This window comes from Candidatus Eisenbacteria bacterium, assembly GCA_026388185.1.
In the GTDB taxonomy this organism is placed as follows: domain Bacteria; phylum Eisenbacteria; class RBG-16-71-46; order JAFGJU01; family JAFGJU01; genus JAPLKG01.
On sequence record JAPLKG010000008.1, the window covers coordinates 461,370 to 519,040 of the forward strand.

The following is a 57,671-nucleotide window of genomic DNA, read 5'->3' on the forward strand; positions in this document are numbered from 1 at the left end:
TTCCGTTCCCGGGCAGAGCCAGGCCGGAGCAACTTTCTCAGGTGCTTCCGTCGGTCGTGGCCGCGGCCAAGAAGAGCCCTTCGTTTTCTGAGCTCACGGTCTTGAGGTCTTCCGAGATGACGAAAGCAGACAAGCAGTTTCTTGTCGAAAGGCATCTTATAAGCCATGACTTCGCGGAGGACTCGAAAGTCGGGGCTCTGATAATAGGTGCAGACGAAAGCAGCAGCGTCATGGTCAACGAAGAGGATCATCTGCGGATCCAGGTGTTGTGCTCCGGGCTTCAGTTGGGCGGGGCCCTCAAGTCGGCCGACAAGATTGACGAGGAGTTGGACGCGTCCCTCGAATACGCCTTTTCGGATGAGCTAGGCTATCTGACTTCTTGTCCCACTAACGTCGGGACCGGAATGCGCGCCTCGGTTCTGATTCATTTTCCGTCACTCGTTCTCACGAGACAGATTTCGAAGGTTCTACAGGGCATCACTCAAGTGGGGCTCGCCGTGAGGGGTTTCTACGGTGAGGGAAGCGAGATCATGGGGAACTTCTTTCAGATCTCCAACCAGACGACGCTTGGTCTCACCGAAAAGGAAACCATCATGAGTCTCGAGCGAGTCACAAATCAAATCATGGAGTACGAGACAAAGGCCATGGACGTTCTTCTCAAGGACGCCAAGGCGCAGATAGAGGATAAAGTCTGGAGGGCTTACGGAACTCTGAAGCACTGCAAGATCCTTACGTCGCGCGAGTTGATCTCTCTGGTTTCCGCCGTGAGATTCGGCGTCTCTCTCGGTCTGACCGGACTGTGCGATATCGCCGCGGTCAACGAGCTTCTCATTCTCACGCAACCAGCGCACATCCAAAAACTGGCAGGGAGGGAGATGGCCGCCGCAGAGAGAAACGTCATGCGCGCCGAGATGGTTCACGAGAGATTGAAGGCGAAGCAATAGTCCGGTCTGACTTGACCCGATTTCGTCCAGTCTGCTTTGTTCGGAAGGCTTTGGTTCTTGTTTCCAGAAACGAGGTGGATCTCTGATGCAGGACAAATTCACTGAGAGAGTGCGAAAGGTGATGTACTTGGCGCGGGAAGAGGCGGCAAGACTTCACCACGATTACATAGGGACGGAGCATCTGCTGCTGGGGATTCTCCGCGAGGGAGAAGGAATCGCCGCGACGGTGCTCAACAACCTGGGACTTGACCTCGACGCCATCAGACAGGCCGTTGAAAGCATGGTTTCTGCCAGCGGCGGGACGATGACAATCGGCGAGATCCCCTTTACTCCAAGAGCCAAGCGCGTGCTCGAGCTCTCGGTGGACGAAGCCAGGCAATTGGGCCACAACTACGTGGGCACGGAGCACCTGCTCCTCGGCCTGATAAGGGAAGGGGAGGGTGTCGCGGCGAGGGTTCTTCTTGAGTTGGGGGTCGACAGAAAGAAAGTCCGTGACGAGACCTTGCGCCTCCTCGGTGGGTCAGCTCCGACCGGCCAGGCGAAGGAGGAAGAGAAGACCGAAACGCCTGCCCTGAACCAGTTCAGTCGTGACCTCACTCAGCTTGCGAGAGAAGCGAAGCTGGATCCCGTCATCGGCCGCGAGAAGGAAATCGAGAGAGTCGTGCAGGTACTCAGTCGCAGGAAGAAAAACAATCCCGTCCTGATCGGCGAACCCGGTGTCGGGAAGACGGCCATCGTCGAGGGACTTGCTCAGAGGATCGTCGAGAACAAAGTGCCGGAGACGCTCCGCAACAGGAGACTTGTGATCATAGACCTGGCGTCCGTGGTCGCAGGCACCAAGTATCGAGGGCAATTCGAGGAGCGCCTCAAGGCCGTCATGAACGAGATACGTGATTCCAAGGACACCATCTGTTTCCTCGATGAACTGCACACCATAGTGGGCGCGGGCGGCGCCGAAGGAGCGATAGACGCATCCAACATGCTCAAGCCTGCCCTCGCGAGGGGCGAGATACAGTGTATCGGCGCGACCACGCTCGACGAGTACAGAAAGCACATCGAGAAAGACGGAGCGCTGGAGCGCAGGTTCCAGCCGATAATGGTTGACCCGCCCTCGGTCGAACTGACGATTCGGATTCTCAACGGACTCCGCGACAAGTACGAGGCGCACCACGGCGTGAAGTTCACCGACGACGCGGTGGTCGCCGCCGTGGAGCTGTCTGACAGATACATCGCCGACCGCTTTCTTCCTGACAAGGCGATAGACGTCATCGACGAGTCTGGAGCCAGGGCGAGGCTCTCCGTCTCGACGATTCCGAACGAATTGAGGGAGATCGAAAAGAAGATAGAGGAGGCCGCGAAGGAGAAGGAAGCAGCGATCCTGGCTCAGGAATTCGAGAAGGCCGCCCGACTTCGCGACAAGGAACGAGAGTTGAGACGAGAGATCAAGGACATGAAGAAGGACTGGAGCGAATCGAGATCAGAGCGAGCGACCACAGTGGAGGCGGACGACATCGCCGAGGTGATTTCGAAGATGACGGGAATACCTGTGGCGAAACTCGAGGAGAAGGAGTCCGAGAAGCTCTTGCGCATGGAAGATGAGCTGAGGAAATCGATAGTGGGTCAGGATGAGGCGGTCAGGGCCATCGCAAAGGCCGTCCGGCGAAACAGGGCCGGCCTGAGAGATCCCAGGCGTCCGATAGGCTCTTTTATATTTCTAGGACCCACCGGAGTTGGGAAGACAGAGCTCGCGCGCGTGTTGGCCAAGTTTCTTTTCGACGACGAGGACGCGTTGATCCGAATCGACATGTCGGAGTTCATGGAGAAGTTCAACGTCTCCAGGCTCGTCGGGGCTCCTCCGGGTTACGTGGGATACGAAGAAGGAGGGCAGCTTACCGAGAAGGTGAGACGCAAACCCTACTCCGTGGTCCTGCTGGACGAGATTGAGAAGGCGCACCCCGACGTGTTCAACATACTACTCCAGGTGCTGGATGATGGGCAGTTGACCGACAGCATGCGGAGGAAAGTGAACTTCAAGAACACAGTTATGATAATGACTTCGAACCTTGGGGCCAGGCAGATCAGGGGCACGGGTACCCTCGGTTTTCAGAAGGCCGACGAGGCAAGCACACACGACAGGATGAGAACCGTGGTGCTTGACGAAGTGAAGAAGACTTTCAACCCGGAGTTCCTCAATCGAGTAGATGAAATCGTCGTTTTTAGGGCTCTCGACGTGGAAGACATGCACAAGATAATCATGATCTTGCTCGATCAGGTTGAGGCCAGACTCAAGAGAAGGAACATTCGGCTCAAGTTCACGCCCGAGGCCCTGGAGTTGCTCATCGAAAAGGGTTTTGATCCCTCGCTGGGCGCGCGTCCGCTGAGGAGAACCATCCAGCGCTTCGTCGAGGACCCCCTTGCGGAACTCGTCTTGAGGGGAGCCCTACGTGAAGGGGTCGAGACGGAAGTGGGTAGAAAGGGAGACGAGATTTTTTTCAGGGAGTATGAGGGATGAAGAAGACCTGCCTGGCGCTGCTTGTTGTGTTCTTCTTTCTCTGTGTTCTTGGCGCACCCGCGTCCGGCCAGCTCACGTCCGGGCAATTCGTGCCCGACCAGCTCGCGTCCGGTGCGGGAGAAGTGAAGGTCCCGCCGATTTTGGAAATAAGACTGTCCGGGCTTGACCAAGTGGACTCGAGCGTGGTCCTCAACAGCTTCGGCATTGCGCCGGGAGCTGTTTTCAATTTTGAGATTGTCCGAAAGGGAGTGCGAAGCCTCTATTCTCTTGGCTATTTCGCAGACATCTGGGTCGAGGCAGAGCAGACGGCTGCAGGAATTGTGCTCACGCTCGTGCTGACTGAGAATCCCAGGGTCGTGGGCATAGAGCTTGAGGGAGTCAAGGGTATTGACGAGAAAACCCTCAAAGAGAAGCTCACACTGAAGGAGAATGATTTCCTTAACCAGCGCGCAATCTCCGCGCAGAAGGATACCATCGTCACCGCATATCAGGACGAGGGGTATCCGATGGCCACCGTGTCCGCCGTCACCACGCAGGAGAAGGAGAAGGGGAGGGTTGTCGTCACTTTCGGGGTGGACGAGGGCAAGAAGGTCAGGGTGAAGCGCGTTGACTTTAGCGGCAATCGATCCATAGGGTCCGTGAAGCTGAGAAAGCAAATGGACACGAAGATCAAGTCCTGGTGGAGAGGGGGCAAGTTTAAGCAAGAGACTTTGGACAGGGATCTTGAGCAGATTGTGAAGTACTATCAAAGCCAGGGCTTCCGTGACGCAAAAATCCTCGACCATCAGCTCAGTTACAGCAAGGACAAGAGGGACCTGGTCATCGGAATAGGCATTGAAGAAGGGCCGCCATACCTGGTCGGGAATACGGAGTGGAGCGGGAACAGTGTGGTGAGCACGGAGGACCTGAAAAGACTGCCCACGTACAAGAACGGTGACCGCTACGACATTGAGAAGATCGAAAAGACACTGTCAGACGTTTACTCCGTCTACGCAGAGCACGGCTACATCTTTGTGAACGTGGACAAGCAGGAGAGTGTCGATGGCGCCGCGGTCAACATACGTTTTTCGATTGAGGAGAACGAGCCTTCCTTTGTCAGACACGTCCTCGTCGAAGGAAACGACAGGACCAAAGAGAAGGTGATAAGGAGGGAGTTGACTGTCAAGCCGGGGCAGCCGTTCAAGAGATCGGTTCTCATGAGAAGCCAGCGCGACGTATACTCCCTCGGTTACTTCGAAGACGTGATCGTGGACTACCAGGTGAATCAGCCTCCCGACATAGACCTGATCTTCAAGATCAAGGAAAAGCAGACGGGGACAGCCACCGCAGGTGTCGGCTTCACGAGCGATGCCGGCCTGACGGGATATGTAGAGCTTGGTCACAACAATCTCTTCGGTAACGGCCAGAGCGTCACGCTGCACCTTGAAAAAGGTGCGAAGCGCACGAATCTCAACTTGAGTTTTACCGAACCCTGGTTCAGGGACACGCACACGAGCCTTGGCGCAGACATCTATAATCTCCAAACCAACCGGGACCTCTACGACGAATATAGAAAGGGCTGCGGGGTGCGCGTTGGGAGGCCGATCCCCTGGATCGATTACTCGGCGGGCTACGTCTCGTATACACTCGAAGACATCACCCTCGATGATTTCTCGAGCAGTTACACCGGTGACCTGGACGAGGTCGACTGGCCTCAGCGCACCAGCATGATAGAGACGGCGTTTATCAGGAACAGTACGGACAGTCCCTTCTATCCTTCGAAGGGTTCGAAATTCACGCTCAATTCGGAATTTACGGGTGGACCGCTCGGCGGTGATCAGGACTTCCACAAGCATACGATAGACTTGAAATGGTATCACAAGGTCTATTGGAAGACAGCGCTTCTCGTGCGTCCGCGTCTCGGCGTGATGGATTCTTACAGGCGCAGTCAGAAGGTGCCTTCGTACGACAGATTCAGGCTCGGCGGCACGACCGTGGACTTCCTGCGCGGGTACTCCGACTACGAAGTCGTTCCGGACAAGAATGTGAGGTACGTGGACGGGACGATCGTGAGATGGCCTGGAGGTCGGTTGATGAGCGCGCTTACGCTCGAATACCAGTTCCCGGTGGCGGACCCGTTGCACGCCCTATTCTTCCTGGACGTCGGCGCCACATGGAACAACGAGAAGGAAATAGATTTCTCGGGGTTCAAGAAGGGCGCGGGATTCGGCGTGAGGATCGACATTCCGATGCTGGGCCAGGTAGGCTTCGACTATGGTTACGGCTTCGATCGGATAGGAGGGGGTAAGTGGGAGCCCCACTTTATCATGGGTAGGCTTTTCTAGAGAACGGTATCGTTCCACTGTTTACGACTGAAAAGAGGTGAATTCTCGATGCGAACGGCGACCAGTCTCGTTCTCGTTGGCGTCTTTTTTTTGTGTCTTGTCTCGGCCGGAGTCGCTCTCGGAGCCGACTTGAAGGTTGGTTTCATTGACTCGGAACGAATCTTTGCGGAATTCAAGGGAGTTCAGGAGGCACAGACGCAATTCGATCGGGAGATCCAGACTTGGAAGGCGCAGGCGACCCAGATGAAGGGCGAGAACGACAAGTTGAGAGGAGAGATTGACTCTCAAAAACTGATGTTGAGTGAGGCCAAACTCCAGGAGAAGGAGACCGAACTGCAGGGAAAGGTTCGGGCGTACGAAGAATTCGTTCAACGAATCTGGGGACCCAACGGAGAATTGGAGCAGAAAAACGAACAGTTGACCAAGCCTATCGTTGCGAAGATCAGGACCGTCGTTGACAAGATAGGCATGGACGAGAACTTCTCTTTCATTCTGGATGCTGCTGACGGCAACATCGTTTTCGGCAGCAAGGCCCTGGATCTCACTGACAGAGTTCTTGAAGAGCTGGGCAAAATGGAATAGTATTCTTTGACTGTGGCGGCCCCGTATGCGTAAAACGTAAAGGGAAGAAAATGCGTCTGGACAAGCTCGCAGAGCTTCTGAATGGAGTGGCTGTTGGCGACGGTTCCGTAGAGATTACCGGCGTCGCGGGAATCAAGGAAGCGAAGGAAGGCGACATCACCTTCCTGGTCAATCCTAAGTACGAATCCTACGTGGCCACCACGGAGGCCTCGGCCGTGATCGTGGCAAACGGCCACAAGGAGATTTCCAAGCCGATCATTCAGATTGAAAACCCATATCTGGCCTTTCTGAAGGCCGTGCGTCTGTTCAGAACCGACACGCAGAAGGTCGCTTGGGGCGTCCATTCGACCGCCGTGATCGGTAAGAACGTGAAGCTGGGCCAGCGGATTTCGATCGGACCGTTTGTCGTTATCGACGACGATGCCGAACTGGGCGACGACGTCGTCGTGATGGCTCTGACGTATGTCGGGGCTCGATGCAAGCTAGGCAAGGGGACCTTCGTGTATCCCAACGTCACTCTTCGCGAAGACATCGCCGTCGGGGAAAGAGTAATCATTCACAGCGGGGCGGTGGTCGGAAGCGACGGCTTTGGTTTCGCCCGGGAGGGCGAGGCTTACCACAAGATTCCGCAAGTCGGTAACGTAGAAGTAGGCGACGACGTGGAGATCGGAGCCAACGTGACGATCGACAGAGCCACGACGGGCACTACCTCGATTGGGCGAGGCACCAAGATCGACAATCTGGTGCAGATAGCGCACAACGTCGTGATTGGAGAAAACTGCATCATAGTCGCGCAAGTCGGAATATCCGGCAGCACGGAAATAGGGAAAGGTGTGACACTCGCGGGCCAGGTTGGAATAGTGGGGCACATAAAGATAGGCGACAACGCAATGGTGGGCTCTCAGGCAGGTGTTACCAAGTCTGTTCCGGCAGGAGCAAGGGTGAGCGGTTATCCGGCTGCACCTCACGACACTGCAAAGCGGTTGCATGCGAGCCTGAAGAGACTTCCTCAGCTCATGAAGCAATTCAAGGAGCTTGAGAGGCGGGTCGACGACTTGGAGAAGGAGGGGGAGGATGCTGAAACAGCAAACGACGATTAAACACTCCGTCCGGTACGAGGGCATAGGACTTCACACGGGGAGGAAGTCCGTGGCCGTGTTCAAACCGGCCCCCGTGGGGCACGGCATCAGGTTTGTGAGGGTGGACGTTCCCGGACGGCCGGAGATAGTCGTGAGCCCAAAGAACGCCAAGTACGACCACATAGCGGGCAGGAGAACAATACTCACGGACGGGACCGTCGAGGTGCACACGGTAGAGCACATCCTCGCGACGCTGGCCGGCCTCGGGATTGACAACGTGGTCATCGAGTTGGATTCCGTTGAGGCTGCCGAGGCCTCGGACGGAAGCGCCGCTCCGTTTGTGGAACTCCTGCGAGGCGCGGGACTGGTCAAGCAGAGTGCGCCGAAGAGATATTTCAGGATAACGAGGCCGATCTCGTTCAACGAAGAGGGTGTCGAGATCGTTGCTGTTCCCCACAACGGCCTCAAGATAAGTTTCACGATCGAATACGAGAATCCCTGGGTGGGAACTCAGTATGCCTCCTTCGAAGTGGACGAGCAGACGTTTGCCAGTCAAATCGCTCCCGCCAGAACTTTCGTGCTCTTCAAGGACGTGGACGGTCTGAGAGAAAGGGGCATGATAAAGGGAGGAAATCCCGAGAACGCCATCGTGGTTGAGGACGACGGCATAATGAACGACGTTCCGTTGCGCTTCAAGGACGAGTTTGTGCGTCACAAAATCCTTGATTTTCTCGGAGACCTGTTCTTGGTCGGGCTCCCCCTGCTGGGTCACTTCATTGCGGTCAGGTCCGGTCACGCGAGTAACGTGAAGTTCGTCAAGAAACTGAGCGCGGAACTGAGGTCCGACGGGTTTCTTCGCGCCCAGACCACGGAGGCGGGCAAGGGCTATCTGGACATCAATGCGATCCTTCAGATAATGCCGCACAGATATCCGTTCATGCTCGTCGACAGAATCCTCGAGTTGGAAGACAGGAAGCGAGTCGTCGGCATTAAGAACGTCACGATGAACGAACCCTTTTTTGCGGGGCACTTCCCGAATCACCCCATCATGCCGGCCGTTCTGATCATAGAAGCAATGGCCCAGGTGGGCGGCGTGCTCCTCCTGAGCACCGTCGATAATCCTGAAGAGAAGCTTGTCTACTTCATGGCAATCGACAACGCGAAGTTCAGAAAACCAGTCATGCCGGGGGACCAGCTAAGATTCGAACTCGAGCTGGTGAGACTCAGAAACAGGATCTGCAAGATGAGCGGGAAAGCCTTCGTCGACGGAGAGCTTGTCGCAGAAGCTGACCTTCTCTCCACGATAGTTGACCGGTAGGGCCCGCGCTAGCGAGAAAACGTTATGCCTCAGGTTCATCCCACCGCGTTGGTAGATTCGAGGGCCAGACTTGCGGAAGACGTTGTCGTCGGCCCACATTGCATAATCTCGGACGAGGTCGTTATAGGTTCCGGCACGGTCTTGGGAAGCAACGTGGTGATAGAGGGGTTCACCAGGGTCGGCAGGAACTGTCGAATTCTACATTTCGCCGTCTTGGGCGGCCCGCCTCAAGACCTCAAATACAAGGGTGCACGCAGCCTTGTGGAGATAGGCGACTCATGCACCATAAGAGAATTCGTGACCATAAACAGAGCCACGGGTGAGGGAGAGAAGACGGTAGTCGGCAACAATAATCTGCTCATGGCCTACGTACACCTGGCTCACAATTGCGTAATCGGCGACAATGTAGTGCTTGCAAACGCGGTGAACCTTGCCGGGCATGTGAGGATCGACGACTACGCGGCAATTGGAGGGATGACCCCCATCCACCAATTCGTAAGGATCGGCCGCCATGCCTTCGTAGGGGGAGGCTCCAGGGTTCCAAAAGATGTGCCCCCGTTCATCAGGGCCGCGGGGAACCCGCTGAGGGTGGTCGGACTTAACTCGGTCGGGCTCCAAAGAAGGGAGTTTCCGGCCGACGTTCGGCTCGAGTTGAAAAGGCTGTATCGGCTCTTCTATCGTTCGAACCTGAACGTGAGTCAAGCGATCGCCAAGAGCAAGGCAGAATTGCGCGACATCCCCGAGGTGAGGGAGTTCTTGAACTTCGTAGAACAGTCCGAGAGGGGAATCTCCGGCTGAGGAGAAACACTCCACGAGACCCCGGAACCTCTCTGTCGCTGAGAATGTGATGCCAGCCGAGAAGGGCCTTTGGTGCTTCACGGACGCGCCATTGGCCTTTTGTTCCAACCGACACTCGCTCGAGCTTGAAGAGGACCGAGAAACATGAACGAAAGAGCGCGCCTGAGAGTCGGAGTAGTGGGGGTGGGACACCTTGGTAAGGAGCACGCCCGCGTAATGGCTTCTTTGCCCGGCGCCGAACTGGTCGGCGTGTACGACACCAGGCTCGACGTCGGACGCAAGGTGGCAAACGAACTCGGCACACGGGCGCTCGATTCGCTTGACCAGTTGCTCTCTTGTGTCGAGGCCGTCAGCGTCGCCGTTCCCACGACTGCGCATTTCGAGGTTGCCTCGGCGTGCATAGCACGCGGGATCCACGTCATGGTCGAGAAGCCACTCGCGGCGACGATCGAAGAAGCGCGCGCGTTGGTGGATGCCTCTCGGACTCACTCGGTAATCGTGCAGACCGGTCACATCGAGAGATTCAACCCCATAGTCCGGGCCGCCCTCTCCGTCGTCAAAGAGCCAAGATTCATCGAAAGCCACAGACTCTCGTCGTTCGTAGGTCGCAGCACCGACGTGGACGTGGTCCTGGATCTCATGATACACGACATCGATCTTGCACTGGCCACCGTTCAAAGCGAGATTCGATCGGTGGAGGCCACCGGCGTACCGATTCTCTCCCCGAACGTGGACATAGCAAATGCCAGACTCCTTTTCGCGAACGGCGCGGTGGCAAACCTGACCGCCAGCAGAGTGTCGAAGGAGAGGGTTCGTAAGATACGATTCTTTGCGAGAGACTCCTACGTCTCCGTGGATTGTCTTGCGGGAAAGGCCGAGCTGTACAAGAAGGGCTTCGAGGCGAAGCGCGCCGGCGAAGAGCTGCCGTGGGAAGAAAGCCAGATAGCGCCGGGCATCGTCAGGCGCACGATTGTTGTGAGCGGGCAGGAGCCTCTGAGGCTCGAACTGGAGCACTTTGTAAAGTGTGTGTTGCACGGCGAGAGGCCGGCAGTTGACGGGGTGGCGGGCTTGAAAGCAATGGAGGCCGCTCTCAAGGTCAGCGAGAAGATAGCCGAGGGAATCGAGAGGTATCGCTTGCCGTCCGAGCGTCAGGAGTAGCGAGAGCGTTGAGAGAATCCAAGATCCTAATCGTGGCGGGAGACGTCTCGGGAGATCTTCATGCCTCGCGTCTGATTCAAGCGCTGAGGAAAGCGGCGCCGAACGTCCGGGTCTTCGCGGCGGGCGGCCCGATGATGCGTGCCGCGGGCGCCAACATGGTGGCGTCCCTCGAAGGGCTCAGTGTCATGGGGTTCACTGAAGTCCTCTCGAAATTGCCCGCCTTCTACAGCCTGATGCAACAGTTGAAGCGATTTATGCAACACGAGCAACCTCAGTTGGTTATAGCGATTGATTTTCCGGGTTTCAATCTCAGGCTCTGCAAAGAAGCGAAGAAGTTGGGGATTTCTGTGTTGTACTACATCGCACCGCAGATATGGGCCTGGGGCAAGAACAGGATCAATCTGATGGCCAAGGTCGTGGACAAGGTGGCCGTCGTGTTTCCCTTTGAGTTGGACATCTACAGGAAACGCGGGCTTGACGCTTCGTTCGTGGGGCATCCGCTCTTGGAAGCGGTTTCGGTCGGAGGAGACAAGGGGGTCGTGAGACGGAGGTTGGGTCTCCCGACCGGCTTGCCGCTGGTGGCGCTTCTACCGGGGAGCAGGATTCATGAAGTGCGGCGGCTTCTGCCGCGGATGCTTGAGTCGGCGGATCTTCTGGCACAGAGAACAAGAATCACACTGGCAGTAGGCGCGGCGAGTAGCGTTCCGGGAAGCGAGTTCGAAAGGATGACGAGAGGGTTCCGGCTGCCTGTGCGCGTTCTGCGGGGAGTCACTTCAGAGCTTCTTTACGTCTCTGACGTTGCGGTCGTTGCCTCCGGTTCGGCCACCCTGGAGGCCGCCATCGTCGGAACTCCGATGGTGATTCTGTATGGTGTTTCTCCGGTGTCGTGGTTCATCGCGCGGAAGCTAGTGGCGCTTGACTACGTGGGCATGGTAAACATTGTTGCGGGCCGGAAGATTGTTTCTGAATATCTCCAGAACGAGATCGAGCCGGGAAAAATCTCGACTGAGCTTCACGAGCTAATCTTCAACGAGCGGAAACGCTCTGACTTGATCGCTCGACTTGCGTCGGTCAGAGACTCACTGGGGGGTTCTGGCGCCTCTGAAAAGGTGGCAGCGATCGCCCTCGGCATGTTGCCCGGATAGAGGAAGTCATGTCGTGTGGGCGAGGCCGCCTGATCTGCTCACCGGGCATTCTCGTACTGGATGAAGTATCGCGGTGGGAAAGCTCTCCTTCATAGACCGGTTCGCAGCCACGTTGGTAGGTGCGGTTGGGTACTTGATCATAGCGCTGGTATGGCGCACGTTGCGAATCGAGCAAATTGATACCGGCGACATCGAGCGATGCCCTGGAGAGACGAAGAGACGGATATTTGTGTTCTGGCACGGAGAGCTTCTGACCCTGGCATACGCTCACAGGAACGCGGGAATATGTGTCCTGGTGAGCCGGCACAGAGACGGCGAATCCATTGCGAAGGCTCTCCAGCGGCTTGGATTTCGTGTGGTTCGAGGCTCCTCCACCGGTGGGGGTCTCGAAGGGCTTTTCGAGATGTGTACGAGTGTGAGGGAGGGGCGGGATCTTGCCATCGCGCCTGACGGACCCAGGGGGCCCAGGCACATGGTCCAGCCCGGGGTTCTCTACCTTGCACAGCGCGCGGGGGTCGTCGTCGTTCCTACGGCCTGTGCGACAGCGCGTCGGATAGTGCTAAATACTTGGGACAGATTCGAGATCCCTCTGCCGTTCTCCAGAGTGGTCGTTGCTCACGGCCGACCTCTGGAGGTTCCTCGCGACCTGGGCGTTTCGGCCACGGAGGAGCACACGCGACGGTTGGAGGAAGCTCTTGCGAAAGTGGGTGAGGAAGCCCGGACCCGCGTGCTGTCAACGGGGCGAGGAAGAGTCTCGAGGTCCCGAGCAAAGAGGCCGAGTTGAAGTTGCCCAGAATTCCCCTCGTCATACGGCTCTATGGCTTGGCGGTGAGTCTTATGTTTGTGATTGGCTCGCCCGTCTGGCTTGCCGGGCTGATCGCACGCCCGGAACGTTGGCGAAACAGGATAGGGTTTCTGCCCGGCGTCCCTGCGAGGGATTCTCGTGTCAGAGCCAGAGTGTGGGTTCATGCTTCTTCCGTGGGAGAAGTCAAGGCCGCGACCAGACTCGTCAGAGAGATGTCGAGTAGACTGGGTGTGGAGGTGGTCTTTTCCACAATGACTGCCGCGGGGCTTTCCGTCGCGAAGGCGGAGTTGTCTGAGCCGGTCTGTTTCTTTTACGTTCCTATCGACGTCCCGTTCATTCAGCGAAGAGCGGGCAGGCGGATCAAGGCCGACGTTCTGCTCCTGGTTGAGACCGAGCTCTGGCCCTCTCTCATTCTCGAGGCCAAGGCCAGAGGGACAAGAGTTGCCGTGGTGAACGGAAGGATCAGCGCAAGGGGATTCGATAGATACAAGAGGTTCGGGTGGCTTTTTGCGCCGACCTTGCGCCTTCTTGACGCAGTGGTCGCGCAAAGCGAGGTGCATGCCGGGCGCTACGAGGAACTCGGAGTGCCCGCCGAGAGAGTGATGATCGGTGGCAACACAAAACAGGATTTGCAGATTGCTCTCGCCGAAGGAATCGGTCTCAGGGAGAGAGTCGGCTGGTCCTCATCCGACGTCGTCCTGGCGGCGGGGAGCACGAGGCCTGAAGAGGAGAAGATAATCTGCGAGGGTTTCGTTCGTGCAAGAGCTTCTTCCCGGGCGTTGAGACTTGTGCTGGCTCCCAGGCACCTGAGACGCGCGGCGGGCGTGGTAAAGATCGTCTCCTCATTCAATCTTAGGGCAGCGAGGTGGAGTGAGCTCAATGCCGGGGCTCTGTCCGGCGCAATACTGGGCGGCGGTCCGGTTCAGTCTGCGCAGGTCGATGTCTTGGTGTTGGACACGATAGGGGAACTGGTGGCCGCGTATCAGGAGTCGGACGTTGCCTTCATCGGCGGTACGCTGTCCGGGCACGGCGGGCACAACGTGCTGGAGCCTGCCGCGGCAGGGTTGCCCATAATTGCGGGACCGTCGAGAGAGAATATTCATGACGATTGTGATGCTCTTGCGAGAAGGGGAGCCCTTCTGAGCGTCGACTGTGCGCGTGACGTTTCAGAGACGCTCACGGTGCTTGCAGCCTCGCGAGACGAAAGACTGCGGCGCGGGAAGGAAGCCCTGGCTTTTTACGATTCGAGACCTGTGGCCTCGCTCCTCACTTTGGAGTATCTGCGAAAGGCGTGCCTGCTGTGAGAGATTCTCTGCAAGGGATTATGCAATACATTGAACAACACGAGCGTCACGCCTGGTTGAGGGTTGCGGCTTCTCCACTTCTTGCGCTTTCGTGGGTGTACGAAGTCGGACTCAATCTGAGATGGATTCTCCAGGAATTGAGGAACAAGGCGAGCGTCCCTTGCCCGGTCGTGTCTGTAGGAAACATGACAGTGGGGGGTACCGGCAAGACCCCCACCGTGGCCTGGGTCGCCGAGTTCTTGGTTCGAAACGGAATCAGGATCGCGATCGTGAGTCACGGATATGGCGGAGGCGGACGCTTCGTCTTGTTGAGGGATCAGGTGCCGCGCGCCGACATCGCCGCCATGGCGGGAGACGAAGCGGTGCTGCTCTCGCACACGTTGCCGGGCGTGCCGGTTGCTTCCGGGAGAAGAAAAGCGAGGGTGCTCTTGAGAGCTTGGAGACGACTCAGGCCGGACGTGATTGTTATTGACGACGGCTTTCAGTCCATCTCGATCCGAAGAGATCTCGACGTGGTTGCCGTGGACGCCACAAACCCCTGGGGCAGCGGACATCTTCTTCCCAGGGGGCGCCTCAGGGAGAAGAGGGAGAATCTTTCGCGAGCCGACGTGGTCGTTCTGACCCGGTGTAATCAGTGCGGTGATTTCTCGCTGCTTGTTGAAGAGATCAAGACACTGACCGATGCTCCGATCGTCAAGGCCGATCACGTCGTCAGGGGAGTGCGGAAGCTTGATACCGATGCGCAGGCCGAACCCAAGGTCTTGGCCGGCGCCGGCGTTTACGCTTTCTCGGCCATTGCCAATCCCGCTTCCTTTGAGCGAACACTGCAGGACGCAGGCGCTTCCCTGGTAGGCGTCAGGAGATTTTCCGATCACCATTTCTTCTCCGCAGAGGACTTGGCGGAAGTTGAGAGCGAGGCAGTGTTCGCGAGGGCCAAGTTCCTGGTCACCACTGAGAAGGACGCGATGAGGCTGCCTTCAGCGTGGACTCTGAATCGCGGCATCCCACTCCTGGCGGTGGGGATTTCGCTCAGCGTCACCGAAGGAAGGGAGATTCTCGAGAGTCTCCTCCTCGGCTTGTTCTCAAGGCGCGCCAATTGAATTGAAGTATTGCGCGGGCGGTCATATAGTGGGAAGTGAGACGGCCCCTTGCGCGAGTCGAGTGCGTGACGATTTAGGCGGCGAGAGACACAGCTCTGTGCCCGGCATCGCGGGACGAGAGCGACCTGATGAGAAGAAATCATGGCGACAACGACTAAGAGAAGCGACTTTCTCGTTCTAGGCAGCGGGATAGCCGGGCTGAGTTTCGCTCTGAAAGTGGCTGACAGAGGCACCGTGACCATCGTCACGAAAAAGGAGAACTATGAGTCCAACACCAACTACGCTCAAGGTGGCATGGCGTGTGTGCTCTCTGACGATGACAGCTTTGATCTCCACGTGAAGGACACACTGCGTTGTGGCGTCGGTCTGAGCAAGAGGGAGGCCGTGGAACTACTGGCCAGTGAAGGCCCGAGACTTGTGAGGGAGCTGCTTGAACTCGGCGTCAAGTTCTCCACGGACGAACGAGTGCCGTGGGGGCTGGCGTTGGGCATGGAGGGAGGTCACTCGCGGCGGAGGATAGTACACTCCAACGACCTCACGGGACGCGAGATCGAGAGGGCCCTGCTTGCGGCCGTACTTCGACACCCCGGAATCACTCTGATCGAACATTGCATCGGCGTGGAGCTCATAACTGAAGAATCGCGGCTGCCCGGCGGGAAGGGAAAGGCACCCGTCTGTTGGGGAGCTCGCGTTCTGAACACGCAGAGCGGCAAGTTCGCGTCTCTCACCGCGAGTCACACCCTGCTTGCGACCGGTGGTTGCGGAAAGGTTTATCTTTACACGTCCAATCCTGACATCGCGACGGGCGACGGGCTGGCCATGGCCTATCGGGCAGGGGCGGCCGTCGCCAATCTCGAATTCGTGCAATTTCACCCGACGTGTTTGTTTCACCCCGAGGCCAAGTCGTTTCTCATCTCGGAGGCCGTGCGCGGTGAAGGCGCCGTCGTCACGACCACGGACGGAAAGCCGTTTCTGGAGAGATACCACGAGCTTGGCAACCTCGCGCCACGCGATGTCGTTGCCAGGGCGATAGACAGAGAGATGAAACTCAGGGGGGACCAGCACGTCTTCTTGGACATGAGGCCGATCGGAAAGGAGAGAATCCCCGAGCGTTTCCCTCACATTTATTCGAAACTCAAATCGTTGGGAATGGATCCCACCGAGGAACCCATTCCCGTCGTGCCTGCCGCCCACTACATGTGCGGCGGGGTGGTCACAGACCTGTCGGGGAGAACGACGGTAGGGAGGCTCTATGCGTGCGGAGAGGTAGCGTGCACGGGCGTTCACGGAGCCAACAGGCTGGCCAGCAACTCGCTTCCCGAGGCGTTGGTCTTCGCCGAAAGGGCGGCTCAATCGGCGCTTGCGCGCGCCTCCGCAGTGCCGCCCGAGGTACCTCCTTCGGATGCCGGTGCGGCCAAGAGGGTCGGTGAAGTCGTGGCGATAAAGCACGACTGGCAGGCGTTGAGAAAACTTATGTGGGATTACGTGGGAATCGTTCGGACCGACGAACGCCTGCGCGTGGCGTCCCGGCGACTCGCCGTGATGCGCGAGACGTTTGAGGACCACTGCACAGGATCGGGTCTCCACGCCGACCTCATCGAACTCAGAAACATAGGGCTGGTGGCGGAACTGATAGTCAGTTCCGCCATGTCGCGAAAAGAAAGCAGAGGCCTGCACTACAATCTTGACCATCCGAGGAGAAATGATAGAGAATGGAAGAAGGACACGGTCATGTCCAGAGACGAAGGTCTCTCCTGCGTGCCTTCCTTCCTCGCGTGGGGAAGCTGAAGGCGAAACGTGCAGGGAAGTTCTGCCCCGGCGTCGTCGCCGAGCGACTGGTGAGAGAAAATGGAACGCGATTCAGATTTTTACGAAAGAGTGGAGAGGATAGTCGAGAAGGACCCGCGCTACAAGGTCGCGGCCTACGCTTTTGTCATGCTGGCGCTCAACTATACTCTTTCCAAGCTGGACAAACCGAGGCACGTCACGGGCAGGGAATTGCTCGCCGGCATAAGAGAGTTTAGCCTGACTCAGTATGGACCGATGACAAAGACGGTCTTCGACTACTGGGGAATTCGAGCCACGCGTGACTTTGGCGAGATCGTGTTCAATCTTGTCGAAAACAAGCTCTTGGGCAAGACGGAAGAGGACAGAGTGGAGGATTTCGAGAACGTCTACGACTTCGAAGAGGAATTCGTTACTAAGTATCCCTGGTGACGTTCGGGAGGAGCGAGGAGCATGGGGGTTTTCTTCAGACTTCTTGGGTACGTAAGACCGTATTGGCGCAAGCTCACTTTGGCGCTTGCATGCATGGTGATGTTCGCCTTCTTCAGCGGGTTCTCGATAGGCATGATCTCACCCTTCATTGAGGTTCTCTTCGAGCAGCCCACAGAACAGCAGAGGGCGGAACTGAGAGAGAACGTCTCTGTGAATAGTGTGACCCCGGGCGACCTCGCGCAGATCAAAGAATACATCAAGGTCCAGACTCAAAAATACCTCCTGTCGTCCAGACCTCTGGTCTCTCTGGAGCGAATTTGTTTCGTGATTCTGATAGTGATGCTTCTCAAGAATATCTTCAACTACTGCCAGACCTTTCTCATCGCCGCCGTTGAACAGAGGGTCATAAAGGATCTGAGGGACCGTCTCTATTCTCATCTCTACAGGCTGCCGCTGTCCTTCTTTCATTCACAGATGACCGGGCGCCTCATATCGAGGATCACCAATGACGTGAGCATGATAAGGGGAACCATTACCGGCGTTTTTAGCAACGTCGTGCGCGACTTGCTGCTTCTCTGTGTCTGCATATTCTGGGTTTTTTGGGCGAGCTGGAGATTGGCCTTCGTGTCGCTCATAGTGCTTCCCCCGAGCATGTTCCTCATCGTGACAATCAGTAAGAAGCTGAGAAGAGACAGCACTCTCATTCAGGAGAGGATGGGCGACATCACTTCCGTGCTCCAGGAGACGATATCGGGAATGAGGGTCGTAAAATCGTTCAGAATGGAGGAGTTCGAGAAGAACAAGTTCTTTCGTTTCACGAGGGCCCATCTTGCTTCTTTTCTGAGACTGACGAGGATTGGCGCCCTGGCATCGCCTCTGTCCGAATATCTTGGCGTGATGGTAGGAACGGTGGTGCTCTGGTTTGGCGGCAGGCAGATTCTTCAAGAGCGCACGCTCGAGCCCAAGGCGTTCTGCGTGTTTCTGTTTGCCATGTTTTCCATCATGGCGCCGCTAAAGAGCCTCAGTCAGGTCAACACGAAAATCCAGGAAGGGCTGGCGGCGGCAAAGAGGGTGTTCAAGCTTCTGGATACCGAGCCTCCGATAGCGGACAGACCGAACGCCACGAGGATTCAGTGGCTCCGAGATTCGATCGAGTTTCGAAACGTGAGCTTCAGTTACGACGACGTGAAGGACGTTCTTGAGGACATCAGTTTCAGCGTCAAGGTCGGCCAGGTGCTCGCGATAGTGGGACCCAGCGGGGCAGGGAAGTCCACCCTGGTCGATCTGCTGCCGAAATTCTACATCCCGACGTCGGGTGTCATCTGCTTTGATGGAAGAGACGCGCTTGACATTACCACGGATTCCTTGAGGGCACTCATGGGAATCGTGACCCAGGAAACGATTCTGTTCAACGACACGGTCAGGAACAACATCGCGTACGGTCTGCAAGACACCCCTGAAGAGGACGTCGTGCGGGCGGCGAAGACCGCCAACGCGCATCAGTTCATAGAGACGATGCCTTCAGGTTATCAGACCGTGATCGGCGACAGGGGCGTGCGCCTCTCCGGAGGGCAGAGGCAGAGGATCGCGATCGCAAGGGCAATCCTCAAGAATCCTCCCGTGCTGATTTTCGATGAGGCCACTTCTGCCCTCGACACTGAATCCGAGCTTCTCGTCCAACAGGCCATAGAGAGGCTCATGGAGAACAGAACCACCTTCGTCATCGCTCATAGACTTTCGACGATTCAGCGTGCGGATTTGATAGTAGTGCTGGACAGGGGCAGGATAGTCCAGCGGGGCACTCATGAGAGCTTGCTCTCGGAGGAAGGGTTGTACAAGAGGCTTTACGAGCTTCAGTTCGCATTCTCGGATTCCGTGCGAACGACCGAGGCCGTGCAGTGACTCTTGCCGGTCTCGAGCGAAAGGTTCCCCTTGACCTTACACACGTCCCGGCGTTCCTGTGAAATGGGTGCCTCTCCCAGGATACTCGTGATCAGGCTTAGCTCGCTCGGAGACGTTGTTCTTGCCACCTCTGTGCCCGCTGTTCTCAAGAGCGAGTTTCCCGGCGCCCGCGTCGCCTTTCTCACAAAAGACGCCTTCGCTGAAGTCCTGGGCAACAACCCGAACATAGACCAGACGATTCCACTCACGGCGAGTGAGAGTTCTTTCTCCGGCCTTTTCAGAATCGCACGGAGGCTCAAGGTCGAACGTTTTGACCTTGTGATTGATCTGCAGGCGAACCCGCGCACTATTCTCCTTTGCGCCCTCATCTCGCCCCGAAGATGCGTGAGAGCGGACAGAGATTCACTCGTCAGGCACGGCGCCGTCAGGTTCAAGAGTCTATTACCCCGCCGCGGCAGGCACGTCGTTCAACGTTATCTTGCCCCCGTCCAGAAATTGCTCGGCCCGGTGCCCGCACTCAAGCCGCAGATGTTCGTCGCGGAGGGCGAGAAGGAATCCGCAAGGCAGTTTCTCCGCTGCGTCCAGGGCCCGTCGGCGCGCTCGGCTGACGGCCCGACTGTGGCCATTTGCCCCGGGGCGAGGTGGAAGACGAAGGTTTGGGGTGCCGGCAGCATGAGTCTTCTTGCCAAGGCACTCGTAAGAGCCGGCTACGGAGTACTGGTCCTCGGCGGCGAGGCTGACGAGGCAATTCTCCGGGAGATGAAGTCGCTCTGCGAGAACGAGAAGGCCGTGAGATTCCACACCGGCGGCCTCAGAACCATTGCGGCGTTGATGTCGCAGTGCGATTGCGTCGTCTCGAACGATTCCGGCCTCATGCACATGGCCTACGCGGTGGGGACGCCGGTCGTTGCGATCTTTGGTTCCACAACTCCCGAGTTCGGGTTCTACCCGCCTGATTCCAGGTCTACGGTCATATCGAAGTCTTTTCAATGTAAGCCGTGCGACGTCCACGGCAAGAACGAATGTCCGAAGGGCGATTTTAGATGCATGAACTCGGTGGAAGTTTCGGAAGTCATGGACGTTGTCGACGCGACTCTCAAACGAGCGAGTGGACGTGGCGAGCGGACTCCACGGGGAGTCGTCTCTCGAGAGGCGCGTTCTCTCAGGATCGAGTCGCCTCGTTTTGTCCTCGGCGAAGGCGAACCCGCACCCTCCGGCAATGCCTGGGGCGGCGGCGGCGTGCCCTCCCAGGGTTCCATCGTTGTGCGGGTGCCGAACTGGGTGGGCGACGTCGTGATGGCGTATCCGGCGCTCGGTGCACTGAGAAATTGCACTCGAGGGCTGAGAATAGTGGCAGTTGCGCACGAGCGTGTCGCGAGCCTTCTCGAGAGCGCGCCGTTCATGGACGAGGTCCTTGTGATCAAGGGCAAAGGCGTGGTTGGTCCGGTCAGGACCGCCCGAGCACTCAGGGCCGGCAGGTTCGCTCTCGGAATCGTGATGCCGGATTCGTTTTCTTCGGCTTTTCTTTTCCGGCTCGGCGGAGTGAAGAGGATTGTCGGATTCAGGGGCGAGATGAGGAACGCGTTTCTGCGCACCGGCGTGTCAAAGAAGAACTGGTGTCACCTCTCCGAGCAATACGCTCAGCTTCTCCCCAGAGGGTGCGAGATCGACCGCAAGGTAGGTTTGCAGGTGAGTCACGACGGCGTGAGTCGCGCCAGGAAAATCCTCGAGGAGGCAGGAGTCTGGGAGAACACGAAACTGGCGATCGTTGCCCCCGGCGCAAGCTACGGCGAGACGAAAAGGTGGCCGGAGGAGAGATACACCGATCTCGTCAGGCTGCTCGTGGAGAAGGCGCAGTTTCAGGTGATTTTGGTCGGAAACCTTGCGGACGAGGAGCTCTGCGCCAGGATCGCCCGGAAAGCCGGTCGTTCTACAGTGAACCTTTCCGGCCAAACTACTCTGCCTGACTTGGCGGCCATTGCTTCGATTGCATCCGTGTTCGTAGGGAACGACTCCGGTGCCGCTCACGTCGCGGCCGCCTCCGGCTGTCCCGTGGTGGTCGTCGTCGGCTCGTCGGATCCCTCGTGGACGGCTCCCAACGGTGATATTGTCGACGTCATCTACGAGAGAGTGTCGTGTTCGCCTTGCTTTCTCAAAAAGTGCCCTTACGACTTGCGGTGTCTCTCACAAATCGATGCAGAGAGAGTATATCGTGCGGCGATCGGCGCCAGTAGAGAGAGGCGCTCAGACAGATATGGAGGAAACAGTTGAACGCAGGAAGATCGTCGAGTAAGGAGCAATCGATTGAGTCGCGGTGGGCGGTCTTCGTGGATAGAGACGGGACGATAATAGACGAGACCGGTTATCTCTCCGATCCTGACGGGGTCAGAATTTTGCCGCATGCCTCCTCGGGCCTCAGAAAACTCAACCGGATTGGCATTCCGGTCATAGTTGTTTCAAATCAGTCCGGAATCGCGAGACGAATGTTCACGGCCGAAGACGTGGAGAGGGTAAACCAGAGGATGCGGGACTTGCTTGCGGCCGATGGCGCCCGCGTGGATGCAATCTATTTTTGTCCCCATCATCCCGACTACGACGTCGAATGCGATTGCAGAAAGCCTCGGCCCGGACTCCTTGTTGCGGCATCCAAGGAACGGGGAATATCGCTCAAGGAGAGTTTCATGGTCGGCGACAAGCTCATAGATATGCAGGCTGGAAGGGCGGCAGAGACGTCGACCGTTTTTGTGCGCACGGGTGATGGGCAAAAGGAGTTGCAGGCCGCCGGGGCCGAGATATCAGCGGTCGCGGACGCGGTTTGCGAGGATCTTTCCGAGGCCGTCGAATGGATACTGGAGCAGAGAAACCTCCGTCGCTAGTCCGGATTCGAAAGATCTCTCGCGAGTCTTTTTGGGAATGGGGTGATTTGTGAGCACGATCAGACGGATCGTCGTCGTTGTTGCGGACCGGTTCTTTCTCCTGAGACCACTTGTGATGATGCCTGCGGTCACGTTCTTTCTTCTCGGGTATGGTGGGGCACGCGCGGGGCATGCGCGAGGCGACGGAAGGTTCTGGCTTGCCGTCATTGCGTACGCGATTCTCATGGGTTCCGTCTACGTCGTGAATCAGCTCACTGACGTGGAGAGCGACAGGGCGAACGACAAACTCTTTCTTCTGCCCGACGGGATCATCAAGAAGTCCGAAGCGCTTGCCCTGGCGGTTCTACTGGCTCTCTTCTCGATGGCCGCGGCTTTGAAAGTCGGGGGGACGACCCCGTGGCTCTTCGGGCTTTCCCTGGGAATGGGAATTGCCTATTCTGTTCCTCCCCTCGCTCTGAAGAGACTCTTTCCGCTCGACATTGTTTGGAACGCCGTAGGCTATGGAGTCGTGGCCTACGCGACTGGGTGGTCCGTAGTGAGGACGCCCGGTCTGCCCGATCTCACGAACGCCTTGCCCTTCGCTCTCTGTGTGGCCGGAGTGTTCGTGCTGACGGCGTTGGTTGACAGGGAAGGGGACGAGCGCAGTGGTTTCAAATCCACCGGGGTGGCGCTCAGCTTGAAGCAGGGCGTGTGGCTTGCCCTCGTCCTCGTCGTTATGGCCCTGGTTCTCGCGGTTCTGGTAGAGAATCGCCTGGCCACTATCGGCTCCGCGTTGTCCCTGCCGCTCTTCGCAGGCGCGGCCCTCAGAGGAAACTCTCGATCCGCCAAGATCGCTTACAGGTGTAGCTCGGCCGTATTCGTGTTAATGGTGGGAGTGATCAACCCTCTGTTTCTTGCGGTGGTGCTGGTGCTGTTGGGCCTGTCCAGGGTCTACTACTCAAAGAGGTTTTCGCTGGGATATCCATCGGTGCGGGGAAGGTAGGAGGATCACTTTCCGTGCAGAATGTAACCTTCGCCGGACGTTGCGTACTTGAAGCCTTCGATGCTTTTCGAGTCCACGAAGCCTCCTTCCACGAGATCGATCAGTCTCTCGGGGTACGCCGCACGCGTCGCCTTGTAGACTTCGAGGGCAAAACGCAGATTCTCGATGTTAGTGTTCTGTGATGGCTGCGAAACAGCCGCGGCAGAAGCCGGGGGCTCTGTTTTCGTGATGGCCCACCTCACGCCAAACGAGGCCAACGCTATCAGTATGACGACGAAGACGATCCCGAAGGCCGGGACCAGATCCTTTCCTGTCGCGACGGGCTCCTGCGGCAGCGCCTCGACCGGCTCGGCAGGCCATTCTGCCACCTCGGCAAGGCCCGCGTCGATCAGATCGCTGATTACCTCGTAGGTTTCGAACTCGCCCATTCTGGATTTGGCAAGTATCTCGCGGATGGGCCTGCGTCCGTCCATGAGACCGAATACCCATCTTTCTTCCTCAGGAAGCTCCGGTTTCTGTGAAGACTCCTTGTGGCGAAGTATGAGCGACGGAGAATAGAGTTGCTTGATTCTGGCGCTCTCGTCGAGCCTCCTCATACTCCCTATAAGAAGCGCTTCGGTCCTCATGGGCACTTTGAAGAAGAGCCTCGCGACGGTCTTGTCGTCACCGGAGAAGTGGTACTCTCCCTTCTTCCAGGCGAGGAGTTCGGGTAGCACTTCCTTGGCGTGCGCTTCCACGGCTTCGGACAATTGCTTGGCGGCCATGTAGCCGCCGGTAAGGATGATTTCCAGAGAATCCTTCTTGCTCTGGGCGCGGATCGCACAGATTTGCTCTACCTGTTCGGCAGTGAGCCGCTCCGTACTGACGAAGAACTCGAGCAGGGGATCGCTTCTCTTCTCGCGCCTGTCGGTCACGGCGACGATGTTGCCCTTCTCAAAGAAAATGACGGCGTTCGTCGTTTCGCCCGTCAACTTGAGGACGCCGGATTTTCTTTGCAGAGCGATCAGCTGGAGGATTTCGGCCAGGCTGAAATCCTCAAGGCTTCCCTGTAGTGCCATCTTTCACCATCGTCTTCGCAGGTTGAGTCTTCACGAGTGTCAGCAAAACCGGTTGCGGCTCGGCCTTACGCGAGAGTCTGAACAGGGCCAGCGCGTGGAGGAGAGCCAGCGGAACAATCACCAAAACGTACTTGAGAAGATGCTCCTGTTGATATCTCAAAGAGGGAACAACGTCGATCAGGTAACCCGCGCCGTAGAGATAGACGGCGCCGAACGAAGAGAGGAGAAGGAATAGGAAACCCTTGACTGTGTCACCCTTTTGGACGAGCCTGAAGCCGGGCACGACGATCCCCAAGAAAAGCGATGTCGATTTCGTCCTTCGAGCCTCAAGCCTTAGCTGATTGTTCAGCAGTAGCTGCGTGAACTCCTCGGACTTGAGCGCGCTGGCTGCCGCACCGCACTTGAGGCAAAACAGCTTCCGATGCACTCTGGTCAGGCACTTTCGGCAGACTATCCTGCCGCAATTACTGCAACTGTACGTGTAGAGATTCCTGAAGGCAAGGAGGCCCCCGATCATGCTCAGAGCGAAGAAGAGCAAGATTGCGGCAATTCTTCGTCCCGTCCCGATTCCGAGGAGACGCAAGAGGGCGGGAGAAAGGACGAAAGGACTCGCACTCGCCCGCTCCTGCGTTCGTTCTTGAAGGAGGCTCTTCCAGAAAGTGGAAGCAACGGGATCCATGTCAATCACACTTCTATTGAGCTGCTCCCGGCTGTTGAGGGAGAATCCATTCGTCAGGCGGGGGTTCGTCTCGTTTGCCGTCTTGAATTGCTCGTTCGCTTCCGCGAACATCAGTTTCTTGGTGAAGACCTGGCCGAGATTGTAGTGAGGTTGAGCCAGGGAAGGATCCGCCGCCATTGCCCGCCGGTAGAGGTCCTCCGCGGCGGCAAGATTGCTGAGGTTGAAATACACGTTGGCCAGATTGTTCAGAGACGCGGCGTCGTTTGGAGACAGCCGGACGGCCGCCTCGAGCTCCGCCCGTGCGATGCCGAGCTTGCCGGCCCTTCGTGCCACGGTGCCGTACGCAAAACGAACGAAAGGATTCTGTGAATCCGACTCCGTGTACCGTACCAGGGCGTTCTCGAGTTCCGGACTCCATCCGTTCCGGAGCGCCTCATAGGACACGTAGGTTGGCGACTGATCACCAAGGGGTGGAAACTTGGCAGGCATCTCGCGGGAGAGAAAAGGTGTGGCCGCGGCGATCGCCAGGAAAAGCAATCCGAAGAACCTCTCCCTTCGGTTCATGCACTTCCAGAGAGAGGCGCTGTAGCAGAGGATTGTCCCCGTCACTCCCAGACTCCAGATGATGGGCTGCAAGAGCACAAATAATCCCAGCCATCCTGCCGAGCTCGACGTCATCTCGGAGGCGAGGCGTTCCGAGATCGCGTGTTTCAGTCTGGCAATGTGCCTCACGGAAGCAAAGACCGTAAACAGTGCGAGGGCGATGAACAGCGTCAGGTAGCCCATAAAGGCAGCGTTCTTGAGCAGCATGTACTGCGCGAAAAAATCCTCTCGGACTATTCGGACGACGGCGGAAAGTTCCGCCAGGGCCCTCACCGGGTCGTGAAAAAGATAGGCCCTGAAGAGGGAAAAGTGCGGATCAGGAAAATACGGATCGAGCTCGATGGCGGCCTTGAAGGCCTGGACGGCGCTCCGCGAGTCGCCGGCTCTTCTCTTTTCCACTCCGATCTTGTAGTAGGCATGGGCGTAGGAAGACAAGGATGTGATGCCGCTGTTCAGCCTCAGCTCCTTGAGGGCGGAGAGAGATTGTCCCGAGAGCGCGTCGGGCGTTCTCGCTACGTCAGATTGTCCGCCTGCCTGTGCCGCAATTGACACGAGCAACAGCGCCGTAAAAAAAAGGGCAACGACGCTCCCTTTTCTCATGGCACTCCTTTTGTTAACTTTGAGGGCAACACCAAGTTATGTTGTCGAAACCCTCGTGTCAAGAGGAAATGTGGGACGTTGAGACGTCCCGGACCCTGTGCTCACTTTTCGATTGACGGAATGGAGCCCCGAAAGTACTCTCTTGAGAATCCGCGAATTCGTTCCGAGTCAATTAACGAGAGTGAGTAATCATGCGAACTTACGTGAGCGAAATACCCAAGTTCGAGTCCCAGGACGTCGAGATACGAGGTTGGCTCTACAACAAGAGGTCGAGCGGGAAGGTCCATTTCCTTCTCGTGAGAGACGGGACAGGCATAATCCAGGTCATCGCGGAGCAGACGTCGGTCGGGCCGGAGACGTTTGCGCTTTGTGACCAGTTGACGCAGGAAAGCTCTCTCGTTGTGAGGGGCAAGGTGGGCAAGGAGGAGCGGGCCCTGGGCGGCTACGAAATCAGGCTTTCGAGCATCGAAGTGATCCAGCTTGCCAAGGACTATCCGCTCACTCCCAAGGAACACGGCGTCTCTTTCCTGATGGACAGACGGCATCTCTGGCTCCGCTCTTCGCGGCAGCACGCCATTCTTGCCGTGAGGGGCACGGTGGTGAAGGCCTGCAGGGATTTTTTCGATTCCAGGGGTTTTGTCGTGGTTGACGCGCCCATCCTCACGCCTGCCGCGTGCGAGGGCACCTCGACTTTGTTCGAGACCGACTACTTCGGCACAAAGGCCTATCTCAGCCAGAGCGGCCAGCTCTACAACGAGGCCGCAGCGATGGCGTTCGGGAAGGTCTATTGCTTCGGTCCCACGTTCAGAGCAGAGAAGTCAAAAACCAGGCGACACCTGCTTGAATTCTGGATGATAGAGCCGGAGGTTGCTTTCGCAACTCTCGAGGACATCGTGTTGCTTGCCGAGGGCCTGGTCGCTTTCATCGTGGAGAGGGTTCTGGCAGAGAGAAGGCCTCAGTTGGAGAAGCTCGGCCGCTCCGTCGACGCGCTGGAGAAGGTTGTGCCTCCGTTTCCGAGACTCAAGTATGACGATGCGATCGAGATGCTGAAGGCCAAGGGTTCCGAGATCAAGTGGGGCGATGATTTCGGGGCGGTGGAGGAGACCGAACTTTCGCAGGCGTTCGACAAGCCGATTTTCGTCTGGGGATACCCTTCGCAGTGCAAGGCCTTCTACATGAAGGGTTCTTCCGAAGACCCGAGAATCACTCTTTCGGCAGACCTGCTGGCGCCGGAGGGTTACGGAGAGATCGTGGGGGGTGGGCAGAGGGAAGACAGCCTGGAAGTGCTGGAAAGGAAGATAGACGAGATGGGACTCCCGCGAGAGGCGTTCGAATGGTATCTCGACTTGAGAAGATATGGTACCGTCGAACACGGAGGGTTCGGCTTGGGTCTTGAGAGGACCGTTGCCTGGATATGCGGCATCGAGCACATCCGGGAGACAATTCCTTTTCCCAGAATGCTCAACAGATTTACGCCATAGTGTTGCCTGGTCGCCGGGGCATTCATGAGTCGGGTAACCTCTTCGAAGGCTTGAGAAACAAGCATTGACAAGGCGTTTGGGGCAACTTAGACTACAAAGTTGCTGCCGCCGTTGTGCTATTTCCCAAGAGACGAGACTGCCCTGCGGCGCAATTTTTTTGACTTACCAGAAGGGGCGAGGCCTAGCCGGCTGTCGGCATTGCTCGAGTCGTTAGGATACTCTGAACGTTCTGGGTGTTGAGCTTTGGAAGGAAGGCGCCAGTACCATGTCAAGTATGAGGGTTGCGCTTCTGCTGCTCGTGTGCGTCAGCGTTTTGACCGTGGCATTTCCTTCATTCGCCGCCGGGGCCGCCGCAGGTACTGAGCCACAAGCGTGGTTGGATCATTTCAAGAGAAGCGGCCTCGTTGATTACTACGTCAGGGGCGGTGTGTTCATGCACCCCATCCTTCTCTGCTCCATTCTGGCACTGGCCGTCATAATAGAGAGACTCTACGTTCTGTCCAAGGCCCGGACTGACACCAGGGCCTTGATGAGCAAGCTTCTCTCCACCTACGAAACGAAGGGGATTGAAGCAGCCCGGGCGCAGCTCGAGATCACAAAGGGGCCCGTCGCCGCAGTGCTCCATGCAGGGCTCCTGAGGGTAGACAGGGGTACGGACGCGGTCGAGAAGTCTATCGTGAGCGCCGCCGCCATCGAGGTCACATTTCTTGAGAGAGGTCTTGTCTGGCTGTCCAGTGTCGCCAACATTGCGCCGTTGCTCGGATTCCTGGGAACTGTTTCCGGAATGATTCACGCTTTCGAGGCCATCGCCGCCGCCGAATACGTGAGCGCAAAGCTGGTGTCCGCGGGCATTGCTGAGGCGTTGATTACCACTGCCGCGGGCCTCATGGTCGCCATACCGGTGCAACTGGCTTATAACTATTTCGTGCAGACGATCGATAGATTCGTCGTCGAGATGGAAGAGTCGGCCGCAGATCTTCTCGATGCTCTCGCCCGTACCGTAGGTACCAAGGCGACCTCGTAGAGCGGACAGAAAGGTGAGTTGCAATGCAGTTTAGGAAAAGAGTGAAGGCCCCGCCGGACATTCCACAGGCTTCGACCGCCGACGTGGCATTCCTCCTTCTCATATTTTTTATCTCGACGACCGTGTTTGACGTGAACCAGGCCTTGACGTTGATTCTGCCTGCCAAGGGCAAGGAACCCGTGAAGATCTCCGTGAGGAATGTGGCGAGGATTGTGGTGCACGATAAGGGGAGCATCACAATAGACGGGCAGCCCATTGCCCTCGATAAACTCAAACAAGAGGTGGCGGCAAGAATCGCCGCAAACGACAAGCTGATAGTGTCTCTCGAGACGGCTCCCAAGGCCCCTTACGGAAAGATGGTGAGTGCGTTGGACAAGATCAAGCTCGCGCAGGCCACCAGAATCTCACTCGGGTTGTATACCGGGCAGGAGACGCCGTAGCACCGAGAGGAATGTGATCGAAGTGGAACAATGGTTGGGGAAAATAGGCGGGCCGAGGCTGAAGGTTTCCCCGTCTATTCCGACTTCTTCGACCGGCGACATTGCCATGCTTCTCATGATCTTCTTCATGTCGACGGTCATCTTCCGGGTGGAGCAGGGCATACCCATTGCGTTTCCTCGCGCGGAAGCGGGGCAAACGGTTCCCAGAGAGAACTCCGTCCGCATATGGATTGATGCCGGAGGCCGAGTGTCCATAGACGACAACATGGTTTCCGTGTCGGACATCGAGCCGATAATCTCGCGGAAACTGCAAAGGAACCCCGCGCTCATCGTTCAGTTCAACGTGGACAGGAGAGCCAGGTACGACCTTGTTTCTGAGGCGATTGACCGCCTCAAGAGTGCCAACGCGCTGCGGGTCGCTTTCACTGCTCCGCGCAGGGAGACAGAGGAGGAGTAGTGGGAGCAATAGCATTGCCTGAACTGAAGAGAAGAACGGCGTTCTTTCGAGTGAAGAAGAACTACGCCAAGGTTCTCGAAATCGGTTTTGTCGGCGCTGCGATCATCCACGCCATGATTTTCTATTTCAGTCCGCCGTACGTGCCGCACCCTTACGTTTTGCCCGAGAAGAGGATCGAGGTTCTGAACCTTCCCGAGGACATTGGAGAGGTTCCGCCCCTTCCGGAAGAGATCGAACGACCGGTGGTGCCTGCCCAGGCCGAAATATCCGACGATGTGAGTTCGGACGCCACAATTGCACCTACGGAGTTCAATCCATTTTCGCCGCTGGCGATCCCTTCGAGCCCCGAGGCGTCCGAGGCTTTCTACGGTTACGACTCACCGCCCGAGGTCATCAGGAGTGTGAAGCCTGCGTACCCGGAGATTGCCAGGGAGACCGAGGCCGAGGGGCTGGTGCAAGTGGAGGTGACGATCGACGAGACGGGCCGAGTGATTGACGCCAAAGTCGTTGAGAGTGACACCATTCAGATCTTGAACAACGCGGCGCTCAAGGCCGCCAGGGAGTTTCTGTTCAGACCTGCGAAACAGATGAACGTCCCCGTGAAGTGCAGGATAGTCATTCCGTTCCGCTTCAGCCTGGGTGGCTAGGCGGACAGGCGCGCCGGCTGCCTCATGCCGGAGGCGCTGAGGGAACTTGTTTGAGGCACGTTTCGATCCAGGAAGCTTGAGAGGCGATGTGCGCGCCGCACTGCCTGCTTGAGTTTAACTGATGGTGGTATAACTGCAAAGAAGGAGGCCATGATGAGTGACTTGACCACGCCGAGCGTTGAAACCACAGAAAGGACCGGCTGGATGAACTCCCTTCGCAGGGTTGTTCGCGTTGTCTACGGCCCGGCTCAGGTTTTCGGGGAATTGGATCGCCGGCCGGACTGGCTCGTTCCTCTTATCATCTGTGTGCTGGTGGCCGCGATTGGCTCGTGGATTCTTCTTCCCACCGTAATCCTCCCCGCGCAGCGCGAAGTACTGGAAAGCCGCGGCCTGACCGAGGAACAGCTCGAGGCGGCTCGACCCTGGCTCGAGGGGAGCAGGCCGTTGTACGTCGGGCTCGCGACGGCGGTTGTATTCACGGCGCTCGGGCTCGTTGTGGTGGCCGGGATTCTTTATTTGATTTGCGCCATGCTTCTGGGCGGTGACGCCAACTTCGTCAGAACCTTTGCCGTGATAGTTTACTCTTCGGTCATCGTGGTGCCGGAGAGCCTGGTGAAGATCCCCATTCAGTTGATCACCAAGAGTGCGGAAGCCCACACGAGCCTTGCTCTCATTCTGAGTTCGCCGGGCGCTTCCAGTGTCTTTGCGTATCGCTTCCTGTATCGTTTCCTCGACCAGGTAAGTGACATGTTCGCAATCTGGAAGTTTATCCTGGTAGCTGTGGGGATCTCGGTGATGTTCAAGTTTCCGCGCCGGAAATCCTACTACGTGGTAGGCGCTCTCTGGCTGATTTGGGCTCTGGGTGTGGCAGTTGTTTCGGGACTAACGCACAGGCCTACCGGCTAGAGGCGCTCCGGAATAAGCTGGAACCACTTGGGCCGAAAATACGTATCTAGAGGCTGGAGGTGTAACCTGCGCAGAAGTCTCGCGCGAATGCTTCCAGGAGGGAGTTTGATGTATTGGAAATTGCGTCGGTGCCTGTCTCTTGTGCTGTTCCTTGCCGTTTGTGGGATTGCGACCTTGCCGCTCCAGAGCGCTGCATCGCGTGCCAACCTTCCGGTCCTGCCGGAAGGGGCGCTCACTGTTTCCAAGTGCGTTGAGATTGCCATCGCGAGAAACTTCTCCGTTGTCAGCGCAAGCGAGAATGTGAACGAATCCATCGGCGCCCAGATCGCTGCAATAGGCGGACTCGCCCCGTCCGTCACGGCCGGTGCGGGCTTCGGCAGGCGTATCCAGGGGCCCACGGAGAGCTACTACCCGGAATATGACATCACGGTCTTGAGCTCCGGTAGCACCTCCGATTCCTACTACTACACCTTTCAGGCGACTCAGAACCTTATCAGCGTTCCTGACTGGGCACGATTTTCGAGCGCATCCCATTCCGTGCGTGCCTCGCGACATTCGCTAGACGCTGCGAAGCAGAGCGCGGTCTACCAGGTCAAGTTACAGTTTTATGAGCTCCTCAAGTCCATGAAGCTCGCGGAGGTCAGCAAGACCGCGATGCAGTTGAGCCGTGACGAATTGGATCGGGCAAAGGCGCTGTACGAAGTGGGATCCGTCGCCAAGAGCGACGTGCTCAAGGCCGAGGTCAGGGTCTCACAGAGCGAACTCTCACTCATCGCCGCAGACAACAAGGTGAAACTTGAGCGCTCGAGATTGGCTAAATTGCTGGGTCTACCCGTGGACAGTCCCATCAACATAGACGAGAACCTTGGGGAAGAGACACCGCAGGTGCAGGTTGAAGATTCGGTCCGCAAGGCGCTCGAACGGAGACCGGACCTCCTTGCGGTGAGGGAGAACTTGAAGGGGGCCAAGGCGTCAGTCCTCGCTTCAAAGGCGGGCAGACTTCCGACTGCTTACACCAGCTTCTCGTACAATTGGTCTGATAACGAGTTTCCGAGGACCGAAGCGGCACGAGACAAGAATTACTACTGGTCCGTACGACTTGGTATCAGCGTGCCCTTGTTCGACGGCCTGGCGACGACGGCGAGCGTTCGACAGGCGAGAGCTCGCGCAGCAATTGCAGACAACAACGTGCGTGACAGCGAGCTTCAGACTGCCCTTGACGTGAAAGAGGCAATGCTGGGACTCGATCAGGCGACGCAAACGATAAAGGCATCCAAGACCGGATTGGCCAGCGCGGAAGAAGACTACAGGCTTTCGCGCGAGAGGTACGACGTGGGATCGGGAACAATGCTGGAACTGCTGAACGCCGAGGTGAGCCTCTCCCAGGCGAGAAGCTCCTACGTCGAAGCTGTGGCAAGTTTGAGGGAAGCCGAGGCTCTATTTGAAAAGGCAACGGGTCAGCCGGTGAAGTAATACCCGCGGCCACGGAGGAACAAAGCGAATGAAGCTGGGACGAAAGAGAGTATTGATCGGGGCGGCCGTCGTGCTGGTGATTTTGTTCATCATCGTCGGCAATCTGAGGCGCAGCTCGGAGAAGGCTCTCGGAGTACAAATCTCAAAGGTCACAAAAGGCACCATAACGTCTACCGTGAGAGCGCCCGGAAAAATAAGGCCCGAGACCAAGGTTGAGATTAGCGCGAGCTTGCCCGGTCAGATTGTGAATTTGCCGGTGCATGAGGGGCAGTGGGTTGAACAGGGTCAGTTGCTTCTCCAGTTGGACAGGTCGGAGTACGTCGCCCAGGTGGAGCAGAGCAAGGCGGCGCTCGGGAACGCCAAGGCGAGTCTGAGCCTCGCTCAGGCGTCGCTTGCCCAGGCAAAGTCAGTGTACGAGAGAAAGAAGGTCCTCTCGGAGAAGAATCTTTCTTCTCCCGAGGAGCTCGAGAGTGCAAGAACGCAGTACGACGTGCAGGGGGCCCAAGTTGAAGCAGCGAGACAGATGGTGGCCCAGGCGGCCGCCGCTCTCAATATCGCGCAGGACAATCTGAAGAAGACGACGTTTCTTGCACCCCAGGCGGGCGTGGTGTCCGAACTCAACGTGGAAAAGGGTGAGATAGTCGTTGTCGGCACCATGAACATGGCGGGCACGGTGATAATGACCGTGGCAGACCTTGCCCACATGCAGGTCGAGTGCGACGTGGACGAGACCGACGTCGTGAGCATAGAAAAGGGTCAACGGGCGAAGGTGTTCGTTGACGCGTTTCCCGATACGGTGCTCGAGGGGACAGTTGTGGAAATAGGGAGCTCCGGACAGAAGGCGTCTGCCGCGTCCGACGCCTCCGCCACAGACTTCACGGTGAAGTTGAGTCTGGAGCCTGGCTCCATGGGTCTTAAGCCGGACATGACCGCGGACGCAGAGATAACTACTGCGACCCACACCGATGCCTTGAGGCTTCCCATTCAGGCCATAGTCGTGCGCGACAAGAAGACCGTGGACAAATGGACGTCCAAGCGCAGCGAAGAGTCCAAGAAGGGCGTGAAAGGCAAAACCGCCACGGTGAAGGGGCCGAAGAAGGAGAAGGGCGGGCAGAAAGCGGAGGAAACAACCAAAGTGGCAAGCGCAGCGAAGCCGGAGGGGAAGGTTGAGAAGGCGAGCGCAGCGAAGGCCGACAGCGCTGCACAGCGTGACACGTCCGCGTCGCCCGGCGCCTCGGGCACAGGCAAACCTGCCTCCGACGAAGTGACGGGTGTCTTTGTGGTGGACGGCCAGACTGTTAAGTTTGTGCCTGTAGAAACCGGCATCATGAGCGAAACCGACGTAGAAATCTTGAAGGGAATCTCTCAGGATGCGCGCATCGTTACTGGGCCGTTCAGGGTCTTGAGGGACCTCAAGGACGGACAGAAAGTGAAAGAGGAGAAGAAGGAGAAGGAAGACGCGAACAGCAAGGGGAAGAAGCAGAAAGTGGCCGACTAGCTTCCTCCGATATGACGTAGCAGGTCTGGCTGTGTGTCAGGCCCGCCGGTGCGACAGAGGAGAATGAATGCCCAATCTGATCGAGCTAAAACAGGTCAAGAAGGTGTACAACGTGGGCGCAGAAGACGTTCATGCGCTCGACGGGATCGACCTTGACATCGGTACGAACGACTACGTCGCCATAATGGGGCCCTCCGGCTCCGGCAAGTCGACGTTGATGAACATCATAGGTTGTCTGGATACCCCCACGAGCGGCTCGTACCTGTTCGGCGGCCAGGAGGTCAAGGATCTCTCAGACGACGAGCTCGCGCGCATAAGAAATCGAAAGATAGGTTTTGTGTTCCAGACCTTCAATCTGCTTCCGCGCGCCGACACCACTCACAACGTCGAGCTTCCTCTGATCTACGCGGGTGTTCAGCGGGCAGAACGGAAACGGCGGGTCGAAATGGCCCTCGAAGCCGTCGGACTTGTTGAGAGAGCCAAGCATCGCCCGGCAGAACTCTCCGGAGGTCAGCGCCAGCGTGCGGCCATAGCGCGTGCGCTCGTGAACGAGCCTTCCGTAATACTTGCGGACGAACCTACAGGAAACCTGGACAGCAAAACGGGCGAGGAAATAATGCAGGCCTTCGAGAAGATCCACAAGGCCGGTAACGCCATCATTCTCGTCACACACGAAGAATACATAGCAGAACACGCAGGACGTATCGTCAGGCTGAGGGACGGCCTGATCGAGTCCGACAAACTGCTCTGACGGAGCGGGGGTACCTCTTGCAGGTTTCTGAGAGCTTCCGCATAGCGGTTTCGACCCTCAGGGCTCACAAGGTCAGATCCTTGTTGACTGTCCTGGGAACAGTGATAGGCGTCCTCTCCGTTGTGACCATAGTGTCCATCATAGAGGGCATGAACAAGTACGTCTCCGAAAAGCTCGTGTCGGAGGGGTCCAACACCTTCTACGTGGACCAGTTCGGCATGATTACGAACTATGAAGATTACCTGGAAGCCCTGAAGAGAAAGCCGCTCACGCTCGACGACGCCCGCGCGCTGGAGCGCCTTTCGCCGTCCGTAGAGGCCGCCGGGGCAGTTTCGACCAGCGTGAAGGAGGTTCGGTACAGATCCAAGACCGCCGCCGGAGTCAGCGTGCTCGGTGTCGACGAGAGCTACGAGTCCGTTCAGGAGGTCGACGTGGAGTCGGGCAGGCTTCTCTCGCGCGAGGACGTCCTGCGAAGACGGCCTACTTGCGTTGTCGGTGCGGACGTCGTGAAGAAACTCTTCAGTGGCGTAGACCCGCTCGGCAAGGAAGTGCGCGTCGGCCGTCACACTTACAGAATCGTCGGGGTCGGCGAGAAGAAGGGTAGCCTTCTCGGCCAAAGCCAGGATAGCTACGTTATGATGCCCATCACGTCGTTTCAGAAGGCGTTTGGCTCGAGGTCGCCCGTCACAATTGTGGCAAAGGCCAGAGATCAGGCCAGCCTGGAACTCGCGCAGGACGAGGCGAGGTCGATCATGAGGGCCAGAAGAAAAGTGCCTTTCTCCAAGCCGGACGACTTCAGCATCATGAGCGCCGAGACGTTCATGGAAATCTACAGGAAATTCACGTCCACGGCTTACCTGGTGACGGTGGGGATTGCGGCCATTTCCCTCGTGGTGGGTGGAATCGTGATCATGAACATAATGCTTGTCTCCGTGACGGAGAGGACGAAGGAGATAGGGATAAGAAAGGCGGTCGGAGGGACGAGCGGCGACATAATGGTACAGTTCCTCATAGAATCTCTGCTTCTTTCGGGCTCGGGTGGTGCGATAGGTGTTCTGTTCGGCGTTGCCATTGCCTTGCTGATATCCCACGTGACGCCTCTGCCGGCGACGATTCGTGCCTGGGCGATCATCATGGGGCTCGTGGTCGCGTGCGGCGTCGGTGTCTTTTTCGGAATATACCCGGCTGCTCGGGCCGCAAAGCAGGATCCCATAGTCGCGCTACGGTATGAGTAGTCGCGGGAGGCGCGTACCGCGGTAGGCGTGGACGCGAGTGGGCGACACCCAGCGGCTTCTGCAAGTTGATCGGAGTCACGATGCCTATCAGAACCGGATTGTTGAAAGAGACCGTGGGGATGGCGCTCTCTTCGCTGCGAACTCACAAACTTAGGGCCGGGCTCACGGTTCTGGGCGTCGTCATCGGCATCACCTCCCTCGTCGGGATGGTTTCCCTCGTTCAGGGCCTCAACCGCAGCATGGCACAACAAATCAGGTCTCTCGGCACCTCGGTCATATACGTCAGGAAATTCGAACCCGGTCTCTTCGTCGGTGAGCTGCCGGATAGTCTCAGACACAGGCGGGACTTCAAAGTCGAGGACGCGGCGGCAATCCAGGCCCTGTGCCCGTCCGTGGTGGCGGCCGTGCCGTTGACATACACCATGGCCAAGCTCAAGTACAGGAACGCCGAGACCAACCTTGCCGAGATAGTGGGGAGCGACCCCGGCTATCTCGAAATTCATGAACTGGGAATCTCCGCGGGGAGATGTTTCACGCAGGAGGAACTGCTGCACAAGGCCGACGTTTGTCTTCTGGGCCAGAGCCTCCTCGAAACGCTGTTCCCGAGCGGTCTGGCTCTGGGGCACTGGGTCTTGATAGGAGGAAAGCGTTTTCTCGTCGTGGGCGAACTCGAGAAGCGGGGGAATTTTCTCGGGCAGAATCAGGACAACTACGTGCTCATGCCGCACTCCACCTTGAAGAAAAGGTTCGGGAGCGAACTCGAAACATACATTGACGCAAAATCGGTGAGCGTCGAGGCGACCGATCAGGCGATCGACGAAATCACGGATCTGCTCAGGCGAAGGCGCGGCATCCCGGCCAACGGTTTCTCGGATTTCGGTGTGTTCACTGAAGACGTGCTCATGGATCTCTATCACAAGATAACCGGAACCTTCTACATAGTCATGATAGCCATCTCTTCTATAGCCTTGATGGTCGGAGGCGTCGGAGTCACAAACATAATGTTCGTGTCGGTGACGGAGAGGACCCGAGAGATAGGACTGCGGATGGCCGTCGGTGCGCGCAGAAAGGACGTTCTGATTCAGTTCCTCACGGAGGCGGTCTTTCTTACGGCCACGGGAGGGGCGGTGGGGATTGCGCTCGGAGTGAGTGTGGGCTGGCTGGTTGAGAAGCTGGTACACATTCCGTCTGCGGCGCCGTTCTGGGCGCTCGCGCTGGGCTTTGCGTTCTCTTCGGCCGTGGGTCTCTTCTTCGGGATATATCCCGCTGTGAAGGCTGCAAGAATGGATCCCGTGGCGGCACTGCGGTACGAATAGGGACTCTAGAAACAAGATGAAGAAACCTACCTTACGGCTTGATATTGTGTTAGTTGTGGCGGCGCTGGTGGTCTTTGGACTGACAAGTGGCGCTCCGGTCTTGAGCTACGGAGCGTTGGTAGATGAGGGGCCTGCTCTCGGGGGCGGGGGCACGGGTGCCAGCTTCCAGGCTGGCGGCGCGACCTTCTCGAACGAGGCCGCCACGGGTTCGACGGGGAAGGATGCGGGGATTCCTGGGGGCAAGGCGGCAGGCGGTTCCGGGAGTGCGGCTCTTGATTACGCTGAGAAGCTGATACGCGAGGGCATGCTGGACGTCGGGGAGAATGAGCTACTGAGGTTCATGGAGACCGAACCCTCGCCGGCGTTGCGCCAGCGCGGCGCGCTTCTCCTCGGAGACATAAAGTTCTCCCAATCGAAGCTTGTTGAAGCCGCTACTCGCTACCTGCGCGCTTACGAGGCCAACCCGCAGGGTGAAGGCGCCTGCGACGCGCTCTACAAGGCCGGCCAATGTAGCTTACTCTCGTACAACTACGAGCAGGCGATCCTGATCTTTCGGAAGGTCGTCAAGCTCTTTCCGGACTGTGCGCAGTCTTGCCCGGCCATGACGGCTCTTGGTAGAGCGTTCTTGGGATCGGGTGATTACGAAGAGGCGGCGAGGACGTTCGAGCAGGCGCTGGTCGCTTGCGGAGGCGCGGAGAAGAACGCGGAACTCCTCTATTGGCTGGGAAAAGCGGAGACGCAGATCAATCGCGACAGGGCGAGGGAGATTTTTCAAGACCTGCGACGTGCCCATCCGGGGACTGAGCCCGCCTTCAACGCTTCGCTGGAGCTCTCGAAGATTCTGTTCGACGACGGCGACACTCAGGGTTCCCTCGACGTTTTGGAGGACGCGCTTTCCTACAAGGTTGACAAGACGCTTCTGGCCAGGGCGTCCGCGAGGCGGGGGGAGCTGTTCGACCTGACGGGTAGGCCCAAGGACGCTGCCAGAGAGTTTGCCGAATGTTTCAGCGCGTCACAGGATTCCGCACTCTGTGAGGCGTGCAACGTGAACGCGCAGACGGCGTATCTTTCGTGCGGCGATTATCGCCAGGCAGACTCGATCGCGCAGAAACTATTGTCAGGCAAGTTCGCCGCGAGGGCGCGGCGCATGTCGCTTCTCACGCGGGCGCGGGCGAGCAGAGCCCAGGGGAAGAATCAAGACGCTCTCGATTTCATTTCCAGGTTGGGTTGCGGTACGGAGATTGACTCTCTATGTTGCTCCGCGAGCCTGGAAGAAGGTGAGATAAAGGAAGCGCTCACTCAATTTGGAGGCGCAACCGTATCGTACCTTCGAGCATTGACTCTCCCAGGCCCGGACAGTCTCCACGCCGCCGCACTCATGCACCTCGGAGATTTGTGTGCCAAGCGCACGGGAGAGCCGGACAAGGCACTGGGATATTACAGTCTTCTTCTAGACCGCTACGCCGGTGATGAGACGAGCAGCCGCGCGCTCAATGAAATGGCGAGACTCTACGAGACGAAGGGTGAGTTCGCCAGGGCTTCGGACGTATATCGTAAGCTTGCCAAGGATTACCCGCTCGGCCCCTATGCGGACGAGGCACTGGAGCGAGCGGAATCGCTTGACTCTCTCTTCCCGAGCAAGATCGGAGAGCGTGAGCTCAAGAAAGTGACGACCCTCCTTCTTTCGGCGGCGTCAGGCTCCGCAGGTGGCGACACCCTGCTTGAACGGGCGGCGTCCCTCTTCGCCGGACAGTATCACTCGTTCGACGAGGCGAGAATCATGCTGGAGCAAGCACTCGCCGTCGCGACTCCGGACAGAAGGCCCGTCTTGCTTCTACGCCTCAGTGACGTCCATTCGCGCCTTTCGAAAAAACTCGAGTTCGAGGGAAAGACAAGCGAGGCCTCCGCAGAGAAGAGTGCCGCCCTCAAATGCTTGACCAATCTTATCTCTCAGTACCCGGACGCCCCGGTCGCGGACGAAGCAGCGTTTCTCCTGATCCGGGACAGGTTGGAGGGACTCTCCTCGCCGGAGATGGAACGTACTGCCGCGTCGCTCTACACCGAGTTTCTCGGCCGCTATCCGGAGACGCAGAGATTTGCCGACGCGCTCCTGGGAAGGGCCGAGGCGCTCACAAAACTCTCGCGAGCTCCCGGAGACGATTCCTACAACGAGGCCCTCGCCACTTACGACAAGCTCGTCGGCGAGATTCCGCAGAGCCCTCTCATCGCCCAGGCGCACTACTGGAAGGGGAGGGCGCTGGCCGGCGCCGGAAACGTGGACGCGGCGGAGCAGGAATTTGGAATCGTGTTGGCGAGCTACCCTGCGAGTGCCGTGGCTGCCGACGCGGCGTACGAACTCGCGGAGTGTAAGCTCGCGAAAAGACAGCTCGACGAAGCGATCGCCCTATACGAATCGGCGTATGAGAAGACAAGAAACAGAAACCTCAGAGAGAGAGCCCTCGCGAGAAAGGGAGATTGCCTGCTCGTGCAGGGGAAGTTCGACGAGGCCATTCACGAGTACGAGTACATACTTGAGCGCGACCCCGGTGGAGCGTTCTCGGACGACTTGCTCGTCAAGGAGGCCGACGCTTACCTGGACCGCGGCATGCTGAAGAAGGCGTCCGAGAGCTTCGAGCGATTGGCCGCCCGGTTCCCCAAGAGCCCACTTCTTTCTGAATCACTAAAGAGGAAGGCGGAGGCCGAGGCAGGAGCGGGTGATTTCAAGAAGGCCAGGGCCACGTACGAGCAGATTGTGGAGAGATTCCCCGAGTCCCGCTCGGACACAACTGTGATGATCGGCCTTGCGCGCGCGAGCTTCGAGGCCGGCGATTACAAGTCCAGCCTCGGGGCCTACGAGCAGGTGCTCAGACTCGACATGAGCGATGGCGGGCGGGCGGAAGCCGCTCGCGGGCAAATCCTCTCCCTGGCAAGAATGGGAGACGACGGGAAGGTTCAGAAGAGGCTCTCGTGGTACGGGAAGAATTTCCCGGGCGATACGACACTCGCCTCCGAAATCGACTTCGAGAGGGGCTTGAGCCTCTTCGACAAGAACCAATTTGAAGCAGCGTACGCAAGTCTCTCGCAGGCACAGGCGAAGTTGCCCGCGCAGTCGAGGATCAGAGCGCTCATCACGATGGGCATGTGCAAGCTCAAACTCCAAGACTTTCCGCAGGCATCGAGCCATTTTGAGGAGGCGCTCGCGCTCGGGCCCGCTGACGGCACTTTGGCGTTCACCGCGTACTTCAAGCTCGGCACCTCGCTCTATGCTCAGGCGAAGTACGACGAAGCTTCGCGCGCTTATCTGAGCGCGGGGGCGGTGTCGCCGGACTCCTCTTCACGGTGCGAAGCGTGGTACAATGCTGGTCTGTGCATGGAGAGGACCGAGAACTGGACGGAGGCCGCCTCCGTCTATGAAAAGGTTGCCGCCGCGTGCAAGGGCAAGCTGAGCCAGGACGCGGTCTTCAAGAGCGGCTACGCCTATCTCAACGCCGGCCAGCGGCCGAAGGCGCTGGAGCGGCTCAAGGCTGCGTTGGAGAGCGGCGCCGATGACGAGAAGCCGGAGATCCAGTACTGGATAGGCGAAACGTACGCGGCGATGGGAGAGTTCGAAAGAGCCGCCTCTGAATTCTTGAAGGTGCCCCTCGTCTACGGCGAAGGCTCTCTCTGGGCAGTGACCGCTCGCTACAAAGCGGGTCTCGCATTTGAAGAGACCGGAAACGTCGAGGCCGCCGCCAAGCAATACAGACTCTTACTGGAAAGAGAAGGTGAAAACTCGGAGTGGGGAAGCATGGCAAAAGAGAGGCTGCAGAAGCTTTCCAAGTGAAGGTTCCCTCCGGTCTCCAAGTGGAGGGTTCCTCCGGGTCGACGCCTGGTTTCATTTCGGTGAGAGGGGCGAGGGAGCACAACCTCAAGAACATAGACGTCGACATCCCGAGGAACTCGCTCATCGTTGTGACGGGCGTGAGCGGCTCCGGAAAAAGCTCACTCGCTTTCGACACGATCTACGCCGAGGGCCAGAGGCGCTACGTCGAGTCCCTCTCCGCCTACGCGCGGCAATTCCTGGGCCAGATGGAAAAGCCCGACGTGGATTCCATCGAGGGGCTCTCTCCCGCAATCTCCATCGAACAGCGCACCGCAGGCGCAAACCCCCGTTCCACCGTGGCCACGGTCACGGAGCTATACGACTACCTGAGGCTCATCTTCTCCAGACTGGGAGTGCAGCACTGTCACAAATGTGGCGCCCTGATAGGCGCCCAGACGCCTTCTCAAATCGTCGACTCGCTCATCGAGGTGGCGAACGGCAAAACCGTCCAGGTGATGGCTCCCATCGTGAGGGGCCGCAAGGGCGAATACAAAAAGGAACTGGACGCGGCGAGGAGACAAGGGTTCCTGCGAGCGCGAATAGACGGAGAACTGGTCGAACTCGAGAAAGTCGAGGCTCTCAAGAAAACCAAGAAACACACGATTGACATTCTCGTGGACAGGCTCACGGCGGATGCAAAGAACCAGTCGAGACTGGTGGACTCCGTCGAAACGGCGCTAAAGGCGGCCGGGGGAGTTGTGAGTGTTCTGGTGGGTGGGGGCGGTGGAGCCGGCGGGGTGGGCGGAAGCGGCAAGGAAGGTTCGGGTGCCACAGCTGGTCGCGGCGGTCCCGCGAAGGAACTGCTGTTCAGCGAGAAGAGGGCGTGCGTTCGGTGCGGAATCGGCTTCGACGACTTAAAGCCCCGCAATTTCTCTTTCAACAATCCCTACGGCGCATGCTCCACGTGCGACGGCCTCGGCACGCGGCTTGAGATAGACCCGTCACTGGTCGTTCCGAACCCGACGCTCTCCATCTCGAAGGGCGCAGTCGCGGCCTGGGGAGCCTCCAGCTCCGTGTGGTTCAACAGCCAGATGCGGGCCCTGGCGAAGCACTACGATTTCGACTTGGACATGCCGTTTCAGGAGCTGCCCGAGCGCGTAAAGGAAATCATCCTCTTTGGAGCCGGGCACGACGAAGTCGAGTTCACCTACAAGAGCAAGAACTTCACGATGAAAGGGAAGAGGAAATTCCCGGGAATCGTCCACGATCTGGCGAGAAGATACAGGGCCACGACCTCGGGGGCCGTGAGAGACTGGTTGGACGGCTTCATGGCTCGGGGGCAATGCCCGGTGTGTGAGGGGAAGCGGCTTAAGCCCGAGAGCCTCGCCGTCACACTCAAGGGGCGAAACATCGCCGAGTACGCGTCTCTCTCCGTCAAGGAAGCCAAAGCACTCTTCGAGAAAATGGAGTTCCGAGGAAGCGAAATCCCCATTGCCGAACCCATACTCAAAGAAATCGTACAGAGACTCAAGTTCCTCTGTGACGTCGGCCTCGACTACCTCACGCTCGACAGAAACGCTGCCACGCTTGCAGGAGGCGAGGCACAGAGATTGAGGCTCGCCACGCAGATAGGATCTAGGCTCAGCGGAGTGCTCTACGTTCTCGACGAACCGAGCATAGGACTCCACCATCGTGACCAAAGGAGACTCCTCGGCACACTCTGCGAACTGAGAGACATGGGCAACACCGTTCTCGTCGTCGAGCACGACAGGGACACGATTCTCTCAGCCGACCATGTGGTCGACCTCGGCCCGGGCGCCGGAGAGAGAGGCGGCTGGCTCGTCGCCACCGGAAAGCCGGCGGAGATTGCACAAAACAGCGCGTCGCTCACGGGCCTCTACCTTTCGGGCAAGAAAGACGTTGAAGTACCTCGGACGAGGAGACGCCCGCAGGGCGCGTGCCTCACCGTGAAGGGCGCCGCCGCAAACAACCTGAAATCAATCGACGTGTCCTTCCCGCTCGGACTCTTCGTGTGTGTGACCGGCGTCTCGGGCTCGGGCAAGAGCACGCTAATAAACGACATCCTATACAGAGCGCTCGCGCGTCATTTCTATTCGTCCCCGGAATCGCCCGGAAAACACAGGGCAATAGAAGGACTCCAGCACATCGACAAAGTCGTGGACATAGACCAGTCGCCGATAGGGAGAACCCCTCGATCAAACGCAGCCACGTACGTGGGCGCCTTCGGCTTCATGAGGTCACTTTTCGCTCAATTGCCCGAGGCCAAAGTGCGGGGATACTTGCCGGGGAGATTCAGCTTCAACGTGCACGGCGGCCGCTGCGAGGCGTGCCAGGGCGACGGCGTCGTCAAGATAGAGATGCACTTTCTCCCCGACGTTTACGTGACATGCGACACGTGCAGGGGCAAGCGATACAACCGCGACACCCTCGAAGTCCTCTACAAGGGGAAAAGCATAGCCGACGTCCTGGACATGACCGTCGACGCGGCGCACCAGTTCTTCCTCCAGATACCGCCCGTTCGGCGAAAGCTCGAGGCGCTCAACAACGTGGGCCTGGGCTATCTCCGGCTCGGACAGCCCGCCACGAGACTCTCCGGAGGCGAGGCCCAGAGAGTGAAGCTCGCGACCGAGCTTTCCAAGGTCGCCACCGGGAAGACGCTCTACATCCTCGACGAACCCACGACAGGCCTCCATTTTGATGACGTGAGACTGCTGCTCCACGTCCTGACCCGACTCGTGGCCGCAGGCAACACCGTAATCGTGATCGAACACAACCTTGACGTCGTGAAAGCGGCGGATCACATCATTGACCTCGGCCCCGAAGGCGGAGATGACGGCGGCCGCGTGGTTGCCCTCGGCACGCCCGAAGAGCTGGCCTCTTGTGCCGCCTCGCATACGGGGAAGGCCCTGAGGGATGTGGTGGGGGTGGGGGGAAAGTAGGGTGTCGGCGTGGTGGTGACGTCAGTGGGGACGTGTGGGGTGAGGTGTACCGGAAGGGGTTTCACAGGTCTCTCATGAGACCAGGCGACATAGGCTGAGAAGCATTCTCGCTCACAAGGTTCACTCCCCGGTCAGGTGTACCCAGAGGACATTTCTCGCACAGTCCTCTCTGCCAAACGACCGAGCTCAGCCGCGGTTGGGCGGGTTTCTGATTCACTTATGATAACTATCGGTCCAAACGGGGCCTGGAGCGAATGGTTATGTGGGGCTACACGTGGACTAGTTGGGCCAGCATATGTACCAATTGATTGGCTGGGGAGCTGCTAGCCCTTCCCGTATCGCCAACGTATGCCTCCGCACTGGCACTGAACCAACTCGGAGCCTTCGGCGTCGGCGAACCAGATTCCTTTACCACACGATGGGCATTTGAAAGACTCGAGGGCCTTCTCACAAGCATCTATGAGCTTGGTGGCCTCAGAGCAAACGACGTCGAAGGTGTGGGAGGCACGGTTGGCCCATGACATGAGTAGCTTGTCCGCTTTGTCCAGGGCATCGATCGCCTCTGTGTGAGTGACGTAGTGATTGTCCTCTTTCTTCTGGAAGGAGGATCTCTTGCCATTCGCTAACAAGCGCTCCAAGAAGTCATGGGCCATCCTGACCTTCCCCCCGAAAACTGGTCCAGTTGAGGCCTCGATTTTGGGGTAGTATTACCCTTAAGGAGGGACTGGACATGAAGGGTTCCCGGTACAGCGAGGAGCAGATAATCGGGATCTTGAAGGAGGTGGAGGCGGGACTGAAGGTGACGGAGGCGTGCCGGAAGTACGGGATGAGTGAGTGGACGTTTTACACGTGGCGGAAGAGGTATCGGGGATTGACGGTACCTGATGTCAGGCGTTTGAAGGGGTTGGAGGAGGAGAATCGTCGTTTGAAGACATTGCTGGCGGAGACGGTGTTGGATAATCGGGCGTTGAAGGATGTTTTGTCAAAAAAATGGTGAGGCCCGCCGCGAGACGTGACGTGGTGGGCTATTTGCGGGGTGGGTATGGGATGAGCGAGCGGCGAGCGTGTAACTTGATGGAAGTGCATCGGTCGACGTGTCGTTATCGAGTGAGAGCGGATCGTAACCGGGAACTTCGGGAGGTACTGAGAAGGTTGGCTGAAGAGCGTTTGCGCTGGGGGCAGGATCGGTTACACGTGCTGCTGCGTCGGCTGGGGTATGTGGTGAACCACAAGAGGACGGAGCGGTTATATCGTGAGCTCGGGTTGTCGTTGCGGCTTCGCAGGCGGCCCAAGCGAGTCAGCAGGGTGAGAGTGGTCTCGGCCTTGCCGGCGCGGCCGAACGAGCGGTGGAGCATGGATGTCATTCATGATCAGTTTGTGGCGGGACGTCGGTTCAAATGTTTGACGTTGGTGGATGACTGCACACGTGAGTCGCCGGCCATCTCGGTAAGCTTATCGATCACTGGAGAAGGGGTTGCGGAGGCACTGGATCGGGTCGGGACTGAACGGCCGTTGCCTGGAGAGATCGTATGTGACAACGCGCCTGAGTTCAATAGTGCTGCTCTTGATCGCTGGGCCTATGAGCACGGCGTCAAGCTCAGTTTTATCGAACCGGGCAAGCCTGTTCAGAATGCTTTCATTGAATCGTTCAACGGGAAGTTCCGGGACGAGTGTTTGAGTCAGCAGTTGTTCTTTGACCTGACTGATGCGAGGGAGAAGATCGAAGCGTGGAGGAGAGACTATAACGAGGTCCGACCGCATCAGTCGTTGAAGAACCAAACGCCGAGAGAGTTTGCGAAGAAGTACGACGAGCAGCTGTCTAAAGAGGGAGAAACCGTGAGGTCACCCCTGGATCAGTAAGAGGGGGGAGGTCAATCCTCCTGTCATTCTTGTCGGCGCGCAGGAAGGGTAGCCTGATGTGGAGGCGCTCTGCGATGAGTGATAGTTCGATGTCCATGATCTTCCGCGCGTCATTTCCTGCTGAGTCTGGGCGCTTTTTGAGGTGGGCGCGGGCATCACCGAAGGTCGTAGTCTTGTGCGACCAGCGGATACCGATATCCGGGGTCTCGTAAGGCAAGAGCGCTCTAAAGGTCCAGTTCTTACTGTCAAGCTGCTGGCGGAGTTCAGCGTACCACTCCCGGTCATGGGTTAGAAGTAGCACCTGCCTCCCGCTGAATTCCTTGTCCAGTACCTCCGCGATCATGCCTCGGTGGTTCCGGTCGAGGCTGACGACCACGTCGTCGAGTATGAGTGGCCGATCCTTGTCCGCTTCTCGCTTGGCCATGGCCAGGAAAATGCAGAGACCAAGACTGTTACGGTAGCCTTCGGAGAGCGTCAGTCTTGGGGAATTCTGCTTGACGCCGTAGAACTTAAGCCCTATGTCGATCGCTTTTTCAGCGTCTTTCGGGACGTAGAGACAGACGGCCTCAATTGACTCTCCCGGGTGCAGGATTGCCCACAACGCCTGTATGTCTGTCGAGATTTCGTCGATCACGGTCTGCGAGCGCAACCTGATTTCGTCCCGGACACCCTGTTCAAGGGAGCTGAGGAACGACGTGAGGGCATGGGCGCGCGCCGCAGAAAGAGCCAGTTCTTTGGCCTCAATCACGGCCTCAGCAACCTCGGCTATCCGCTTGTCCGCCGATAGCTGCTCGACATCAGGAGGGGCGTGCTTTGAGGCGACATCGGCAGCGGTGGTCAGTGGAAGGAGCTTCTTCTCGATTGTTCTTAGCTTCTCTTCCCCACATGACGTGCGAAGTGCCTCGCCGTTGATCTGATCGAGGTATGCTGAGTTCTTAGCCAGGGGGCCTTTGGAAAGTTCATCCCGCCACGACTTGACATCGGCCTTGGCAAGGAGGGTCTTGAGGGACTTAACGCTGTCGCACAGAGCTGCGATAGCCCCCTTGCGGGTGTTGAATGTGTCAATGACATCTTGGAGCCGTCTCCGCTCGGCCTCAATATGCGCCCTAAAGTCGTCGACTGGAATGGACTGCCCGCAGGCTGGGCACTCCACCTCTTCCTCGTCTCCTAGTTTCTCGACGAATTCGTCTGTCGATTGCAGCACCTCTAACTTCTCGGCGATCAACGGCTCGACCGCCTCGGCGAGTTTGGCATTGGCCGCGCGTACAGCGCCGACATGGCCTTTCAGGCCAACGTCGGCTGCATCCCGAAGAGCAAAATATCGCTTCTGCTCTTTAGAGAACCGTTTGACCAGTGTGTCGATAGCTGTCTCCAATTGCTTGCAGTAGGACATGTGGTCTCGTGTGGCAGCCTTGTCCGGGCAATACCTCGAGTGGAGTTCTTCAATCTTTTTGAGTATCTGCTCGTCGCCGTCGGCGCCGAAAGTGAGCCTCCGCTTTCTTTCCACTTCCTGGAGAACGCCCTTGATTTCCTTGAGCTTCGCCTGCTGCTCGACGGATTTAACGAGTTGCCGCAAGTTCTCTGCTGCCACCTCCATTTTGTGCAGCCCCAGAAGAGGAAGTAGAGCGGAGTACTTTCCTCCCTTTGTATCGTGAACGAATGCCGCGACCTCGTCTTGGCGCAGGACGAGGCGCTGGTAGTCCCAGGTACCCATCGCGATTGTCTCAGCTCCTGAACAGATGGAGGACCCATCTGGCTTGATCTCGATTCGTAGTGTCACGTCATCCTTGAATATGATTCTTAGCTCAGTCTTTCTATTCTTGGGCTTGTGGGTGTTGGGGATTGCCCTCTCCTGGTGCTTGCCGCTGTACTCGTGGGCGAGATGTCCGATTCTGCCGCTGTTGAGCACATACTCAATGGCATCCACAAAGCATGATTTTCCTGAACCATTCTCCCCATAAACGACTATGGATTTGCAGTTCGTTTCCAGCAAGACAGGATCGGCTGCGCCGCGAAACCACGCCAGTTGGATGCTCTTTATCCTCATTGCTTCGGCTCCGTCTTGGGTGGGGTGGGGACCATGTCAGCGATGAGTGCCTTCGCGATGCTTGTCAGCTTTGTCAGAGACAGCGGCTGCTCGCTGAGCCCACCACTGAGCAACTTCTCCATTCTTGAGGCGACAGCCTCGATCACAGATGCATGACCTTTGCGTGCTTCGGCGATACGGGACCTAATCCAACGAACCTCATTTGGCATTGGTTTCTCCTCAGGGAACGCCTAGGAATGCTGGATGTGGTTGAAAGTACTCCCATGCTAGGTAACGGTGTGGCTCAACGACGCGAAATCCCACCGCGGATTTTGCGTACAGTGGAGCCGCTTGTTCGCCGTTCCTGTTTCTTGATTACTTTCACCGCGTCATCAAAGAATGCGATGGTGTTGTAATACTTGCACTCTGTCTCTCGGGGGACTTGGTGCATTGCAAGAAACTCTAGGAGTTTTTCTCTTGGTCTTTCCCCATCGCGGCACGGTGATATTGATGGCACGAAGAATACCTTGGGCCAATTCACAGCCTTGACGCGAACTATCTTGACGTTCTTAAGGGGGATGTCGTAATCCGGCATGACGTTGCCCTTTGTCGCGGAGTCATGCTCTAACCATCGCTGGATCATGATTGTTGCATGTGGTGTCGCATGGACTCCGCCGATCCACTCCGCTTTGTCGTACCAAGCTGCTGCGTCCGTGACGGCTTGTCCCATGACGGTGTTTGTTGGATCGTCTACATAGAAGGAGCCGATGGAGATCGAGCCTCTCAGAAGTATCCGGTGCTGCATGGAGTCGACGAGAAACTTCCTGAGGATTGCGAAAAAGGAAGTGATGTCATTGAGTTCTGGCGCTCGTGATCCGCACTTGAGTATAACAAGAATCGTATCGTTGAACGTGAATGTCGTGACGCGGTCGGAAGCGATCCTGCCAAGCACACCTTCGGTTTTCTGGTTGAGGAGTCTGAGGACATAGGATCGTGATTACAAAAAGCGTTCGACCTCGGCATCGTTGTAAGTGGCCGCGCCGAGCGCATCGAGTATTGCTACGATCCCGTTTTGCTGTTCGATTGGAGTTTTCATCTGTTCATCTTCTCGGCGAACATCAACATGAGCCGTTCTGCGGAGCACAGTGAGCAGAATCGGCTCCATGTGATGGTTCGGTCTTTGTCATGGTCTCCAGTAATATTTCGCATCTTTTACTGTAAATGTTCTGTTCAAATCTTCTGCATTGGAGATTTCAATTAGTTGTTTCTGTATGAGATAACCTATGAAACAATTCTTGAGCAATTCATATGTACTTGTCCGAAATAGTGGGAATCCTATATGGGCCAGTAAAGATTTCCATTTAGCTCTATTGCCAGCGATGAAATCAAAAGCATGAGATTCAGTAAATTTTCCTCGTTTGCAATCTTCCCATGTGTAAACATAGGAAAGGTGATTCATGAAGTCGATGGAAAAGCGAGTCGAACAAACCTCTTGTACCCGTCTCCGGAGAAGGAGGTTTTCAATATATTGTTTTAGGGTTAAGAACAACATCGTCACGAAAAGTACAAAAAGAGTCATCTTGATGGTGGCTGGAGAAAAAGGCGAATACTGAGAGATGAAATCTGATGTCTCCTTGACCTTGTTCATCGCAGGCATAAGTGCACCGAGCATGAAGACGAGCCCGAGAGAAGCTAAGCTTCCTGGTGTCGGCTTATACAGCTTTTCGAGATTTCGGCGCTCTTCTTGAAAGCGAGCATCTTCCTTTCTCTTGAGTTCATCTTTCAGTTGCTCGATCTCAAACTCACCGCATTCAATGCGGTGCTTAAGGCGCTCAATCTCCTTATTTGCCTCGTCAAGCTCGTGTTGTGTGAACACGTTGTCATAGATGGGCCTGTATAGCATTAATTCTGCGGGTGTTCTGCGAATTGCCTCATCTTGAATGAATCGGAACAGTTCTGGCATCAGTTCCTGCGCAGCCTTGAAGCGTGCTTCAGCGGTTTTCTTTGACTCCGCGTCAACAAACCTATCTGGATGAATGTGATGACAATATTCCCGGAGCCGCGAATGAAGTTCGATGGGGCTACATTCATCCCGCATGTTTAAGAGATCACGCACCCGTTGGATAATGCTCTTTTGAATGGAATTGTTCATTCTTTCTCTCCCGCCGAACGTCACGGGCGAGCGGCAAGACTTTCCGTCCGCTCCAGCCGGAGATTCGGTAGTTCATTTCTCTTTTGGTTGATCACCCTGTCTTGTCACCACATTGGGTGGAAACTGGGGTTTCTTAGTTGGCTCAGCGGGTTTCGTAGGTTGCTGTGGCACCTTTGGCTGATCTTCAGACATATTTCCTCCCGGGGGTTTCTCTGTTTGAGTGAAATTGACGGTCTCAATCCGTTGCACATCTCGGGGACGTCGCGCCTCGCTCACAGTGAATGGGACCGCGCTCAGAGCCATGAATATGACTCCAAGTACTAGACCTATATTTGCCCTGTACAGGAAGGCAGCTCTGGAGATGTTGTTCTCCATGTTGACGCTTGCGGCTTCCGCATAACTTCGTTCGAGTTCATCTTCAAACTCTTTCTCAGCTTCTGACTCTGACCTGTTCAAAGCACGGTAATACGCCTTGTTGTTTGTGGAATACGCTAGCAGGTCGTTACAGGATGGTAGGACCAAATACTTGTAACGGTGCATGACTCGTACAATGTAGTAGAACGCTGCGATTAGGGCAAGAAAAGCTGCGAGCACACAGACAAGAAAGATGTAGGTCAAGTAGCCTGAAGAGTAGGCGAACAGTTTCACAAACGAAAAAGCTACCCCAGTGAGGCCAGTTAGCACCGCTATGGGTAGCGTAACTGCACCTTCGATCTGTTGTCTGCGGTTGAGCTCAAAGTAATATTGCTCTTTCATCAAATCAACGCTCATGGGATTTCGACCGCTTAGAATCACCGAACGCCAGCAATAACCTGGCGCCGCGCAGCGACGCTCAGGTTATTGTCTTGTCCGCCCTTTTTCTCTCGATGAATCAAGAGACTCGATCATCTTCGTGATCAACCTTGCCGTACAGGCGAGTTGTGCGCATGCCACTTTGGCCGAGAAATCTTGCCAGGTCGCAAGATTTCTGAAAACCCCACCCTGATTCAGCGGAGAGTCTTGAACAAGAGAATAGAAAGTCTTAAGAATTCCCGCGTGTTCGCCGTTGATCACAGGGACTACCACGGGCTGTTTCCTCAGCGCATCAGCCATTCGTGTCGCATACACGTACTGGCGGATGAGTTGGTATGTGTCTTCCCAGTCTTTGAGGCTCTCCAGTTCTACGAACCCTGACACCTTCGCGTAGGATCTCATTCGGCGCATAGCACCGCTTTCCTTGCCGTTAGATCTATTTGTTTGTGCCTTCCAAGGTGATTGGCCGCCGTTGAGGTTTAGTTTGCACTCGACGAAAGCGACCTCGCCCTCGGTCACAAGCACAAGATCGGGCTCAGTCATAGTGCCCCTGAGTTGCCCGTCAACGGTTCTGATGAGGATGCTTAGGAGTTGCTGGATCTCACTATGCTTCTCAACATCACATCCCCAGAACAGGACGGATTCGACAGCTGAAAGACCGAGCACCTCAGATACCACTTGAAGGCCCCTTGGGCCTTCAATCTGGAGGCTGCGGAAGACGTTCCATGTCATGGCGTCTTCACTGTTGGCCACACCGAGGTAAGCCTTGCCTCCATCCTTTCCCGGCTTCCAGAGGCTCTCGCCTGCGAAGTGGTCACGCCATGCCTTCTGGATAAGTACGGGATTGTGCGGGTCGGCGATGAGATTTGTTCGAAAGTCATACTGCGCGAGGTGTTCCGGTATCATTTCTTTGTCTTCTCTCTGGTGAACGGTGGGGCTCACCCTCGGGATGCACAGCGGACTGGCGGGTGGAGCGGCTGGTTATGGCTCGTGACATAGATGCCCAATGCTGACTCACCTCCGCCACCGAAAAGCGGCGAGCCTACGTACTTGTTTCGCACCATCCGGGCCAGTGATTGAAAGCGCCTGTCTCTGGGCATCGAGGAGCCACCTGGACATGGATGGGCGTATGACCTGTTTCCGGCTGGGGCGAGCAGCGACTCCCTGAATGAGAAACGAAAGAAGCGGTGCGGCCTGGCGGTCCAGGGCGAGACGAGATATCAGAGAAGTCAGCCACTGATAATCAAGCAAGAGCGGTTCGCGAAACTTAAACAAGAGACTATCCGCTACGATCCGCGTGAGATCATCCGTGGCTATGGAAGTCAGGGCCCTAGGATTCTGTGTCGTCCTGCGGAAGAAGGCTCGCTTGTGCGTCCTAGCATAGTCCCCTAGGGCGCGACCCCGACTTAAAGGGACGAGCAGGCGACCGACTGCCCGCATTGACTCGGGGCGTCGATCTCTCTCCAGCTGTGTCATCCGACCGATGACATAATCCCACGGCTTGAGGTGACGCCGGGAGCCCCGCGAGCCGCCGGAGGATGAGGGCATGGATGTGCCGACGGGGGAACCAACCAACATGTGCCTGACCGTCCTGCCCAAGGCAAAGATGTCACCCCTAGCATCGACAGATTGCGGATCCTGGGCTTGCTCGGGCGGGAGGTAGTATAGCGTGCCCAGCATGGAGTCCTCACCGCAAGTGAAAGTATGCCAATCCGCGATTCGGCACATCCCAAAGTCTGCGAGCTTGGGATGGCCATTGGTGGCAAAGAGGATGTTGGCAGGCTTGATATCGCGGTGCACTATGCCTGTGTTGTGGGCATATTGCAGGGCCGAACATATGGGCCACAGTATATCCAGTACGGCTTGCTGTCTCATGGGCCCATTCTCAATCATCTTCTCGAGGGATCCGCCCCCGCAGAACTCCATGACATAATACGGATTGTCTGCGTTGACGTTGCAGTCGTATATGGGCACGATGCTCGGGTGGTTCAGCCTGATCATCGCCTGAACTTCGCGAATGAAGCGTTGCTTGTGTCGGTCCAACGACGCCTTGGCTGCAGGAGCTTCCTCGCGAAGTGGCCTGAGAGACTTCAGTACGAGTCTCTGGCCAGACAGCCGATCGAGAACGAGGAACGTGACCGCTACCGAGCCCGATTCAACTTGCCGTATCACCTGATAGTGCTCGTCAATGAGTCTCTCTGCCATCCTGATGTTCCCCCCTAGAGTGCTGCGAGGCGGCTCCGCATGCCCACTGGACCGTGCCGAAGCTCACCAGAGTAGCTGTAACGTCGCAAATCAGCGGCGCGGTTTACCGCGTACGCTGGATCTGTCTGGCTCGGCCGTTCCGTTCTTGTGGATCTTCTGCTTCACATACGTAGGTACCTCTCCTAGCTCCGGTTCCGTGTCGCAATCGAAAATGCACAGCACAAGTTCTTTGAGCCTTTCAGGATCTATGTCTGACTCTTTGCCCCAGTCAAAGGCGTACTTTGACTTCATATAAATTGGAAGGGCTTCATCGGCAGCATCTTCACGGATGATGGCAATGTACTTCCGTTTGTTATCGCCTTGAGCAAGCATGTCGCCTTGAATGACCATTGTCTCCCAGCCCACCCCCCCTTTTCGGAAATCCGCCTTCTCCATGTAGTACTTGTCGCAGACAAGTAGCACCTTCTCCGCCATGATGACCTCATTTGCCATCCATTGTGGAAGGTCAAATCCGGGTTTCAAGTGAAATGCATCAAGACGTGCGTCCACCCCGTGTTCGCGTAACGCTGTGGCCAGCAACTTGACCCAAGATGCGTTGTTCTTGTTGGTTCCAGTGTAACTAATGAATACCCTTGGGTGAGGAATTGGCTTCTCTTCCGACGCGACCTTACGGGCGGCAGAGAGGTTCCGATATGCCTCACGCGTGAAGCAGAACACGTTGAAGATGATGTCCTTTTCTGCGGCAAGAATGGACCGGAGGGCCTCAAAGGAATCCACAGGTGTCATTCCTCCGGCACCCGATCCAAGGAGAGGGATATTGACTATTCTAATCTGATTCGCGGTCGCATAGCGGACAATTTCCCCTGCGATTTGGCTGATTGCCTCCGCTTCAGACGTGATCGTGTTCGCGTTGACCGATGCAGCGTATCCAATCGTACTGGCGAACTCATACCTTGACTCTCGGAAGTGAACCTTTCCATATGGAATGTGGCCGACCATCGTGGGCAGACCGCGTTCGTGAAGGTTCGTGTATACCGAGTGAGTCACCCCCCCACCGCTGTCACACGGAACGATCAGGAGGTCGCATTTTGAGTCAAAGATGCTGCCATGAATGAGATGTATCATCGATTTCCTCTTGCCGAACGTCGCCGTTCACCGGCTCGGCGAAGCCGAGTCCGTGTGCAGCGGCTGGTTCGGCATGATGACTAGCTCATCCCGTGATTAGTCTTCACTCCCAATGTCCATATGTAGCAACAGCACGGCAATATCGCCCTCGAAACTCATCTCGACACTTCGTTCATCAACCGGGAAGTCAATCGCCCGTCCTAGGTTAGCGGTGCGAATCAAGCGAGTGGCGAAGGAGTCGACCTCTGGATTTGCGGTCGCCCCACGCCAACAAGTGAATTCCCCTATGTTGATCTGAGTCCACCCTCGGATGAAATCGTAGAGGTCGCGAGCGAAGTGGAGGTTGCCCAAGAAGGGGATGCCAAGCCCGACGCCTGGCCATGGAACGGGTCCGATTCTACGCATAACATCGCGAAGGATGAAGTAATACTCATCTGGGTCAAGACCCGGAAATGGAACAGGTCCACTCGCGAAGCTTGACTGCAGTCCACCCTGCTGAAGAACACTTGGGAAACTCACGTCTGCCGGCTCCAGCGTCGAGCTCTGTGCCAAGAACTCTGCAAGGAGTGGTGCTGATGCGAAGATCATCTCGCCTGGTTCAGAGAGGAGCCCGAATGCTCCAAGACAACCAGTGGAATTCCGGAACACGACATCATCCATGCCGCGGAATATACCGCGATTGCCGGTGAAAGGCGGGAAGTTCTTGAGCAGGAACAATTGCTCTGCGTCTATGCCCCAATTCTGGTTCTTCGCCTTTTTGTTTTGGATAATACACACACGCTCAACAAGCCGGCGCTTTCCCGCCGTCACAATGGAGATCGCAACCATATCTCCTAGTTCTCTAGTAGTGGGCTTGTCGCGAAAGTTGAACTCGACGTACGAGCGCGGGCCATGGATCTTGTTTGCCGCTATGTGGATCAGTCTGCCATACGACTTCTCGTTAATCGCGGTGACGAGTCTCGTGATGATCGAAACTTCATTCTCAGCGGATGCATATGCTTGGCTGAGGGCATCGTAGGCGGCACGGACAACCCCGTTCTGGAAGTTGACAAAGTCGGTGTCATGGGCCAACTGTGCGGCAATTTCAAAGAACCTACGCATACTCGGTTTCCCTATTCTTCTCATTCTGTCGTGCCGAACGCGCGGGGTCAGCTGCGGCGCGGCTCGCGCCAGACGTTGTTATTGCCTCGGCGCCCCGGCCGCTGGAGCCCGAAGTTAGGCTTCAATCTCATACGTTACCTATGAGGGCCAAGGATAAGAACCAGAACACCATGAACATGATGTAGAGGCCCTTGGTCGCACGAAACATGAGGTTCGATCTAGGTCTCTCCTCCATGGTGTTGTACTGGAGGAGCCTCTCCAGCTCCCGGGCCTTCTCCTGATAGTAACGAATGAGCTGTTCGAGGCGCCGCTCGTAGCCGAAGAAGACGAAGGTAACGCCCAGCCCGATCACTCTGAATGCGATGAGCACGGAGTGCGTGACACCCTTCTCCGGCGAAATAAGTCCGAAGGCCGCTGAAACCGCGGCCGCTGAGACGGCAAAGTAAACAGAGACCATGACAAAGCGAAGAGAACTGTAGTGGCGAAGATAGAGATTCGCTTCCGTGTACTCTTGATCCCGATGAGGTTGGATGGGTGTGTTCTGGAGAGTGCCCGACATGGTTTCTCCCGAGTCTGATGAAGCCCAACTACTGGTCATGCCGTTTCGAGATAAGTACCTTTAGAACGTCTTCTCTTCCGGATAACACTCACGGTTTAGTGGTCTCTATCTATCTCGGCCTTATGCACCTATGCTCAATTGTGAGAACTGCCTCGGTCTTATGCGGGTTCCGTCCATAACCGGGTGTTTTGTCGTAGAATTCAATCCGTGACGGTCCTGCCCGTTGCCTTTTCATTCTCGGTACACTCGCCGGTGAAGACGTGTATTTTGCCTGAGCGCGCAACTGTTGGTTCTGCCGCTGCCGATGGAGCAGTCGCGTTCAACCTTTGAAAGATATCACACAATGTACATCATGTCAATCGTTTAATCAGCCTTCATGTTGGCATGTCACGTACATGGTTTGGTCACTGTTTTCTCGCGTCACAGGCACAAAATAACAAGTTGATTTGTAGAGGCGCCGTAGCTATATTGTCGTTCTGGTAGAGCCACGCTTCCAACGGGACGAGTGCAAGAACTTGAAGAAAATGATGGCTCGGACGCTCAGCGCCTTACCGCTAGGCGGAAGCGTCAATCTTCTTGTCTGAGAACGCAGGTGGGGATCTGTGCGGCGGTCCGGCTGACGCACCAGGATTGGGGTATTACAGGAATTGACTAGTGTGATTGAACGGCGTCAACGGCTGGGGTTTCTGATTCTCACCGTTTTCCTTGCCTTGAACCTGTTATCTATTGGCATGGCTGCAGCGCCGGTCCCTCCAGCGGAGGCCGAACCGCCTGCATCGGTGGCGTCGCGACCACCGGCAGAGTCTCTACGGGGAGCGCCATCCTTCTCATGCACCAGCGCGACTGCAGTGTCACCTGAACCCGCAACGTCCCCAGCATCGCCGTCGTCGCCACCTCCTGAAAAGCCGCTTCGGCTGGTGCCACCCTCACCTCCTGCAACCCCGCCTTCCCCGGAGCTGTCCCCATGGGGAGCGCCGTCCTTCGTGCCATCGCCTCGCATTGCCGGTGAGGCGCAAACGTGCACCCTCGCGGTTGGGGAGGGGCTGTACGCCGTGTGTCGGCAGCGCGGGCTCTCGCACTCGGCTGTTGCCCGCGCCAACCGCATCGCCGATCCCAATATTGTGCAGTTGGGCAAGGTGCTGATCCTCCCCACTCGATACATCTTACCTGCGGTGCGAGACGAAGGGGTGGTCGTCAATATCCCCGAGTACCGCCTTTACCTGTTCCGTGGGGGAGCGCTTCGCGCAGTCTATCCAATCGCAGTCGGCCTGCCGACGTGGCAGACGCCGTTGGGTTCCTTTACCGTGACTTGCAAGGTGAAAAACCCGGCCTGGTACATGCCGCCGGAGTTGGCGGAGCGCGAGCACGTCAAGCGTGAAATCATACCGGCTGGACCGGAGAATCCTCTGGGAGACTTCTGGATCGGGATTTCCTTGAAACACGTCGGAATCCACAGCACGAACTCTCCCATGACGGTGGGGCGCGCGCTGAGTCACGGGTGCATGCGCCTGTACCCCGAGCACCTCGATGTGCTGAGCACGGAGGTCACGGTTGGCGAATCAGGCGAGATTCTCTACTTGCCTGTGAAAGTCGCCCTTGAGGGAGACGATGTGTTGGTGGAGGTTCATCCCGACGTTTATGGTCTTGTGCCTAACCTTGGCAAGGCAGCCCAGGAACGTCTCAAGGCTCTCGGTGTGTGGGAAAGGGTGGACATTGCACTTCTCCGTCGCGCAATCTTCGAGGCCCGAGGCATCCCCGTTGCTGTCAACGTTTCCGCCAACACGCAGTAGCTGATCTGCAGGGCGAGGTTGACAGTTCTGAATCTTCGCCTCTGCATCATCCACTTTCAGCGGACCCCGCCAGTGCGAGATTGGC

The 57,671-nt window shown here is 57.1% G+C and carries 47 protein-coding genes (1 of these 47 only partly in view); 33 read left to right on the forward strand and 14 right to left on the reverse strand.

All coding sequences use genetic code 11. The annotated features are described in order from the left end of the window. The 18 genes from NTX17_04755 to NTX17_04840 all read left to right on the forward strand — a co-directional run. Window positions 1-944: the 3' portion of a protein arginine kinase gene (locus NTX17_04755; GenBank protein ID MCX5800678.1), read on the forward strand. 115 nt of this gene lie to the left of the window's left edge; 944 of the gene's 1,059 nt are visible here — the last part of the coding sequence; the start codon falls outside the window, past its left edge; the stop codon is at window positions 942-944. 82 nt (window positions 945-1,026) lie between these two features. Continuing rightward, window positions 1,027-3,456 (forward strand): ATP-dependent Clp protease ATP-binding subunit, encoded by a 2,430-nt coding sequence (locus NTX17_04760; GenBank protein MCX5800679.1) that lies wholly within the window; start codon window positions 1,027-1,029, stop codon window positions 3,454-3,456. Continuing rightward, complete coding sequence (bamA, locus tag NTX17_04765) at window positions 3,453-5,780, forward strand: outer membrane protein assembly factor BamA (protein MCX5800680.1); 2,328 nt, start codon at window positions 3,453-3,455, stop codon at window positions 5,778-5,780. The genes NTX17_04760 and bamA overlap by 4 nt, the downstream gene beginning before the upstream one ends. A gap of 48 nt (window positions 5,781-5,828) precedes the next feature. Beyond that, entirely contained in the window at window positions 5,829-6,362 is a 534-nt protein-coding gene (locus NTX17_04770) for an OmpH family outer membrane protein (protein MCX5800681.1), read from the forward strand. A gap of 50 nt (window positions 6,363-6,412) precedes the next feature. Further along, window positions 6,413-7,462, forward strand: a complete 1,050-nt coding sequence (lpxD, locus tag NTX17_04775) for a UDP-3-O-(3-hydroxymyristoyl)glucosamine N-acyltransferase (protein MCX5800682.1) — start codon at window positions 6,413-6,415, stop codon at window positions 7,460-7,462. Then, entirely contained in the window at window positions 7,437-8,759 is a 1,323-nt protein-coding gene (locus NTX17_04780) for a bifunctional UDP-3-O-[3-hydroxymyristoyl] N-acetylglucosamine deacetylase/3-hydroxyacyl-ACP dehydratase (protein ID MCX5800683.1), read from the forward strand. The genes lpxD and NTX17_04780 overlap by 26 nt, the downstream gene beginning before the upstream one ends. Window positions 8,760-8,783: 24 nt before the next feature. Further along, on the forward strand, window positions 8,784-9,557 hold the full coding sequence (gene lpxA, locus NTX17_04785) for an acyl-ACP--UDP-N-acetylglucosamine O-acyltransferase (GenBank protein MCX5800684.1): 774 nt from the start codon (window positions 8,784-8,786) through the stop codon (window positions 9,555-9,557). A gap of 144 nt (window positions 9,558-9,701) precedes the next feature. After that, a complete protein-coding gene (locus NTX17_04790) occupies window positions 9,702-10,715 on the forward strand; it encodes a Gfo/Idh/MocA family oxidoreductase (GenBank protein ID MCX5800685.1) in 1,014 nt (337 codons plus the stop codon). A gap of 8 nt (window positions 10,716-10,723) precedes the next feature. Further along, complete coding sequence (gene lpxB / locus NTX17_04795) at window positions 10,724-11,860, forward strand: lipid-A-disaccharide synthase (GenBank protein ID MCX5800686.1); 1,137 nt, start codon at window positions 10,724-10,726, stop codon at window positions 11,858-11,860. Between the two features lie 73 nt (window positions 11,861-11,933). Beyond that, window positions 11,934-12,644 carry a lysophospholipid acyltransferase family protein gene (locus NTX17_04800; protein MCX5800687.1) on the forward strand — a complete coding sequence of 237 codons (711 nt, stop codon included), beginning with the start codon at window positions 11,934-11,936 and terminating at the stop codon, window positions 12,642-12,644. After that, window positions 12,641-13,969, forward strand: coding sequence for a hypothetical protein (locus NTX17_04805; GenBank protein ID MCX5800688.1), 1,329 nt, complete (start codon window positions 12,641-12,643; stop codon window positions 13,967-13,969). The genes NTX17_04800 and NTX17_04805 overlap by 4 nt, the downstream gene beginning before the upstream one ends. 20 nt (window positions 13,970-13,989) lie before the next feature. Then, window positions 13,990-15,069: a tetraacyldisaccharide 4'-kinase gene (lpxK, locus tag NTX17_04810; protein ID MCX5800689.1), complete on the forward strand. Its 1,080-nt coding sequence runs from the start codon at window positions 13,990-13,992 to the stop codon at window positions 15,067-15,069. Window positions 15,070-15,210: 141 nt separating this feature from the next. Next, entirely contained in the window at window positions 15,211-16,857 is a 1,647-nt protein-coding gene (gene nadB, locus NTX17_04815) for an L-aspartate oxidase (GenBank protein ID MCX5800690.1), read from the forward strand. 60 nt (window positions 16,858-16,917) lie between these two features. Continuing rightward, complete coding sequence (locus NTX17_04820; protein ID MCX5800691.1) at window positions 16,918-17,286, forward strand: hypothetical protein; 369 nt, start codon at window positions 16,918-16,920, stop codon at window positions 17,284-17,286. Between the two features lie 21 nt (window positions 17,287-17,307). Next, on the forward strand, window positions 17,308-19,188 hold the full coding sequence (locus NTX17_04825) for an ABC transporter transmembrane domain-containing protein (GenBank protein ID MCX5800692.1): 1,881 nt from the start codon (window positions 17,308-17,310) through the stop codon (window positions 19,186-19,188). 87 nt (window positions 19,189-19,275) lie between these two features. After that, a complete protein-coding gene (waaF, locus tag NTX17_04830) occupies window positions 19,276-21,459 on the forward strand; it encodes a lipopolysaccharide heptosyltransferase II (GenBank protein ID MCX5800693.1) in 2,184 nt (727 codons plus the stop codon). Further along, complete coding sequence (locus NTX17_04835; GenBank protein ID MCX5800694.1) at window positions 21,456-22,064, forward strand: HAD family hydrolase; 609 nt, start codon at window positions 21,456-21,458, stop codon at window positions 22,062-22,064. Before waaF ends, NTX17_04835 begins: the two co-directional genes overlap by 4 nt. 49 nt (window positions 22,065-22,113) lie before the next feature. Further along, on the forward strand, window positions 22,114-23,046 hold the full coding sequence (locus tag NTX17_04840) for a UbiA family prenyltransferase (GenBank protein MCX5800695.1): 933 nt from the start codon (window positions 22,114-22,116) through the stop codon (window positions 23,044-23,046). Window positions 23,047-23,051: 5 nt separating this feature from the next. Here NTX17_04840 and NTX17_04845 read toward each other — a convergent pair whose 3' ends face one another. Then, window positions 23,052-24,104, reverse strand: a complete 1,053-nt coding sequence (locus NTX17_04845) for a DUF4388 domain-containing protein (protein MCX5800696.1) — start codon at window positions 24,102-24,104, stop codon at window positions 23,052-23,054. Beyond that, complete coding sequence (locus NTX17_04850) at window positions 24,082-25,986, reverse strand: tetratricopeptide repeat protein (protein ID MCX5800697.1); 1,905 nt, start codon at window positions 25,984-25,986, stop codon at window positions 24,082-24,084. The genes NTX17_04845 and NTX17_04850 overlap by 23 nt, the downstream gene beginning before the upstream one ends. A 191-nt stretch (window positions 25,987-26,177) precedes the next feature. Between NTX17_04850 and asnS the strand changes: the two genes are divergently transcribed. The 13 genes from asnS to uvrA all read left to right on the forward strand — a co-directional run bounded on the left by asnS (window position 26,178) and on the right by uvrA (window position 43,976). Next, window positions 26,178-27,467, forward strand: coding sequence for an asparagine--tRNA ligase (asnS, locus tag NTX17_04855; GenBank protein ID MCX5800698.1), 1,290 nt, complete (start codon window positions 26,178-26,180; stop codon window positions 27,465-27,467). Window positions 27,468-27,732: 265 nt separating this feature from the next. Further along, complete coding sequence (locus NTX17_04860) at window positions 27,733-28,491, forward strand: MotA/TolQ/ExbB proton channel family protein (protein ID MCX5800699.1); 759 nt, start codon at window positions 27,733-27,735, stop codon at window positions 28,489-28,491. A gap of 23 nt (window positions 28,492-28,514) precedes the next feature. Then, a complete protein-coding gene (locus NTX17_04865; protein MCX5800700.1) occupies window positions 28,515-28,931 on the forward strand; it encodes a biopolymer transporter ExbD in 417 nt (138 codons plus the stop codon). A 13-nt stretch (window positions 28,932-28,944) separates the two neighbouring features. After that, window positions 28,945-29,388, forward strand: a complete 444-nt coding sequence (locus NTX17_04870; GenBank protein MCX5800701.1) for a biopolymer transporter ExbD — start codon at window positions 28,945-28,947, stop codon at window positions 29,386-29,388. Next, window positions 29,388-30,035 (forward strand): TonB family protein, encoded by a 648-nt coding sequence (locus NTX17_04875; GenBank protein ID MCX5800702.1) that lies wholly within the window; start codon window positions 29,388-29,390, stop codon window positions 30,033-30,035. The genes NTX17_04870 and NTX17_04875 overlap by 1 nt, the downstream gene beginning before the upstream one ends. Window positions 30,036-30,188: 153 nt before the next feature. Beyond that, the gene (locus tag NTX17_04880; GenBank protein MCX5800703.1) at window positions 30,189-30,941 is read left to right on the forward strand and encodes a YIP1 family protein; all 753 of its coding nucleotides are present in this window, start codon (window positions 30,189-30,191) and stop codon (window positions 30,939-30,941) included. A gap of 108 nt (window positions 30,942-31,049) precedes the next feature. Further along, window positions 31,050-32,414 carry a TolC family protein gene (locus NTX17_04885; protein ID MCX5800704.1) on the forward strand — a complete coding sequence of 455 codons (1,365 nt, stop codon included), beginning with the start codon at window positions 31,050-31,052 and terminating at the stop codon, window positions 32,412-32,414. A gap of 28 nt (window positions 32,415-32,442) precedes the next feature. Continuing rightward, window positions 32,443-33,912: an efflux RND transporter periplasmic adaptor subunit gene (locus tag NTX17_04890; protein ID MCX5800705.1), complete on the forward strand. Its 1,470-nt coding sequence runs from the start codon at window positions 32,443-32,445 to the stop codon at window positions 33,910-33,912. Window positions 33,913-33,988: 76 nt separating this feature from the next. Beyond that, window positions 33,989-34,663, forward strand: coding sequence for an ABC transporter ATP-binding protein (locus NTX17_04895; protein ID MCX5800706.1), 675 nt, complete (start codon window positions 33,989-33,991; stop codon window positions 34,661-34,663). A gap of 17 nt (window positions 34,664-34,680) precedes the next feature. Further along, the gene (locus NTX17_04900) at window positions 34,681-35,898 is read left to right on the forward strand and encodes an ABC transporter permease (protein MCX5800707.1); all 1,218 of its coding nucleotides are present in this window, start codon (window positions 34,681-34,683) and stop codon (window positions 35,896-35,898) included. An 80-nt stretch (window positions 35,899-35,978) separates the two neighbouring features. Continuing rightward, window positions 35,979-37,214 carry an ABC transporter permease gene (locus NTX17_04905; GenBank protein MCX5800708.1) on the forward strand — a complete coding sequence of 412 codons (1,236 nt, stop codon included), beginning with the start codon at window positions 35,979-35,981 and terminating at the stop codon, window positions 37,212-37,214. Window positions 37,215-37,230: 16 nt separating this feature from the next. Next, window positions 37,231-41,037: a tetratricopeptide repeat protein gene (locus NTX17_04910; protein ID MCX5800709.1), complete on the forward strand. Its 3,807-nt coding sequence runs from the start codon at window positions 37,231-37,233 to the stop codon at window positions 41,035-41,037. 59 nt (window positions 41,038-41,096) lie between these two features. Continuing rightward, window positions 41,097-43,976: an excinuclease ABC subunit UvrA gene (uvrA, locus tag NTX17_04915; protein MCX5800710.1), complete on the forward strand. Its 2,880-nt coding sequence runs from the start codon at window positions 41,097-41,099 to the stop codon at window positions 43,974-43,976. 323 nt (window positions 43,977-44,299) lie between these two features. On the opposite strand, the gene NTX17_04920 is transcribed toward uvrA, so the two are convergent. Continuing rightward, on the reverse strand, window positions 44,300-44,629 hold the full coding sequence (locus NTX17_04920; protein ID MCX5800711.1) for a hypothetical protein: 330 nt from the start codon (window positions 44,627-44,629) through the stop codon (window positions 44,300-44,302). A 77-nt stretch (window positions 44,630-44,706) separates the two neighbouring features. Here NTX17_04920 and NTX17_04925 point away from each other — a divergent pair. Then, window positions 44,707-45,836 (forward strand): IS3 family transposase gene (locus NTX17_04925; GenBank protein MCX5800712.1). Its coding sequence is split into 2 segments (ribosomal slippage): window positions 44,707-44,959 and window positions 44,959-45,836, totalling 1,131 coding nucleotides; the frame shifts between segments, so codons are not numbered across the junction. Here NTX17_04925 and NTX17_04930 read toward each other — a convergent pair. The 11 genes from NTX17_04930 to NTX17_04980 form a co-directional block, all read right to left on the reverse strand. Next, complete coding sequence (locus tag NTX17_04930; GenBank protein ID MCX5800713.1) at window positions 45,796-47,883, reverse strand: AAA family ATPase; 2,088 nt, start codon at window positions 47,881-47,883, stop codon at window positions 45,796-45,798. The genes NTX17_04925 and NTX17_04930 overlap by 41 nt on opposite strands. Next, entirely contained in the window at window positions 47,880-48,092 is a 213-nt protein-coding gene (locus tag NTX17_04935) for a hypothetical protein (protein MCX5800714.1), read from the reverse strand. Before NTX17_04935 ends, NTX17_04930 begins: the two co-directional genes overlap by 4 nt. A gap of 74 nt (window positions 48,093-48,166) precedes the next feature. Further along, complete coding sequence (locus NTX17_04940) at window positions 48,167-48,814, reverse strand: hypothetical protein (GenBank protein ID MCX5800715.1); 648 nt, start codon at window positions 48,812-48,814, stop codon at window positions 48,167-48,169. 231 nt (window positions 48,815-49,045) lie between these two features. Further along, window positions 49,046-50,014 carry a hypothetical protein gene (locus NTX17_04945; protein ID MCX5800716.1) on the reverse strand — a complete coding sequence of 323 codons (969 nt, stop codon included), beginning with the start codon at window positions 50,012-50,014 and terminating at the stop codon, window positions 49,046-49,048. A gap of 72 nt (window positions 50,015-50,086) precedes the next feature. Continuing rightward, window positions 50,087-50,785 carry a hypothetical protein gene (locus NTX17_04950; GenBank protein ID MCX5800717.1) on the reverse strand — a complete coding sequence of 233 codons (699 nt, stop codon included), beginning with the start codon at window positions 50,783-50,785 and terminating at the stop codon, window positions 50,087-50,089. A gap of 66 nt (window positions 50,786-50,851) precedes the next feature. After that, window positions 50,852-51,712 carry a hypothetical protein gene (locus NTX17_04955; GenBank protein MCX5800718.1) on the reverse strand — a complete coding sequence of 287 codons (861 nt, stop codon included), beginning with the start codon at window positions 51,710-51,712 and terminating at the stop codon, window positions 50,852-50,854. Between the two features lie 108 nt (window positions 51,713-51,820). Then, complete coding sequence (locus NTX17_04960; protein ID MCX5800719.1) at window positions 51,821-53,011, reverse strand: serine/threonine-protein kinase; 1,191 nt, start codon at window positions 53,009-53,011, stop codon at window positions 51,821-51,823. A gap of 90 nt (window positions 53,012-53,101) precedes the next feature. Next, entirely contained in the window at window positions 53,102-54,136 is a 1,035-nt protein-coding gene (locus NTX17_04965) for a TIR domain-containing protein (GenBank protein MCX5800720.1), read from the reverse strand. A 96-nt stretch (window positions 54,137-54,232) separates the two neighbouring features. Further along, complete coding sequence (locus tag NTX17_04970) at window positions 54,233-55,261, reverse strand: hypothetical protein (protein MCX5800721.1); 1,029 nt, start codon at window positions 55,259-55,261, stop codon at window positions 54,233-54,235. 103 nt (window positions 55,262-55,364) lie between these two features. Then, entirely contained in the window at window positions 55,365-55,796 is a 432-nt protein-coding gene (locus NTX17_04975) for a hypothetical protein (protein ID MCX5800722.1), read from the reverse strand. A 723-nt stretch (window positions 55,797-56,519) separates the two neighbouring features. Continuing rightward, the gene (locus NTX17_04980) at window positions 56,520-56,720 is read right to left on the reverse strand and encodes a hypothetical protein (GenBank protein MCX5800723.1); all 201 of its coding nucleotides are present in this window, start codon (window positions 56,718-56,720) and stop codon (window positions 56,520-56,522) included. A gap of 128 nt (window positions 56,721-56,848) precedes the next feature. Between NTX17_04980 and NTX17_04985 the strand changes: the two genes are divergently transcribed. Then, on the forward strand, window positions 56,849-57,586 hold the full coding sequence (locus tag NTX17_04985; GenBank protein MCX5800724.1) for a L,D-transpeptidase: 738 nt from the start codon (window positions 56,849-56,851) through the stop codon (window positions 57,584-57,586). The last annotated feature ends 85 nt before the right edge of the window (window positions 57,587-57,671 follow it).

Bases quoted from the DNA above. Each gene is read 5' to 3' on its own strand.
- bamA (MCX5800680.1), top strand. From the start codon at position 3,453: ATGAAGAAGACCTGCCTGGCGCTGCTTGTTGTGTTCTTCTTTCTCTGT.
- NTX17_04770 (MCX5800681.1), top strand. From the start codon at position 5,829: ATGCGAACGGCGACCAGTCTCGTTCTCGTTGGCGTCTTTTTTTTGTGT.
- lpxD (MCX5800682.1), top strand. From the start codon at position 6,413: ATGCGTCTGGACAAGCTCGCAGAGCTTCTGAATGGAGTGGCTGTTGGC.
- NTX17_04780 (MCX5800683.1), top strand. From the start codon at position 7,437: ATGCTGAAACAGCAAACGACGATTAAACACTCCGTCCGGTACGAGGGC.
- lpxA (MCX5800684.1), top strand. From the start codon at position 8,784: ATGCCTCAGGTTCATCCCACCGCGTTGGTAGATTCGAGGGCCAGACTT.
- NTX17_04790 (MCX5800685.1), top strand. From the start codon at position 9,702: ATGAACGAAAGAGCGCGCCTGAGAGTCGGAGTAGTGGGGGTGGGACAC.
- lpxK (MCX5800689.1), top strand. From the start codon at position 13,990: ATGCAATACATTGAACAACACGAGCGTCACGCCTGGTTGAGGGTTGCG.
- nadB (MCX5800690.1), top strand. From the start codon at position 15,211: ATGGCGACAACGACTAAGAGAAGCGACTTTCTCGTTCTAGGCAGCGGG.
- NTX17_04820 (MCX5800691.1), top strand. From the start codon at position 16,918: ATGGAACGCGATTCAGATTTTTACGAAAGAGTGGAGAGGATAGTCGAG.
- NTX17_04825 (MCX5800692.1), top strand. From the start codon at position 17,308: ATGGGGGTTTTCTTCAGACTTCTTGGGTACGTAAGACCGTATTGGCGC.
- NTX17_04845 (MCX5800696.1), bottom strand. From the start codon at position 24,104: ATGGCACTACAGGGAAGCCTTGAGGATTTCAGCCTGGCCGAAATCCTC.
- NTX17_04850 (MCX5800697.1), bottom strand. From the start codon at position 25,986: ATGAGAAAAGGGAGCGTCGTTGCCCTTTTTTTTACGGCGCTGTTGCTC.
- asnS (MCX5800698.1), top strand. From the start codon at position 26,178: ATGCGAACTTACGTGAGCGAAATACCCAAGTTCGAGTCCCAGGACGTC.
- NTX17_04860 (MCX5800699.1), top strand. From the start codon at position 27,733: ATGTCAAGTATGAGGGTTGCGCTTCTGCTGCTCGTGTGCGTCAGCGTT.
- NTX17_04865 (MCX5800700.1), top strand. From the start codon at position 28,515: ATGCAGTTTAGGAAAAGAGTGAAGGCCCCGCCGGACATTCCACAGGCT.
- NTX17_04880 (MCX5800703.1), top strand. From the start codon at position 30,189: ATGAGTGACTTGACCACGCCGAGCGTTGAAACCACAGAAAGGACCGGC.
- NTX17_04885 (MCX5800704.1), top strand. From the start codon at position 31,050: ATGTATTGGAAATTGCGTCGGTGCCTGTCTCTTGTGCTGTTCCTTGCC.
- NTX17_04890 (MCX5800705.1), top strand. From the start codon at position 32,443: ATGAAGCTGGGACGAAAGAGAGTATTGATCGGGGCGGCCGTCGTGCTG.
- NTX17_04905 (MCX5800708.1), top strand. From the start codon at position 35,979: ATGCCTATCAGAACCGGATTGTTGAAAGAGACCGTGGGGATGGCGCTC.
- NTX17_04910 (MCX5800709.1), top strand. From the start codon at position 37,231: ATGAAGAAACCTACCTTACGGCTTGATATTGTGTTAGTTGTGGCGGCG.
- NTX17_04920 (MCX5800711.1), bottom strand. From the start codon at position 44,629: ATGGCCCATGACTTCTTGGAGCGCTTGTTAGCGAATGGCAAGAGATCC.
- NTX17_04930 (MCX5800713.1), bottom strand. From the start codon at position 47,883: ATGAGGATAAAGAGCATCCAACTGGCGTGGTTTCGCGGCGCAGCCGAT.
- NTX17_04935 (MCX5800714.1), bottom strand. From the start codon at position 48,092: ATGCCAAATGAGGTTCGTTGGATTAGGTCCCGTATCGCCGAAGCACGC.
- NTX17_04945 (MCX5800716.1), bottom strand. From the start codon at position 50,014: ATGAACAATTCCATTCAAAAGAGCATTATCCAACGGGTGCGTGATCTC.
- NTX17_04950 (MCX5800717.1), bottom strand. From the start codon at position 50,785: ATGAGCGTTGATTTGATGAAAGAGCAATATTACTTTGAGCTCAACCGC.
- NTX17_04955 (MCX5800718.1), bottom strand. From the start codon at position 51,712: ATGATACCGGAACACCTCGCGCAGTATGACTTTCGAACAAATCTCATC.
- NTX17_04960 (MCX5800719.1), bottom strand. From the start codon at position 53,011: ATGGCAGAGAGACTCATTGACGAGCACTATCAGGTGATACGGCAAGTT.
- NTX17_04965 (MCX5800720.1), bottom strand. From the start codon at position 54,136: ATGATACATCTCATTCATGGCAGCATCTTTGACTCAAAATGCGACCTC.
- NTX17_04970 (MCX5800721.1), bottom strand. From the start codon at position 55,261: ATGAGAAGAATAGGGAAACCGAGTATGCGTAGGTTCTTTGAAATTGCC.
- NTX17_04975 (MCX5800722.1), bottom strand. From the start codon at position 55,796: ATGTCGGGCACTCTCCAGAACACACCCATCCAACCTCATCGGGATCAA.